Below are 49,889 nucleotides of genomic sequence, written 5' to 3' on the forward strand. Positions count from 1 at the left end.
GCGGCGCCGGCCTCCGTCATGACCGCGCTGCTGTTCGCGGCCTGGAACAGGGCGTAGCCAGCGGTGATCACCACCAACGGCGCCACGTAACCCACCGCGCCGAACGCCACCGGTGCCAGCGACAGACCGATTGCCCCCACGGCCATGGCAATCAACGCCGCCCCCATCACGCGCTGGGCGCCGTAGCGGTCGACAGCCCGGCCCGCCGGCACGCCCGCCAGCGCGGCCACGATCGGGCCGCAAGACATCGCAAGCCCCACCTGCGCCGCGTTCAACCCCAAGCCGCCTGCAAGGTAGAACGGCCCGACGACCAGCGTCGTCATCATGACCGTGGAAACCAGCCCGTTCGCCGTCACGCCCGCGCTCAGCACGGGGCGGCGAAACAGCGCCAGCCCGATCAGCGGCGATGCCGAGCGGGCCTGCGACTGCACGAAGGCCGCGGCCGCCACCACGGCAACCGCCAATAGCGCCCCGCTTATCCAGTCAAAACCGCTTCCGGCCCGGGTCATCGCCAGCGCATACGCGGCGATGCTTGCGGCCAGCAGCAACGACCCCAGTGAATCGAAGCGCGCGCGGGGCGTTGCCGTCGCCCGCTGATCCGGCGGAAGGTGAAACCACGCCAGCCCGAACGCCAGCGCGCCCAACGGCAGATTGATGAGAAAGATCGACGGCCAGCCCACCCCGGCCACCAGCATGCCGCCCAGCGCGGGCCCCAGCGCCGTGCCAATGGCCGACATCGTTCCCAGCAGCCCCATCACGCTGCCCGTCTTTTCTTTGGGCGCGGCCTCGCTGGCGAACGCCAGCGTCAACGCCATCATGATTGCCGCGCCCAGCCCTTGCACGGCACGCGCGGCAACCAATGCTCCCAGCCACGGCGCGGCGCCGCACAGCGCCGACCCCGCCGTGAACAAACCGATTCCGGCCAGCATCAACCGACGACGGCCGACCAGATCCCCCAGGCGGCCCACGCTGACAATCAGCGTGGTGATGGCCAGCAGATACGCCAGCACGATCCATTGCACCGCCTGGAACGGCGCATCGAAGGCCTGGGCCAACGCCGGAAGCGCAACGTTGGCGATGCTGGTGCCCAGGGCGGGCAGCAGCATCGACACCGACAAGCAGGCCAACAGCGGCACAGAGGGGCGGACGGGGGAATTCGGCGGAACGGCGGTACGCATGGGCTGGCCTGCAAGAATTTCGGACGCCGACGCGACGCCCTGCACACATGCTAGGCGTTGCCCGGACCTGGCGGAAGACGCAGCATTTGCACTAAATACCTGCACCAGACGCGCTATCAAAACCTGCCACGGCACGCCAACCGTGCTACGTTTGCAGGATGGCCACCCCCGACCTCAATCTCTTGATCACCCTGGACGTTCTGCTGGCCGAAGGCAGCGTCGCGCGCGCCGCCCGACGCCTGCAATTAAGCCCGTCCGCCATGAGCCGGGCGCTGGCGCGGCTGCGCGAAACCACCGGCGACCCGCTGCTGGTGCGCGCCGGCCGCGGCCTGGTGCCCACGCCCCGGGCGCTGGAATTGCGTGACCGTGTCCGCGTGCTGGTGCAAGACGTGGAATCCGTACTGCGCCCGGCCACGCAGCTTGATCTGATGCAATTGGCGCGCACTTTCACGCTGCGCACCAGCGACGGCTTCGCCGAGAATTTCGGGCCGGCCCTGCTGGCCCGCGCCCGCGCCGAGGCGCCCGGCGTGCGGCTGCGTTTCGTGCAGAAGACCGACAAGGACAGCGCGCCGCTGCGCGAAGGCGCCGTGGACCTGGAAACAGGCATCGTCAGCGACAACGCCAGCCCCGAACTGCGCACGCGCGCGCTGTTCCAGGACCGCTTCGTGGGTGTCATGCGTGCCGGGCATCCGCTCAGCCAGGGCAAGGTCACGCTTGCCCGTTATGCGTCCGCGCAACACGTCCTCGTCTCCCGCCGAAACCTGCAAAAAGGGCCGGTGGACGACGCGCTGGCCTCGCACGGGCGCGAACGCGCAATCGCCACCATCGCCGGCGGATTCTCGACGGCGCTCGCGCTGGCGCGCGGGTCCGACCTGATCGCCACCGTGCCCGAACGGCACACCGGCAGCCTGCGGGCAGGGATGCACACCTTCGCCCTGCCCTTCGCGATGCCGGCGTTCACGGTGTCAATGCTGTGGCATCCGCGCATGGACGGCGACGCCGCCCATCGGTGGCTGCGCGGATGCGTGCTGGACGCCGTCGGCTGACAGCGTCGCCCCGCGCTTACTTCCCTTTCGGCGCGCTGGCCGCCAGCGTGTCGAACTGCTTGTCCAGGTCCGCCAGCGACTTGTCGATGTGATCGCGGCGTTCCTTGATCCACTTGCCCTGCGACGCCAATTGCTCGCGCGCGGCCTTCAGCATGCGATCCATTTCGGCGGGCTGGGGACCGCCGCTGGTGGCCCGGTTCTTCACGATGGCCACCGGGTCCAGCGTCGAGCGGAATTCGGCTTCGCTCATCGGCAACTCGTTGCCGTACTTCGAGTCCTTCATGGAATCGGCATAGATGCGGCGAGCCTGCTCATACGGAAAGTCCAGCGGCTTGATATTGTTGGCCTTCGCGTAGGTCACCACCTCTGAGGCAAAGTGGTGCCCGTCGCGGAACGGCAGCTTGTACTTGCGCATCAGCACGTCGGCCAATTCCTGCGATGCGGTCCAGTCGCTGTTCAGCTCTTCAAGCGCGCGCTCCGGGCTGATGACCATGGCCTTGAGCACACGGTCCCAACGCTTCAGCGCCGAGATGCCGCTGTCCACCATCGCCGAGTTCTGCTTCACGTCCTTGGGGTCGCTCATGCCCGGCGTGATGTTGTGCGTCTGGATCACCGGCCCCATCGCCAGCGTCACGGCGGTCGACGCGTCGCTGCGCGTGTCGTTCAACAGGCCGGGGTTGCGCTTTTGCGGCATGGCGCTGGACACGTAGGTATTGCCGCCCCCCTCTTCCAGCAGGATCCAGGGGCGCGACTGCGCGTACTGCGTCATGACGTCTTCGACGAAGTTGCCGGTGCGCAGCGCAATGCTGGTGACGATAGACGCCACTTCCACCGGCTGATCCATCGACGAGATCTGCGAGGCGTCGTAGGCGTTGTCGACCAGCGCCTCGAAGCCCAGGTATTGCGCCATGCGCTTGCGGTCCAGCGGCCAGCTGGTGCCGTTCAGCACCGTCGTGCCCATGGGCGAGCGGTCGATGCGGGCGTAGGCTTCGCGAATGCGCTGGGCGTCGCGCGCCAGGCCCGCGGCCTGGCCCAGCAGATAGTGCCCATAGCTGTTGGGCTGCGCGGCCACGCCATTGGTGTAGTTCGGCACGATCGTGCCGGCGTGCTTGGCGGCCAGTTCGACCAGCGTGGTGGACGTCTTGTTCAACTGGTCGGCCAGCTCCAGCAGCTTGTCGCGCAGGATGGCGCTGCGGTAGGTCGCGTGCATGTCCTGGCTGGAGCGGCCCGCGTGCAGCAACGTCACGTCTTCGCCCGCCGCCTTGATCAGCAACGGTTCGAAGGTGATGACGCTGGCGGGACGCTTGGCGCCCGGCTGGTTGCCGTCGCTGATCACCTTGGCGACCCCGGCCGCCAGGCGCGGCGCGATGGACTTGTCCAGCAGGCCTTCATCGGTGTTGATGACGGCGGTGGCTTTGTTGATTTCCCCCAACCAGAAGAAAGGGTCCCGGGGAACGGCAGTGGCGGTGGCAGCCGCAGCCGGCGCGGCAGCGGGCGCTTGCTGGGCGAACGCGGCGTGCGTGCCCAGCGACATGACCAGGGCGGTGCCCAGGGTGGGAAGGAACTGTCTCATGGCGTTCTCGTTATGTAGGGGCGGTGCGGTAGTTTATGGAAAAGCCCCCGGCCCGAAAACCCGGTTTTTCACGAGTAGCCGGCGAAGACGTAACGATGGGCGCTGACTCAGCAGCGCCCAACGGGAAGCCCGATACTCGCGTAGCCCGCCAAAGCGGTCTGCTGACACGTGCCAAAGTGGCATGAATTAGCAGTCCACATCACTCCTACACTTCATGCCTTGTGCTGGCCGCCCCCTGCGGCCCCGTACGCAATGTGGAGTGCTTCATGACGACACCGCCGGTTCGCCTTCGACCCGCCGACTTCTTTTCGCCGACTATCGCCGCCCTGATTTCGGTGCTGGTGAACTACGGCGGAACCTTCGTGCTCGTGTTCCAGGCCGCCGAGCTGGCCCGGTTGACGCCCGCCCAGACGGCATCATGGGTCTGGGCCGTTTCGATCGGGGTTGGCGTCACTGGCGCCCTGCTCAGCTTCCGGTACAAGGCGCCGATCATCACGGCGTGGTCCACGCCCGGCGTGGCCTTCCTGGCCACGGTGATGCCGTTCACGCCTTATGGCGAAGTCATTGGCGCCTACGTGGTGTCCGCCTTGGGCTTTATCGTGCTGGGCCTGTCCGGCGCGTTTGAAAAGCTGGTGCGCAGGATTCCCGGCGGCATCGCAGCCGGGCTGCTGGCCGGCATCCTGCTGCAATTCGGCGTCAATGCCTTCGGCGGCGCCAGCGTCGATCCGGCGCTGGTGATCGTGCTGATGATCTCGTATGCACTGCTCAAGCGCTATACGTCGCGTTTCGCCGTCGTCGGCATTTTGCTCATCGGCGTCGCCATGTTGATCGCGCAGGACCGCATCGACTTCGCGGCCGTCCATCTGAGCCTTGCCGCGCCCGTTTTTGAAATGCCCCGGTTTTCGCTGCAGGCCCTGCTGGGCGTGGCGCTGCCGTTGTTCGTCATCACGCTGACGGGCCAATACATGCCGGGCATGCTGGTGCTGCGCAACGACGGTTACCGAACCAGCGCCAACCCGATCCTGACCATTACCGGCCTGGGTTCCCTGATCATGGCCCCGTTCGGCGCGCACGCCTTCAACGTGGCGGCCATCACCGCCGCGATCTGCACCGGCCCTGATGCGCACGAAGACCCGCGCAAGCGCTACCTGGCGGGGCTGGCCTGCGGCGTGTTCTACATCCTGGTGGGTACCTTCGGCGTCACCCTGGCGACCTTGTTCATGGTGTTGCCCAAGGCCTTCATCACGACGTTGGCGGGGCTGGCGCTGCTAGGCGCCATCGGCGGCAGCCTGGCCAACGCCATGGCCGACGCCCGCACCCGCGAGACCGCATTGATCACCTTCCTGGCCACGGCCGCCAACGTCACGCTGCTGGGGGTGGGCGGTGCGTTCTGGGGGCTGGTCGCCGGGCTGACCGCCCATCTGCTGATCCACGGCGGCAGCCGCGCGCTGATCGGCAGCCCCGCCAAACCCTAGCGCATGGCCCGCTACCGCTTTCTTAGCGCGACCGACAGCCGCCGCATGGCGGTGTCGATCTCGTGCTCGGTCAGCGAGGAATACCCCAGTATCCAGCCCTGCCGCTTGTCGGCGCCGGCATATAGCCGGCTCAGCCCCGGCAGCAGCAGGCCGGCGCCCGCCGCCTGCCTGATCGTCTTTTCCTCGGACCAGCCGCGCAGCAGCATGCAGGGAATCTGAAGCCCGCCCTGTGGCCGCGCTGCGGTGGCAATGCCGGCCATGTGCGTGTCCAAGGCTTGCAGCATGGCGTCGCGGCGCGCGGCGTACAGTTTGCGCATGGCGCGGATATGGGTGTTGTAGTGCCCGTCTTCCATGAAACGCGCCAGCGTCAGTTGCAGGATCTGCGGCGTATGTCCGTCCAGGATGCTGCGCGCATAGGCGAAGGCGCTGACCAGTTCACGGGGTAGCGCCATGTATCCCATGCGCAAGCCGGGATAGAGCGTCTTGCTGAAGGTGCCGATGTAAAGCGTGCGCTGGTACTTGTCCAGGCCCTGCACGCAGGCGGTCGGCAAACCGTCGTAATGGAATTCGCTGTCGTAATCGTCTTCGATGATCCACTTGCCGTTCTCGGCCGCCCAGCGGGTCAATTCCAGCCGCCGCGCCAGCGACAGGGTCGCCCCCGTGGGGTATTGATGCGAGGGCGTCACGTACACACAGTTGGCGCCGCTGCGGTCCGCGCGCAACAGGTCGGTGCGCACGCCCTGGGCGTCGACATCAATGGGCACGATCCTGGCCTCGGCGGATTCGAACGCCTTCTTGGCGCCAAAGTAACCGGGGTTCTCCAGCAAGATCGGCTTGCCAGCGTCCACCAGCAACTGCGCGCACAGGAACAGGGCCTGCCGCGTGCTGCTCAACACCAGGATCTGATCGGGCGACACCTTGGCGCCCCGCTCCAGGTTCAGATACGACGCAATCGCCTTGCGCAATGGCGCGGCGCCTTGGGGATCGCCATGCAGCAACACCTGGTCGCGATGGTCCTTCAGCGCCTGCCGCTGCAAGCGCTCCCAGACGTCCGTCGGAAACGTGCGGGTCTCGGGCAGCCCCGTGGCAAAAGCCTGGACCGCACGCTGGTCGCTAACGCCGCCGCTGTCCAGAATCATCTTGCCCCGGCGGCTCAGGCCCGCCCCCGGCTCGGCCAGGCCGCGCCTGTCGTCGGCAAGCCGGATGCGCCGCGCCGCGGCCCCGCGCAATTCCGCGCCCACCGTGTCGGAGACGTAGCTGCCTGACCCTTCGCGCCGGACGATGTAGCCGTCGCGATGCAGCTGCACGTAGGCGTTCTCGACCGTGTCGCGCGCCACGCCCAGCGATGCCGCCAATGCGCGCGTTGCCGGCAATTTCACGCCCGGGTCCAGCGCGCCGTCCAGAATCAAGGCGCGTAGCGCCCGCTGGATGCGTTGGTGCAGGTCCAAACGTTGAAGATCCGCATCGTTCATGCGGATCTTCAACGTTTCAAGTTCGAATGCGCGGGCCATGCGGTCTGGTCGCCAGAAGAATCGTTGCCATGAAAGCAGACCATTCTATCCGGCGGCCGGACGCCCGGACGCGCCTCTTACCCCAGGTGCTCCACATTGCCGCACACCGAAATGCTCTGGCCGCTGACCATCGCGCCGTCGTCCGAACACAGGAACGCCACCTGGTTCGCCACGTCCTCGGGCTGAGTCATGCGGCGCAGCGAGACTTTCTCCACCAGCTGCATGCGCATCTCGTCATTGCTGACGCCGCCGGCCGCCGCGCGCGCGGCGATCACGCGTTCCACGCGGTCGCCCGCCACCACGCCCGGCAAGACGGAATTCACCCGGATGCCGTCGGGCCCCAGTTCCATTGCCCAAGTCTGCGTCAGGCCGGCCAGGCCGAATTTGCTGGCGCTGTAGGGCGTGCGCAATGAAAAGCCCAGGCGCCCCGCCACCGACGAGATATTGACGATGGATCCACCGCCCGCCGCCCGCAACAGCGGCACGGCGCTGCGGGCGCAGAGAAACGTGCCGGTCAGGTTCACGTCCAGCGTGGTCCGCCAGGCGTCCAGCCCGGTGTCTTCCAGCCGGCTCGTGGGGCCGGATACGCCCGCATTGTTGATCAGCGCATCCAGCTTTCCCCAACGCCCGGCCACGTCTTCAAACATGGCCAGCACCTGGGCCTCGTCGGAGACGTCGGTCACGCTGGCGCTCAAGCCCGGATGCGCCGCGCGGGCGGCCTGGCAGGCCTCGGCGTCCACATCGCAGATATGCACGCCGGCGCCGGCCTGCAGGAATTTGCGGGCAATGGCCAGCCCGATGCCATGGGCCCCGGCGGTAATCAGGACGCGCTTGCCGTTCAAGGATTCAATCATGTCGCTTTGTCGATAAAAGGTCGGAAGCCGGATCAGAGCGCGAACGCCGGCCGGACGCCGCTTTGCAGCGGCAGGCCAAGCATCTGGCGCGCTTCGGCGGGGGTCGCGGGTTCCATGTCCATTTCGCGGATCACCCGAACAATGCGTTCGGTAAGCTGGACGTTGGTGGCCAATTCGCCATGGCGGTAATACAGGTTGTCTTCCAGCCCCACCCGCGCGTGCCCGCCCAGCAGCAGCGCGCTGATGTTGGCTTCAAGTTGCGCCGGTCCGATGCCGCTGACGCAGAAGATGCTGTGCTTTGGCAGCAGGTCGACCATCATCTGCAGATGCCTGGGCGAAAACGGCATGGCGTTCTGGAAGTTCCGGTGCACGTTCATCACCAGGTTGATGAAATGCGGCGCCTCGTCCAGGCCCTCGTTGATGAGGGTCGTCGCGTCCTGCAGAATATGCGTCGGGCTGAACACCTCCCACTCGGGCTTGATGCCGCGGGCCTGCATGGCGGCCGCCATCTCGCGCGCACGGGTCAGCGGCGTGTTCATCAGGTATTCACGGTCGCCGAACGCCAGATTCAGCGTGGTCGCGTCAAGCGTGCACATCTCGGCGCCGGCGTCCATGCCCTTCAGGCGCTCTTCCCACAGGATTTCCCAGGTGCCCGGCGACGTTTCCTTGACCATGTCGCCATGCACGCCCCCGCCCGTGGAGTTGTTCAGGACAATGTCGCAGCGGTCGCGGATGCGCTGGTTCATGTCGCGGTAGATGTCGGCGTTGCAGGTGGCCAGATCGTCGGGTCGGCGGGCATGCAAGGCCACCACGCTGGCCCCGGCGTTGTAGCAGCGATAGACGTCTTCGGCGATTTCCGCGGGCTGCGTCGGCAGATGCGGGTTCTGGCTTTTCAGCGCCATGCCCCCGGTTGGGGCGATGGTCACGATCACTTTGCGTTTGGACATGCGGTTCTCCTTACTTCCACAGCGCGCAGCGGCTTTCCGCTTTGGTCGTGAAGGCCTCGTTGCCGTCGATGGTCTGCACCACGTTGAAGTAATCCCAAGGCGCTTTCGATTGCGCGGGGGTCTTGACCTGCAGCAGGTACATGTCATGCACCACCCGGCCGTCGGGACGGACGACGCCGTTCTTGATGTACAGGTCGTTCAGCTTGTTTTCGCGCATATGCGCCAGCACGCGATCGGCGTCGTCGGTGCCGGTTGCCTTGACGGCACGCAGATACTGCAACGCAGCAGAATAGTCCGCCGCCTGCAGCGACGATGGCATGGCCTTGCGCCGCTCGAAGAACTTCTGGCCCCAGGCGCGCGTCTCGTCCGACGTGTTCCAGTACCAGCTGTCGGTCAGGTACAGCCCCTGTGCCGCGTCCAGCCCCATGGCATGGATGTCATTGATGAACATGATCAGGCCGGCCAACCGCATCGTCTTCGTGATGCCGAATTCGTTGGCGGCCTTGATTGCGTTGGTCGCGTCGGCGCCGGCATTCGCCAAGGCCAGGATTTCCGCCTTGCTGCTTTGCGCCTGCAGCAGGAAGGACGAAAAGTCGCTGGAGGCCAGCGGATGCTTGACCGACCCCACCACCTTGCCACCGCCCGCCTCCACCACCTTCGTGGTATCGGCCTGCAGCGCATTGCCGAAAGCGTAGTCGGCCGTCAGGAAGTACCAGGTCTTGCCGCCCGCCTTGACCACCGCGGCGCCCGTGCCGCGCGCCTGCGCAACCGTGTCATAGGCATAGTTCAGGGTATAGGGCGTGCACTGCTCGTTGGTCAGCGCCGGTGCGCCCGCGCCCACCACGATGATCGGCTTCTTTTTGTCGGCCGCCACCTTCGACATGGCAAGCGCCGTGCTGGAATTGGTGCCACCGATCAGCATGTCCAGGCCCTTCTGGTCGAACCACTCGCGCGCCTTGGCCGATGCGATGTCCGCCTTGTTCTGGTGGTCGGCCGTCAGCAGTTCGATCTTCTTGCCGTTGATCTCGCCGCCCATTTCCTCGATGGCCATCTTGATGGCTTCGGCGCCGCCAGGACCATCGGGGCCGGAATAGACGCCCGACATATCGGTGATGAATCCGATTCGAATAACGTCGTCGGACATCTGCGCATGCGCAACGCCCGCGCCAAACGTAATGGCCGCGCCGCAAGCGATCGCGGCGCAGGACAACCTGCGTGGCATTGACAACATACCTGTCTCCTCTTATGGTTTTCGGCTCTTAGGGCCTCGACTATTCTGGGACTGGACCCTGCGGGCGGACAGTCATCAAGTTGACAAAGCGCCCTAGGGTTTACCTGTGCGGGGTCACCACTGCTGATTAGGGAGCACTATGCGCGGACCGCCCACCGGTACCGGCAACGACTCGACCGGCGCCAAACGCCGGCCAGCGCCATGCCCTGTCGACAAAATGCTGGACGTCGTCCCTTGGTACAACGGCTTGCCGGAGCTTGAACGTGGCCTCGTCCGCGCAGAGCTGCGCATCGTGTCGCTGCGCACGGGCGAATATCTGTTTCGCGAAGGCGCGAAATCGCCCGGCTGGTATGGCGTGGTGGAAGGGCTGGTGAAATGGTCGTCGCGGGGATCGGACGGCCGGTCCCTGTCGCTGGCCGGCTTCAGCACCGGAAGCTGGTTCGGCGAAGCCACCATGATCCGCCGCGAGCGGTTCGAGTACGAAGTGGTGGCGCTACGGCCAAGCCGGGTGGTCATCTTGCCGCGCGACACCTGCGAGCGCCTGTGGAACAACAATATCGAGTTCACCAAGGCGCTGATGACGCACCTGGCCCAGCGGGTCAACTGGCTAATGGCGTCCTATACCGGCAATGTGCTGCTGGACGTCGACACCACGGTGGCGCGCGCCGTCGCGGCGCAGCTGGACGCCGAAGCGCATTCCGGCACCAACGGCCGCTTGAAGATATCGCAAGAAGAGATCGCAAGCCTGTGCGGCGTGTCGCGGCAACGCTGCAATACGGCATTGGTGACACTGGCCCGGGCCGGGGTCCTCCAGACGCACTACGGCGGATTGACGGTCCTGGATCGGGACGCGCTGTACCGCCATGCCAAACTCAATCGCGAGCCATCATGATAAAGCGGGGAACCCTCACCACGCGTGCTTGGCGTCGTCCGGGAACGACCCGTCCTTCACCGCGCGCACATAGCGTTCCATCGCGCCTTTGACGCCGTCGCTTCCGTCCATGAAGTTGCGGACGAATTTCGCCATCCGGCCAAGGTTGACGCCCAGCATGTCGTGCATGACCAGCACTTGCCCTGCCGTGCCCCGGCCTGCGCCGATACCGATGGTGGCGCAGGCAAGCAGGTCGGCGGTGATCGCCGTCGCAAGCGCGGCCGGCACCATTTCCAGCACCAGCATCGTGGCCCCGGCGGCCTCCAGCGCCGCGCTGTCCTCGCGCAAGCAGGCCGCGGCCTCGTCCGTGCGGCCTTGCACGCGAAATCCGCCCAGCGACGAAACCGTCTGAGGCGTCAGCCCCAGATGGCCGCACACCGGCACGCCGCGTTCCACCAGGAAGCGCGCCGTCTCCGCCACCCATCCTCCGCCCTCAAGCTTGACCATCTGCGCGCCGGCGCTCATCAGCGCCACGGCCGAAGCGATCGCCTGCTCTTTCGAGACCTGATAGCTGCCAAAGGGAAGATCCGCCACGATCAGCGTGCGTCCGCCGGTGCGCCGAACGCCCTCCGCCACGCATCGGGTGTGATAGACCATGTCGTCAAGCGACACCCCGACCGTGCCGTTGCCTCCCTGGCATACCATGCCCAGCGAATCGCCCACCAGCAGCGTGTCGACACCGGCCGCGTCCGCCACCGCCGCGAACGTGGCGTCGTAGGCGGTCAGCATGGCGATTTTCTCGCCGCGGGCGCGCATGTCCGCGAAGGTCTGGACGCTTACCCTCTTCGGCGCATCAGCCGCCCTCAATCCGTAGGGCGCTGCGGCGGGCGGGGAGTTCTGGGGCGTATTCATGGTTATCTATGCCGCTATCGGTTTTGGTGTGCGTTGGCGGCGCAGCGTGACGACCTGTTCGGCGCCAACGGCGCGGGCGCGCAACTGGCCGCAGCCGCCGTCTACATCCTGCCCGGCGCTGTTTCTTACCTTGGTCAATAAACCGCGCTGGTGGAGGTAGTGGACGATCTCGCGGATGCGTTCGGGATCGGGGCGTTGATAGTCGTCCCCTTCAAGACTATTGAAAGGGATGACGTTCAGCACGCAGTACTTGCCCTTGAGCAAGTGCAGGACGGCGTCGAGTTCGTCGTTGCCGTCGTTGACGCCCTTTAGCAACGTCCACTGGTATTGGATGGGGTACCCGGTGTCGCGGGCGTACTGTTCGCCCAGTTCAACAAGCTCCGCCGGCGTAATTTTCGCCGCGCGCGGCAGCAGGTGCTCACGCAGTTCGTTCTTGGTGGTGTGCAGCGACAGCGCCAGCGCGGGTTTGACGCGTTGCCGCGGCAGGGCTTCGAACACACGCAGATCGCCGACAGTCGATAGCACCAGGTTCTTATGGCCAATATTGCCTTCGGTGCCAAGCAGGTCGATGGCTTCAAGCACATTTTCCAGGTTGTGCGCCGGTTCTCCCATGCCCATGAAGACGACTTTCTTCACGGTGCTCTGGCGCCGTGCCAGCACGACCTGGGCAAGGATCTCCATGCTGGTGACCTGACGGATCAGCCCGCTCTTGCCCGTCATGCAGAAACGACAGCCCACCGCGCAGCCGACTTGCGTGGAAACGCAAAGGCCGTCACGCGGCAGCAGCACGCTTTCCACCATCTGCCCGTCCCCCAGTTCAACAAGCAAGCGGGAGCCATCATTGCCGGCGTGTTCCGAGCGGACACGGGCAAGGCCGTCCAGCTCAGCCGTCAGCTCGGGCAGCGCATTGCGCAGCGTTAACGGCAGAAAGTCCTCTGAACGCCGCCGCCGCGTGCCGCTGTCGAGCGCTTGCCCGTTCAGCCAGACGCGCACGACCCGGCCGCGATGAACGGGCCGGGCGCCAAGTGCGGCAAGGCGATGATCGAAGTCGGAATAGCGCATAGGGAACGGATTGTAAGCATCCAACCCATCTTCAGTGCCGGAACTATTCAAATGCTGGCTCAAAATCCACTAAATCCGTTCCCCGCATGCCCAACCCCTTGGCCACCAGGCGCATCTTTGGGCGAGTGGCCGAACTACGTCAGCCGTCTTCCCACATCAGAAGGGAAGAAACCATGGTTTCAGGACCGACGGATTTCGAGACCTTGGGTTGCTTTCCAAAGTCACCGGGCGAGTGAGAGTCTTGATTGGAGCGGGTGAAGGGAATCGAACCCTCGTATGAAGCTTGGGAAGCTGCCGTTCTACCATTGAACTACACCCGCTCGGGTGTCGTGCCGCGGCGCAGGGGCCGGAGCAGAGCCGATGATTATAGCGCGCCTTTTTTTGGATTCCAGAGGGATTTTCGGCCCCGTCGCGGATCGTTCCGTTGGCTGCGGGATAAATACGTCCCTAATTTAGTCCTTCAGGCCGACTCCGCCCCGCCGCACCTACCACTACAATTCGAGGCTATGAATACGAACAACCCCGCGGACAAGCCCGCGACGCCCCCCGTGAATACGCCCGACACGACCGCCGACTCCGCTGCGCAAGCCTCCGTTTCCCCGGAAACGCAGGCCGCGCTGGCCAGTACCGCCCACGCCCCGAACAGCCCGGGCGCCACGCACATCCGCAGCTTCGTGCATCGCCGCGGCCACATCACGCAGGGCCAGCTGGCCGCGCTGGAGCGCCTGATGGGCCAATGGTCCATCCCGTACGCCGCCCGCCGCCTGGACCCCGCCGCCGCATTCGGCCGGCAGGCGCCGACCGTGCTTGAGATTGGCTTCGGCATGGGCGAAACCACGGAAAAGATCGCGCTGGCCCGCCCGGACGACAACTTCCTGGGCGTTGAGGTGTTCAACGCCGGCGTCGGCTCGCTGCTGCGCCGCATTGAAGATTCCAACATCCCGAACCTGCGCATCATCCAGCACGACGCCGTTGAAGTCGTTCGCGACATGATCGCGCCGGATTCGCTGGCCGGCGTGCATGTGTACTTCCCCGACCCGTGGCCCAAGAAGCGCCATCACAAGCGCCGCCTGCTGCAGCCCGCGTTCGTGTCGCTGCTGGCCAGTCGCATCGCGCCGGGAGGCTACATCCATTGCGCCACCGACTGGGAAGACTACGCGGTGCAGATGCTGGAAGTGCTTAGCGGCGAACCGCTGCTGGCCAATACGGCGGACGGCTACGCGCCCCGCCCCGATTACCGCCCCTTGACCAAATTCGAGACACGCGGCCTGCGTTTGGGCCACGGCGTCTGGGACCTGATATTCAAGCGAGTCGCCTAATGCTCTATCCGCCGATCGAACCGTACCGCCACGGCATTCTGGACACCGGGGACGGCCACCAGATCTATTGGGAAATGTCGGGCAATCCGAACGGCAAGCCCGCCGTCTTCCTGCATGGCGGCCCGGGCAGTGGTTGCTCGCCCGTGCATCGCCAGTTGTTCGACCCGCAGCGCTACAACGTGCTGCTGTTCGATCAGCGCGGTTGCGGCCGGTCCAAGCCGCACGCCAGCCTGGACAACAACACGACCTGGCATCTGGTGTCCGACATCGAGCGCCTGCGCACCGAGATCATGGGCGCGGAGAAGTGGCTGGTGTTCGGCGGATCCTGGGGCTCGACCCTGGCGCTGGCTTATGCGGAAACGCATCCGTCGCACGTCAGCGAAATGGTGCTGCGCGGCATCTTCGGCCTGCGCCGCGCGGAAATCCAATGGTTCTACCAGGAAGGCGCGTCGTGGCTGTTCCCGGACCGCTGGGAAGAGTATCTGGCACCCATCCCTGAAGCCGAGCGCGGCGATCTGGTGGCGGCGTACCACAAGCGCCTGACGGGCAATGACCCCGCCGAGCAACTGCGCGCGGCCAAGGCGTGGAGCAAGTGGGAAGACAGCACCATTACGCTGCTGCCCAGCCCGCGCCACCAGCAAAGCCATGCCGCCGACCGCGCGGCGCTGGCCTTTGCCCGCATCGAAAACCACTACTTCGTGAACGCCGGCTTCATGGAAGAAGGCCAGCTGATCCGCGACGCGCACAAATTGCGCGGCATTCCCGGCACCATCGTCCAGGGCCGCTACGACGTCTGCACGCCCGCGCGCACCGCGTGGGACTTGCACCGCGCCTGGCCGGAAGCCGATTTTCATCTGGTGCCCGACGCAGGGCACGCATTCGATGAGCCCGGCACGCTGGCGCGCCTGATCGGCGCCACCGACGCCTATGCGAAACAGTGAGGAGACCTGATATGCACATCACCCTGAACGGCGACGCGCGGGAGTTCCCGCTGGACACGACCGTCATCGAACTGCTTCAAACGCTGGGCTATGCCGGCAAGCGCGTGGCCGTGGAGCGCAATGGCGAGATCGTGCCCAAGAGCCAGCACGAGCAAACCACGTTGACCGACGGCGACCAGATCGAAATCGTGGTGGCGGTGGGCGGGGGCTGATTCCGCACCGCCTTGCCCGGGCGGCTGCCAAGCACCGGACGCAAACAATACGACGCAACGCGAAGGGCCGCTGATTCAGCGGCCTTTTGCTTATGCGTTTTCGATCACGTTCGAATGCATGGCGCCTTGCGCCCGAGGGAGTTTGCGCCTGTCGCCCGGTGCTGCCTGCAAACTGACGAGCATTCTTGCGTAGTCTGCCAGTGGGCTAGCAACCTGTTACACGTTAACCCCTCGTCTGCGGGCAAGTCCGCGAGTAATAATCGTTGCTGCTGGCGTTGTTACGTTGTCGTGTTGTTGTTCTAGCGTTGCACATCGCCCCATGGGGCAAGGAGGCATCATGAACACCGCGGTCATCATCAATCTTCTCATCCAGCTTGTGGCTGGCGCAGCCGGTGGCAATGGACTGGGGAAAATGCTCCAGCAGTTCAACCTGGGCCCGCTTGGAAACACCATCGCAGGAGCCATCGGCGGTCTGGCAGGCGGGTCGTGGTTGGCGCCCATGATCACGGCCGGCGCGGGAGCGGCAGCAACGGCAGGCAGTACCGGACTGGATCTTTCAACGATCGCCGGCGATGTAGTAGGCGGCGGTGTCGGTGGCGCCGTGCTGACCTTGATCGTCGGAGTCGTGCGCAAGATGCTGGTGGGCCGCGCGCCCTGAAGGCACTTCTGGTTTTCTCACCGCAACATAGATAAAGGAAACACTATGGGTCTGCTCAATTTCATCAAGGACGTTGGGGAAAAGCTCTTCGGCGCCAGCGAGGCCAAGGCCGCGACGGCAGACGAGTTGAAGAAAGAGCTGGATAAACACGGCCTGAACGCAGACGGCCTGCAAATCACGGTGGATGGCGACAAGGTCACGGTGGCAGGCGAAGCCCTCAGCACCGAAGACGCCGAGAAAATCTCCCTGGCGCTGGGCAATACCGTCGGCGTCGCAGCGGTCGACAACCAGCTGAAAGTGAAGCAGGCCACGCCGGAAGCCAAGATGTACACGGTGCAAAAGGGCGACAACCTGTGGAAGATCGCCGAAGCGCAATACGGCAAGGGCCAAGGCGCCAAGAATTCGCTGATCTTCGAGGCCAACAAGCCGATGCTGACCAGCCCCGACAAGATCTACCCGGGCCAGGTGCTGCGCATCCCGCCCTTGGCGTAAGCCGAAACGCAATCCAACAACCCGGGAAACACCCATGCGTTTTCCGGATTGTGTCGCGGCAAGGCGCCCCCTGCCTGCCGCGATTGCTTGGCCAGACGCAACGTCTGGCCATTTTTTTGGCCGGCAGCGCACGCAGTGCGCGCGCCGTGGGGCATCTTTTCCCGCCGGGCCGCCCCAAGGGAAAAGCGCCCCCTTGGGGGGCAGGAAGCGCACGCAGTGCGCGCGCCGTGGGGGCCTTACTTCATGCCGAAGCGGCCCAATCCCTTCATGCCGCCCATGGCGCGCATCATCTTTGCCATGCCGCCCTTCTTCATCTGCTTCATCATCCCCTGCATCTGCTCGAACTGAGCCAGCAAGCGGTTGACTTCCTGAACCGGCACGCCGGAACCGGTGGCGATGCGGCGCTTGCGGGACGCCTTGATCAGTTCGGGTTTGGCGCGTTCGGCTGCCGTCATGGAATTCAGGATGCCTTCGGTGCGGCGCAACTGCTTTTCCGCCTGCCCGCCCTGCAACTGACCGGCTGCCTGCTGGAACTGGGCCGGCAGCTTTTCAAGCAACGAACCCATGTCGCCCAGCTTCTTCACCTGGCCAAGCTGATCGCGGAAATCGTTCAGATCGAACTTGTTGCCCGATTTGATCTTCGCCGCCAGCTTCTGGGCTTCGGCGATATCGATGTTCTTCTGCGCTTGTTCGACCAGGGAAACGATGTCGCCCATGCCCAGCACGCGTTGCGCCATGCGGTCGGGGTAGAACGGCTCCAGGCCGTCCAGCTTTTCCGAGACGCCGACGAACTTCAGCGGCTTGCCGGTCACGTGGCGCACCGACAGGGCCGCGCCGCCGCGGGCATCGCCATCCAGCTTGGTCAGCACCACGCCGGTCAGCGGCAACGCATCGCCAAAGGCGCGCGCGGTGTTGACCGCGTCCTGGCCCTGCATGGCGTCCACGACGAACAGCGTTTCAACGGGCTTGACCAGGTCATGCAAGGCGCGAATTTCGCGCATCATGGCCTCGTCGATGCCCAAGCGGCCGGCCGTGTCGAGAATCAGCACGTCGTAGTGGTGACGCTTGGCATGGTCCACCGCGCCGCGCGCGATGTCTTCGGGCTTCTGGCTGGGGTCGGACGGCAGGAAGTCCACGCCGACCTGCGCCGCGACGCTCTTCAGCTGGTCGATAGCGGCCGGACGGTAGACGTCGGCGGACACCACCAGCACTTTCTTCTTGCCCGTCTTGCGGCCGTGCTGCGTGTGCTGACCTTCGGACAGCCAGCGGGCCAGCTTGCCGGTGGTGGTGGTTTTACCGGCGCCCTGCAGGCCGGCCATCAGGATGACGGCGGGCGGCTGCACGGCCAGCGACAATTCGTTGGAATCGGCGCCCAGGTCACCGCCCATCAAGGCGGTCAGTTCCTTGTGGACGACGCCCACCAGGGCCTGACCCGGGCTGAGGCTGCCGGCGACTTCTTCGCCCAGCGCCTTGTCCTTCACGCGGGCGACGAATTCGCGGACGACGGGCAACGCCACGTCGGCCTCCAGCAACGCCATGCGCACTTCGCGCAGCATCTCCTGGGTGTTGGCCTCGGTCAGGCGGGCTTCACCGCGCAGCGTCTTGACGACGCGCGATAGGCGTGTAGTTAGGTTATCGAGCATGAGAGGCGTTTCCGCTTAAACTAGTTGATTGAACGGTGGCCGCAGGCGCGGATTCTGCGCTTTCGGGTGACATGCACCCCAAGGCCCCATCCAGACAACGGTTTCTATGTCACTAGGCATTGTATTTCACACAGCGGCTGCCTTGGCGTACGCAGTGCTAGGGGGGTCGCTTTGGATCCGCCTGGCCGGCGCCGGGGAAGTCGAAAAGACGGGCAAAATCGCCCGTCTGTGCCTGTTGGGGGCCCTGGTTCTCCATGGAATCGGCCTGCAACAGGCCATGCTGGGCGCCCAGCACCTGTTCATTGGGTGGGCACTTGCCCTGTCGGCGGCCATCTGGCTGGGCATGGTGGTGTTCTGGCTGGAAAGCCTGCTGGTGCGCATCGACGGCCTGCAATTGCTGCTTTTGCCCGCCGCGGCCATCGCCAGCGCCCTGGCGGCGGTGTTCCCGCAAGGGCAATTCGTGCCCCACGCCGACGACGCCTGGCTACGCGTCCACCTGCTGATCGCGTTGGCCGCCTACGGCCTGATCACCATCGCCGCCCTGCACGCCATGATGATGGCCCTGCTGGACCGCCACCTGCACCGCCCGCTGGACGCGCCCACCGAACGCAGCATCATCGGCCGCGTGCTGGACTCTCAGCCGCCGCTGCTGGTGCAAGAGCAACTGCTGTTCCGTATCATCTGGATCGGTTTCGTGGTGCTGACCCTGGCCGTGGGCTCCGGGTCGGTCGCATCCATGAAGCTGACCGGCAAGATCCTGCCGTTCGACCACAAGACCGTCTTCACCCTGCTGTCCTGGCTGACGTTCGGCGTGCTGCTGGCCGGCCGCCACGTCTGGGGCTGGCGCGGGCGCGTGGCGCTGCGCTGGACGCTGACGGGCTTTGGTTTCCTGATCCTGGCGTATACCGGCAGCCGTTTCGTGCTGGAAATGATTTTGCATCGAGGCTGACGTGGGCAAGTTGCTGTTTTGGGTGGTTCTGATCATCGCGGTGCTGTTCGTCGCCCGTATCGCCGCGCGCATGGCCGCGGCAAAGCAGGCGGGCGCACAGCCCCAAGCCCGCCGCGGGCGGCCGGGGCCGGCCGCACCCAACCCGGCCACGCCGGAGTCCATGGTGCGTTGCGCGCACTGCGGCATCCACCTGCCGCGCTCCGAAGCCATGCTGCAGAACGGCCTGACGTGGTGCAGCGCCGAACATGCTGCCCTAGGCAAAAAGTAAGCCCCCACTCCCGATTTGGGAGGCAGCGGCAGCCACGGCATAATGCCTGTTGGATTCACCACGCATGTTCTCTCCCATGGCTCTGCTTCTGAATCGACATGGCTGGCTGGCGCCGGCCCCGGGTGTCACCTTGCTGCCTTCGCCCAACCGCGACGCGCGCCCCGCTGGCGCCCAGGTCTCGCTCTTGGTGCTGCACAACATCAGCCTGCCGCCCGGCCAGTTCGGCGGCCCCGAAGTTGCCGGACTATTCCTGAATACGCTGGACCATGCTTCGCACCCCTGGCTGGAACGCCTGCGCGGCTTGCGTGTGTCGGCCCACTTTTTCATCCGCCGCGACGGGCGCATCATCCAGTTCGTATCCACCGAGCAGCGCGCCTGGCACGCCGGCGTGTCGCGCTTTGGCGGGCGCGAACGCTGCAACGACTTCTCCATCGGCATCGAACTGGAAGGCACCGACACCCTGCCCTACGCCGATGAACAGTATCTGGCGCTGCGCAGGCTGACGCCGGTATTGCGGGCGCGCTACCCCCTGGCCGCGGCCTGGGGCCACGAACACATCGCCCCGGGGCGCAAGACCGACCCCGGACCTGCTTTCAACTGGACGCGCTTTTCGCGCGACAGCGGCTTTGCGCGGCGGCAGTTGCCGCCCGTCTGACACAACTCAAGGACTGGATATGTTGAAGATCTGGGGACGCCTGACTTCCGTCAACGTGCAGAAAGTGATGCTCGCCGTGCGCGAGCTGGCGCTTCCGCACACCTTTATCCAGGCCGGCGGGCCGTTCGGCGTGGTGGACACGCCGGAGTTCGCCAAGCTGAATCCCAACCGCACCGTGCCGGTCATCGATGACGGTGGCTTCGTGCTGTGGGAGTCCAACGCCATCGTCCGCTACCTGGCCGCGCGCTATGGCGTGGGCACGCTCTGGCCCGAAGACGCGTGCATGCGCGCGGATGCCGACCGCTGGATGGATTGGCAGACGACGGAATGGCAAGGCGCGATGGTCCCGGCATTCCTGGGGCTGATCCGCACGCCGGAAGACAAGCGCGACGCCGCCGCGATCGAACAGTCGGTCAAGCGGTCGAACGCCCGCGCATTGATCCTGGACCAGGCATTGCAGGGCCGCGAGTTCATCGCGGGCCGCCATCTGACCATCGGCGACATCGCGCTGGTCAGTTCCGCGCACCGCTGGCTGGCGCTGCCAATCCAGCGCCCCGACACGCCGGCGCTTTCCGCCTGGTACCGTCGCGTCATGATGCGCCCCGCCCCGCAAGGCGTGCTGACGCTGCCGCTGGAATAACCGGTCTTATTCGACCCAAGGCGTTTTCGCCCAGATCTGCCGCAAGCGCGCGTCGTCGCCCTTCAGCCGCTCTTGCCACTGCGGCCCGTCCACGTAGTCCATTTCGGTGAATTGCTGCTTCATCTGGGCCTGGAAATCCGGGTTGGCGGCAACCTTGCCCAACGCGCGGCGCAGCTTGTCGGAGACTTCGGGCGGCAAGTCCTTCGGCGCGACGATGCCGCGCTCCGACGCGAACACCAGGTCCACGCCCAGCTCCTTGAACGTCGGCACATCGGGACCCAAAGGCGACCGCTTGTCGCTGGCCTGCGCCAGGACGCGCATGTTCTTGCCGTGATACGGCATGACCTCGCCCAGGTTCAACCCGCCAATGACGGTGTGCCCGCCCAGCACGGAACTGCGCAGCGGCCCGGCGCCGTTGTAAGGCACGTGGTTCAAGCGCGTGCCGGTCAGCGACTGAAACAGCACCAGCGCCAAGTGGTCGTCGGTGCCGACTCCGGTGGACCCGTAACTGATCGAACCGGGCTTCTCGCGGGCGGCGGCGATCAAGGCGTCCAAGGTTTGATAAGGGCTATTGCTGGCGACGCTGAACGCGCTGGGATCGCGCACCAGATTCGCCAGATACGTGAAATCAGTGGTGGCGAAGCCCGCCTTGCGCTCGATCGGCAGGGATACCAGCCCCGGCATGTTGGTCATGGCCAGCGTGTAGCCGTCGGGCTTGGCGCGCGCCACATAGGACAAGGCAATGGCGCTGGACGCGCCCGGCTTGTTCTGCACCACCACCGTGGTGCCCAGCTCCTTCTCCAGGAATACCGCCAGCGAACGGGCCGTAAGATCCGTGCCGCCGCCGGGCGCGAACCCAACGATCAGTTCAATCGGATGATCGGGCCAGGCCCACGCTGGCATTGCCGCGCACAAGCCGGTCATGGTCAGCGCGGCGCAAGCCGCCGCCTTGCGTATCAAGAACATGGTTGTCTCCTCGTTATTTATTTTTTACGTGCCGCGGCGGCTCAAGCGGACGCTTGCGCCTCGCGCCAGGCCAGCAGGCGGGCCACGCCTTCCGCCATGCCCACCTTGGGTTCCCAGCCGATGTGTTGTCCGGCCAGGTCATGCGGAATGTGGAACGCGCCGCCGGAGGTCAGCCGCACCGTACCCGGCGGGTCCGGCTTGATTTCGGGTTGCAGGTCGCTCTTGCAATAGTCCAGCACCAGGCGCACCAGCTCGCCGGTGGTGATGGGCGCGGGGCCTGACACATTCACCGCCACGTCCGTGGCCGCGCTTTGAAACGCGGCGACATTGGCGCGCGCCACGTCCGACACGTGCACGAAATGCTTGGTATCCGTGCCGTCGCCAGGCAGCACCGGCCGCTCTCCCTTGCGCACGCGATCATAGGTTTCCATGATGTATAGCGAGTTGGCCGCGCGGTAGTGCTGGCGTTCGCCGTAGACGGTGGAATACCGCAGCACCACGTAGTCCAGCCCGGCCTGCTGGTAATACTGCCGGCACAACTGTTCGCCCATGATCTTGGACGCGCCGTACAAGATGGCGGCCGGCGGCGCGCCCACGGAATGGAAGGGACCGTTTTCGACCAGTGCGCCCGCGATACCGCTACCGTAGCCGTAAACCGCATTGGAAGACGCGAAGACAATCTTCTTCACCTTGTTCACGCGGCAGGCTTCCAGCATGTTCTGCGCGCCGCGGATGTTCACGTCGACGGCCTGCCACGGGGTTTGGGCAAAGCCCAGCGTCATGTAGGCGGCCAGGTGCAGCACGCCGTCCACGCCTTCGGTCGCCGCCAGCAGATCCGGCAGACGCATCAGGTCCCCGCGCACGACTTTCACACGCGGATTGCCTTGCAGGTGGGCGATGGCCTCGGGCGTGCCGAAGGCAAAGTTGTCCAGCAGAATCACTTCACGCACACCGGCGGCGAGCAGCGCATCGGCGGTGTGCGAGCCCACCAGGCTGGCCGCGCCGGCAATCAGGATGCGGGATTCGTTCAGCGGCAGCGCCGCGCTTGTCTTGTTGGTCTTCATGTGTTCACAGTCCCATGGGTTTGTCGTGCAGGCCCCAGTACAGGCTCTTGACCTGGCTGTAGAGGCGCAGGCCATGCAGGCCTTTTTCGCGTCCGATGCCGCTGGCCTTGAAGCCGCCGAACGGTGTTGCGATATGCGATTGCTTGTAGGTATTGATCCAGATGGAGCCGGCTTCGATCTCGCGCGCCACGCGCCAGGCGCGGGCGTAGTCGCCCGTCCACATGCCGGCCGCCAGGCCGAAGGCCGTGTCGTTGGCCTGGCCGATGACGTCGTCTTCATCCTCGAAAGGCAATGCCACCAGCACGGGCCCGAAGATCTCTTCCTGGCAGACGCGCGCCTGGTTGCCCAGGCCATCGATCACCGTGGGCAGGTAGAACCAGCCATTGGCCAATTCCGCCTGCGCCGGCGCCGCGCCGCCCACCAGCACGCGGCCGCCTTCGGCGCGGCCGATGCCCACATAGCCCGCGACCTTGTCGCGATGCGCCCGGGACACCAGCGGCCCCATCTGCGTGGCCGGGTCATCGGGCAAGCCGACGCGCACTTGCGCCGTGCGCGCCACCAACGTTTCCATGAAGCGCTTGTAAATGGACTTCTGCACGAACAGGCGGGACCCCGCGACGCAGCTCTGCCCGGCCGACCCGAATATGCCGGAGATCACGCCGGCCACGGCGCGGTCCAGGTCGGCGTCGTCGAAGACAATGTGCGGTGATTTGCCGCCCAGTTCCAATCCCACCGGGATCAGGCGCTGACCGGCGATGCCGCCGATGGCGCGTCCAGTTTCCGTTCCGCCGGTGAAGGACACCATGCGCACGCCGGGGTGCTTGACCAGCGCCGCGCCCACGTCTTCCCCGTGGCCCGGCAACACGGTCAACAGGCCATCGGGCAGGCCGGCCTCGGTGCAGATGCGCGCCAGTTCCAGCGCCAGTTGGGGCGTCTCTTCAGACGGCTTGATCAACACGGCATTGCCGGCGGCCAAGGCCGGCGCGGCCTTCTGGGCCTCGTTCATGATGGGCGAGTTCCACGGCGTGATCGCCGCGACCACGCCGAACGGCTCCGCCAGCGCCATCGAAAAGTACTCGCCGCGCGGCGAGGTCATTTCGTTCTGCCAGGTCTCGCACACGGCGGCGTAATAGCGGAAATGCCCCGCCGCGCTATCCACCATGTTCAGGCATTCTTTCCAGGGCTTGCCGCTGTCTTGCATCTGCAGACGGGCCAGCGGCTCGCGCTCGGCCGACAGGCGTCGCCCGATCTCGTACAAGGTCGCCGCGCGCTGGTCCGGACGCAGTTTGCGCCAGGGCTGGCGCAAGAAGGCATCCTGCGCGATGGCAACGGCCGTGTCCACGTCTTGCGGCAACGCGCGCGTGACGATGCCGGCAATGCTGCCGTCGGCGGGATTGATGGAAGTGATGACGGCGTCGCCGTCTTGGCTGCGGCGCCAATTGGCGCCCAGTCGGAATGGCTTATGGCTAGATGCGTCCATGGCGTCTTTCGAATCCGGAAGGTTCTTCGGTAGACGCCATCATGGTCGGGACCATTCTTAGACACAAATCGATATTTCTGCCCTATTCTTAGCCCATGGCTATGAATATCAAATACCGGCCGCTCAAGGCTTTCTTGCTGGCGGTGGACAGCGGTTCCTTCACGCATGCCGCCAATCAGCTGGGCGTGACCCAACCGTCGTTCACCGCGTTGATCCAGGATTTGGAAGACGTGCTGGGGTTGCGCCTGTTCGAACGCACCACGCGCAGCATCAGCCTGACCTCCGCCGGGCAGGATTTCCATTCCCGGGTACAGCGCCCCATCGCCGACCTGGAAGAGGCGTACCGCGGCCTGGCCGACCTGGCCGCCATGCGACGCGGCAACGTCGCGCTGGGCGCCCTGCCGTCGACGGCGCTGACGCTGCTGCCCGCCACCGTGGGCGCGCTGCGCAAGGCCCATCCGGCCTTGAAAGTGCGCGTCGTGGAAGCGCACAACGACGAGCTGGTGGCCCTGCTGCGCACCAATCAGATCGAGTTCGCGGTGGGCGCCCTGGCCGAGCCGGCCCCCGATCTTGCGTTCACGCCATTGACGGAAGATTGCTTCTGCGCGATCTACCCCGCGGGCCATCCGCTGGGCAAGCACAAGCGCACGCTGCATTGGCGCGACGTGCTTCGCTATGACTTGATTCTGCTGTCGCAAGGGTCTAATGCGCGCCAGCAATTCGACCGCGCAGTGCGGGACGAGGTCGGCGCGCCGGCCACGGCGCTGCGTTACGACGTCACGAACATGGGCACGGCGGCCGGCATGGTGCGCCAGGGGCTGGGGGTCAGCGTGCTGCCTCGCCTGGCGTTACCCGAACTGAACCTGACCGGCCTGCGTTGCACCCCGTTGGGCGATGCCTCGGCACGCCGGTACATCGGGCTGCTGCATCGGCGCGACCGCTCGCTGTCGCCCGCCGCGCAGGCGCTGGTTGCGCAGCTTGAGACCGTCATTGCCGGCATCGCGCCGCAACTGCTGCCGTTGCCGCCGCTGGCCCCGGCCCGCTAGATCGCGTCAGCCGCGGTCTACCTTCCAGCCCATCTCTGCGGAAATACCCGCGGCTGCGCCCTGCACCACCGCGACCATTTCGCGCATGCGTTCCAGCGACATATACGGCACGGTGCTGGACACGCTGATGGCCGCCACGATGCCGCTGGAGGCGTCGCGCACAGGCGCGGCCACGCAGCGGATCGAGGGTTCGTTGTCTTCGAGGTCGAACGCATAGCCCTGCGCGGCGTATTCGCGCATGCGGTCGCGGAATGTCTCCCACGTCTGCGGTCCGCCAGGCGTGCGCGACGACACGGGCGCGCCGATACGGTGCAACGCCTTCCATTGCGGCTCTTCGGTGTCCAGCAGCAGCGCCTTGCCCACTCCGGTGGCGGCCAACGGCATGCGATGGCCCACGCGCGAGCGCATTTCCAGCCCCTTTTTGCCGGGGATCTTTTCCAGGTAAAGCACTTCGTCGTTGTCGCGCACAGCCAAGTGAATGGTGTCGCCCGTCAGTTCGGCCAAGCTGTCCAGGTACGGCCGCGCCAGCGTCGCCATGGGAAACGCTTCGCGCGCCTGGAAGCCCAGTTCAATCAGCTTGGGTCCCAGCACGTAGCCCACGCCGGGCAAGGCGCGCAGATAGCGCTCTTGGACCAGGCAACTGGCCAGCCGGTGCGTGGTGCTGCGCGCCACGCCGATACGGGCGCAGATCTCTTTCAGGTCGCGTGCGCCATCGGCCACGGCCTGCACCACGGCCAGGCCGCGCATCAGGGTTTGCGTGCCGGCGGGCGCGGCGGCGTCGGGGTCCAGCGAGGGGGAACGAACGGAAGACAGGGCAGCAGAGGTCATGAACGTGGGCAAAGACAGCAAAGGCGGCGGAATTCGATCGCACATCATAGTCCGTGCCGGCTCAAATTCCCTGTATGTGGGATTTAATTCTATATTTTGAGATTTTTCAAGCACTGATCTAGAATTTTTCGCAACGCGCGCCCCTCGCCTCATGGCAGCCGGCGCGTTCGACAACAAGGTCCGCAACGTCCCGCTGCTCCGCGCGCCACGCGCTGTCCGCAGCCGGCATTGCGGCCGGAGACGAGACAGACCAGATGACTACCGGATCGCCCGCCCGCGCGGCGCTTATCGCGCTGGATTGGGGCACCTCATCGTTGCGCGCCTACCGCCTGGATGCCAAGGGCCGCACACAGGACACCCGCCACCTGCCCTGGGGCATCATGCGCTTGCCGCAACCCTTGCAGGACGGCGCCGCCAGCACCGCCCTGTCCGGCTTTGACCTGGCGTTCGAACAAGCCTGCGGCGACTGGTTGCGCGCCGAACCCGCGTTGCCGGTGATCGCCTGCGGCATGGTCGGCAGCGCCCAAGGGTGGAAAGAAGCCGCCTACCTGGATGTGCCCGTCGATCTGGAACGCATCGGCACGCTGCTGACCAGGGTCGAGCGCGGCGACGCGACGCCCGTGCACATCGTGCCCGGCCTGATCCAACGCCACGGCTTGCCCAACGTGATGCGCGGGGAAGAAACGCAGGTCTTCGGCGTGATGTTCGACCAGGTCGGCGCGTCCGACCCGCACGCGACGGAAAGCGTGCTGATCGGCTTGCCCGGCACGCACTCAAAATGGGTCAACGCCCGCCGCGGCCGCGTCACGCATTTCGACACCTTCATGACCGGCGAGGTCTACGCCGCGCTGCGCGGCCACACCATCCTGGGCCGTACGATGAGCGAAGCGCCCGCCGCCGACATGGCCGCGTTCAAGCGCGGCGTGAAAGTGGCGGGCGCCCCCGCCGGACGCGCGGGCGTGCTGTCCACCATCTTCAGCACGCGCGCGCTGGGCCTGACCGGCGAACTGCCGTCCGCCTCGCAAGCCGACTATCTGTCAGGCCTCTTGATCGGCCACGAAGTCGCCGCGCTTGCCGAAATGCTGCGCCAGCAAGGCGAACCGCTTCGCATCGTGCTGTGCGGCGACCCGGCGCTGTGCCAGCGCTACATCGTGGCCATGCGCCACTACGGCCTGGGCACGCCCGAACAGGCCCAGAACGCGACCGAACGCGGCTTATGGCATCTGGCGGTCTGTGCCGGACTGGTCGCCTCGGAAACCCCTTCTTCGGCATCCGTCTAGGAGCTCAACATGAACCATCCCGGTCTGCAAACCGCCATGGCCGACTGCGGCCTGATCGCCATCCTGCGCGGCATCAAACCTGCCGAAGCGGAGCCCATCGGCCTTGAACTCTATCGCGCAGGCTTCCGCCTGATCGAAGTGCCGCTGAATTCGCCCGACCCGTTGGACAGCATCCGCGCGATGCGCGCGGCGCTGCCTACCGATTGCCTGATCGGTGCGGGCACCGTGCTGAACCCCGACGACTGCGCCCGCATCCAGGACGCAGGCGGCGAGTTGATCGTCATGCCGCACAGCGATGCCGCGGTGATCCGCGCCGCCAAGGCGCTGGGCATGGCGTCCTGCCCCGGGGTCGCCACGCCCACTGAAGCCTTCGCCGCGCTGGCCGCCGGCGCCGACGTGCTGAAGATGTTCCCCGCCGAACAGCTGGGCCCCGCCGTACTGAAGGCCTGGCGCGCGGTGATGCGCCCGCCTATTGCGCTGGTGCCCGTCGGCGGCATCACGCCCGACAACCTTTCCATTTACGCCCAGGCGGGCGCCAGTGGCTTCGGCCTGGGCTCCGCCTTGTACAAACCCGGCCTGTCGGCCACCGAAGTCGGCCAGAACGCGCGCGCATTCATTGCGGCCTGGCAACGCGCCTATCCCGTCCAGGAGACCCAAGCATGAAGATCACCAAGCTCACCACCTACATCGTGCCGCCCCGGTGGTGCTTCCTGAAAATCGAAACGGACGAGGGCATCGTCGGCTGGGGCGAACCCGTCGTCGAAGGCCGCGCCCATTCGGTGGCCGCCGCCGTTGAAGAACTGTCCGACTACCTGATCGGCAAAGACCCGCGCAACATCGAAGACCACTGGACGGTGCTGTACCGCGGCGGCTTCTACCGCGGCGGCGCCATCCACATGAGCGCGCTGGCCGGCATCGACCAGGCGCTGTGGGACATCAAGGGCAAGCACCTGGGCGTGCCGGTGTCGCAATTGCTGGGCGGCAACGTCCGCGACCGCATCCGGGTGTACTCGTGGATCGGTGGCGACCGGCCGGCCGACACCGCGGCCGCCGCCAAGAGCGCCGTGGACCGCGGGTTCACCGCCGTGAAGATGAACGGCACCGAAGAACTGCAATACATCGACTCGTTCGACAAGGTCGAGAAGTGCCTGGAGAACGTCGCCGCCGTGCGCGATGCCGTCGGCCCCAACGTGGGCATCGGCGTGGACTTCCACGGCCGCGTGCACAAGCCCATGGCCAAGGTCCTGATGAAAGAGCTGGACCCGTTCAAGCTGATGTTCATCGAAGAGCCTGTGCTTAGCGAACACTACGAAGCGCTGAAGGAACTGGCGCCGCTGACGTCGACGCCGATCGCGCTGGGCGAACGCCTGTTTTCCCGCTGGGACTTCAAGCGCGTGCTGTCCGAAGGCTACGTGGACATCATCCAGCCCGATCCCTCGCACGCCGGCGGCATCACCGAAACCCGCAAGATCGCCGCGATGGCCGAGGCCTATGACGTGGCGCTGGCGCTGCACTGCCCGCTGGGCCCGATCGCGCTGGCCACGTGCCTGCAGATCGATGCCGGTTGCTACAACGCCTTCATCCAGGAACAGAGCCTGGGCATCCACTACAACGCCGCCAACGACCTGCTGGACTACGTCAGCAACCGCGAAGTCTTCGCCTACGAAGACGGCATGGTCGCGATTCCGCAGGGCCCGGGCCTGGGCATCGAGGTCAACGAGGAATACGTGAAGGAACGCGCCGCCGTGGGCCACCGCTGGCGCAACCCGATCTGGCGCCATGCCGACGGCAGCTTCGCCGAGTGGTAACCGGATAAAAAGAGAGGAGACACCCTTGTCCACCGCCACCCACGCGGGCCTGCAAAGCGCCCAGCGGCCCACCCGCAGCCGCTACCTCATCATGGTGATGCTGTTCATCACCGTCGTCATCAACTATCTGGACCGCAGCAACCTGTCCATCGCCGCGCCCGCCCTCAAGGACGAGTTCGGCCTGGACACGGTGCATGAAGGCCTGATCCTGTCCGCCTTCGGCTGGACCTACGCCGCCATGCAGATCCCCGGCGGCTGGCTGGTCGACCGCGTGTCGCCCCGCGTGCTGTATGCCGCCGCGCTGATCCTGTGGTCGGCGGCCACGTTCTTCATGGGATTCGCCGGCAGCTTCGTCATCCTGTTCGTGCTGCGCCTGGCCGTCGGCGCGCTGGAAGCCCCGGCCTACCCCATCAACAACCGCGTGGTCACGACCTGGTTCCCCGAAAAGGAACGCGCCACCGCCATTGGCTTCTACACGTCCGGCCAGTTCGTCGGCCTGGCGTTCCTGACGCCCGTGCTGGCCTGGCTGCAGCACCACTACGGCTGGCACATGGTGTTTGTCAGCACCGGGTTGCTGGGCATTGTCTGGGGCGTGCTGTGGTACCTGATCTACCGCGAACCGCGCCAGTTCAAGGGCACGAACGCCGCCGAGATCGAACTGATCCAGCAAGGCGGCGGCGTGGTCGACCTGGACCGCAACGCCCGCGCCAAGAAGGCCCCCTTCGACTGGAACGACCTGGCGCTGGTCATGACCAAGCGCAAGCTGTGGGGCGTGTACCTGGGCCAGTTCTGCCTGACCTCCACGCTGTGGTTTTTCCTGACGTGGTTCCCGACGTACCTGGTGAAGTACCGAGGCATGGATTTCATCAAGTCCGGCTTCCTGGCATCGGTGCCGTTCCTGGCGGCGTTCGTCGGCGTGCTGTGCTCGGGCGTGCTGTCCGACTTCCTGATCCGGCGCGGCGCCACCGTGGGCTTGGCGCGCAAGTTGCCGATCATCCTGGGCCTGTTGATCTCGACGTCGATGATCGGCGCCAACTTCACTGACTCCACGCCGTGGGTCATCTTCTTCCTGGCCGTGGCCTTCTTCGGCAACGGACTGGCGTCGATCACGTGGTCGCTGGTGTCGACGCTGGCGCCCGTGCGGCTGTTGGGCCTGACGGGCGGCGTCTTCAACTTTGTCGGCAACCTGTCGTCGATCTGCACCCCCATCGTCATCGGCTTCCTGGTGTCGAAAGACAGCTTCGCGCCGGCGATCGTGTATGTATCGTCGCTGGCCTTGCTGGGCGCGCTGTCGTACATCCTGCTGGTCGGGAAAGTGGAGCGGATCGAGGCCTGACCCCGCCCTGCCGCCGTTTCCCTCTGAAGTGGGCGCCCGCAAGGGTGCCCATTTTTTTTGCGTTTTGGCCGGTGACATGCGTTGCGATTCGGCATGGCATTGTCGGGCCCTTCTGTTTTATTGTTATGATATAACGTATCAATAACGACACTTGAACCCAGGAAGGACCCGCCGTGCTCGAAGCCATCGGCCTGACCAAACGCTACGGCGACCAGATCGCGCTGCATCCGCTGGATCTGCGCATCGAGCCGGGCGAGATCTATTGCCTGCTCGGCGCCAACGGCGCGGGCAAGACCACCACGATCAACCTGTTCCTGAACTTCATCCAGCCCGACGGCGGGCAGGCGCTGATCCATGGCCTGGACGTGGTGCGCGAGCCCCTGGCCACCAAACAGCACGTGGCGTATATCCCGGAACAGGTGAACCTCTACGGCACGCTGACGGGGTTGGAGAACCTGCGCTACTTCGCCGCGTTGGCCTTGGGGCACGCCCCGCCGCGCGACCGCCTGATGGCGCTGCTGGACGAAGTGGGGCTGGACGCCGCCGCGGCGGACAAGCGCGTCGCGGCGTATTCCAAAGGCATGCGCCAGAAGGTCTGGATCGCGGTGGCGCTGGCCAAGAACGCCCGCGCCCTGCTGCTGGATGAGCCGACGTCCGGCCTGGACCCGTCGGCAGCCGCCGAGTTCACCCGGCTGCTGCAGCGAGCCAGCGAATCCGGCGTGGCGATCCTGGCCACTACCCACGATCTGTTCCACGCCCGGCAAACCGCGACTCGCGTCGGCATCATGAAGCGCGGCCGCCTGGTCGACAGCCTGGACAGCCGGCAGATCGGCGCCACGGACCTGCAGGCCCTGTACCTGGACCACATGAGGGTCGACGCATGATCCTGCTGATCGCGATCAAGGATCTGCGCGAACGCCTGCGCGACGGCAGGCTGTACTGGGCGGGCGGCATCGTTGCCTTGCTGCTGCTGACGGCGCTGGCCGTGGGCTATTCGCACCAGCAGGAGGCGCGCGCCGAGCAGGCCGCCGCGCAAAATGCCGACTACCGCGACTGGCTGCGTCAGGGCGCACGCCACCCGCACGACGCGGCGCACCAGGGCATGCACGTTTTCAAGCCCGAAGCCGTACTGTCATTGCTGGACCCCGGCATCAATCCGTACATCGGCAGCACCGTGTGGCTCCAGGCCCATCGCCAAAGCGAAGTGAAGTTCCGGCCCGCACAGGACGCCACGGGGCTGCAGCGCTTTGGCGACCTGTCGGCCGCCTGGATCCTGCAGGCGCTGGGACCGCTGCTGGTCATCGTATTGGGATTCAACGCCTTTTCGGGTGAGCGCGAACAGGGCATCCTGCGCCAGACGCTTAGCCTGGGCGTTGCCCCGTGGCGCCTGTTATGGGGCAAGGCGGCGGCGCTGGGCATGAGTCTGGGGCTGTTGCTGGCGCCCGCGGCGCTGATCGCGGCAGGCGCCGTCTGGATCGCCGGCGGCCGTGCCGACGCGCTGTTCCGGTTCGCCGCGCTGGCATCCGGTTATGCACTGTATCTGGCGGCCTTCGTCTTCATCACCCTGGGCGTGTCGGCGGCCGCGCGTTCGTCCCGCATCGCCATCACCCTTTTGCTGGCCATCTGGATCGCCAATACCGTCGTGGCGCCCCGCGTGATGGCCGAGCTATCGCGCGCGCTGTACCCCAGCCCGACACGGCTGGAATTCAACCAGGCGTTGAACGCCGACCTGAAGGCCACGTCCGACCGCGTGTGGATGCAGGCGTTCGGCACCACCGAACGCTGGAGCCGCGACGTGCCGCTGAACCAATGGGGCCTGGCCCTGAAGCTGGACGACCAGTCCAGCTACGCCGTCTACGACCGCCATTTCGGCGGCTTGTGGGATACGTGGGAACGGCAACAGACAGTGCAGGAAGGGGCGGGATGGCTGATGCCCATGCTGGCCATTCGCGCCTTCTCGGCCGCCATGGCGGGGACGGATTTCGCGCATCACCGGAACTTCACCGTGGCGGCCGAACAGCAGCGGCGCGTCATCCAGGACATCGTCAGCGAAGACCTGGTGCAGCACGCCGACACGCAAGACCACGCGCACTTTTCGTATCAGGCCGACCCCGAACTCTGGGCGCGCGTGCCTGAATTCCAGTACCAGACGCCGACCGCCGGCTGGGCGCTGCGGCGCGGCGCCATGGGCCTGCTGATGCTCTGCGCCGGCCTGCTGCTGAGCATCGCCTTCGCGTGGCGCGCCGTGGCCCGGCAGCAACCCCTGTAGGAGCTTTTCCCGGTGCACGCTTTCCAGTTTCCCCGCTTCAGGCTGATCGTCCGGCACGAGCTGCGCCTGATGGCCAAAGAACGTCTGCTATGGATCGCCGGCGGCCTGTTCCTGCTGCTGGTCGGCTATGCCGTCTTCAACGGTTTGCTGCAGACGTCCCTGCGCGACAACGCGCAGGCGGCGCTGGCAAACGCCGATGCCCAGACGCGTAGCGCACAGCTTGCGCAACTGCAACGCATCATGGCGGGCGAAGAAACGCCGACGCCGTTCGGCAACCCCGCCAGCCCCGCCAACATGGGCGGCGGCCTGGGCGCGCACTACGCCATCATGCCCAGCGTGGCCATGGCGCCCGTGGCGCTGGGGCAGACCGATCTGTTCCCGTCCCAGTTTCGGGTGACCTATCAAAGCAAGGTCAACTTCATCCACAACAACGACATCGAAAACCCCTGGCACCTGCTCAGCGGCCACTTCGACCTGGCGTTCGTGGTGGTCTATCTGCTGCCGCTGCTGATTTTCGCGTTGGGCTACAACCTGCTGTCCGGCGAAAAGGAAGACGGCACGCTGCGGCTACTGCTGTCGCAACCGCTTGCCTTGGCCACGCTGATCGCAGGCAAGATCGCGGTGCGCGCGGGCGTGCTGCTGGGCGCGGCGGTGCTGACGCCCCTTGCCGTGCTGCTGCTTGCGCGTCCCCAGGTATTGCAGGCGTCGGACGCCACGCTCTGGTGGGTGCTGCTGGTCGGCGCGTATGCGCTGTTCTGGTTCGCCGTGGTGGTGGCGGTCAACGCCTTCGGGAAATCGTCGGCGGCCAACGCCATGATGCTGATGGTGGCGTGGGTTGCCCTGGTGCTGGTGACGCCCGTGCTGCTGAACATCGCCGCCGCATTCGTCAGCCCCGCGCCGTCGCGCGCCGAATTGGCCACGCGCACGCGGCTGGCTACCGCCCAGGCCATGCATGACAACGCGGCGTTGCTGTCATCAGACTATGAACACATGGACCAGCCCGATGCGCTGATGCCCCGAGACGGCAGCATCCATATCAGCGGCCGTCCGCTGGGACAGGCCCGGGTCGAACGACAGGTGGACGACATCATGGCGACGGAACTGTCGCGCTTCGAGGCGCAGCTCAAGCGCCAGCAAGCGCTGGTGGCGCGCTACAGCGTGTTATCCCCCGCAGCGGTGGCCTATGAAGGCATCACCGCGCTGGCGGGCACCGGGCAGCGCCGGCACGCGCATTTCATGGCGCAGATCGACACCTATCACCAAGCCTGGAAGGCGTTCTTCCTGCCGCGCATCGAACAGGGTCGCGCCATCACCGCAGCGGACTTCTCGGCCATGCCGGCATTTCATTGGCAAGAGGAAGACCGCGCCGCCGTCCGCACGCAAGCACTGCGCGCGCTTTTGCAACTGCTGGCGCCCGCCCTGCTTTTGCTGAGCCTAGCGGCGTGGCGGCTGCGCCGTTACCGCATCGTTTGACGCCCTGCGTTACGCATTACTTATCAAGTCCATCGGGAAAGATCATGAGGAAAGTCGTATCCGCCGCCGCGATTGCGGCCTGCGCGGCCGTGCCTGCCGTTCAAGCGCAAGAGGACGAAAAGGAGCTGCCGGCCATCCGCGTCGAAGCCGCCAGCGAAACAGAAGGGCTGGCGCTGAACGCCAAAAGTGGTACGGCGTCGCGCCTGGGCCTGACGCTGCGGGAAACGCCGGCTTCGGTGGAAATCGTCTCGCAGGACGCGATGCGCCAGCGCGGGGCCAGCACGCTCAGCGAAGCGTTGCGCGGGGTCACCGGCATGGCAGGCGGCGGCCCGCCTTCGTCGCCCACCACGCTGTCTTCGCGCGGTTTCACCGACATCCTCTACCTTTACGACGGCCTGCGCATGTCTGGCGCGGGTTCGACCAATCGCGTCCAGGACACCTGGAACTACGACCGCATCGAAGTGCTAAAGGGCCCGGCGTCCGTGCTTCAAGGCGACAGCGCCATCGGCGGCATCGTCAATTTCCAGACCAAGCGCCCCGACCGCGACAACCCCGGCCGCGAAGCGATGGTGTCTTACGGCAGTTATGGCACCACGCGCACCGGCATCGGCCTGGGCGACAATTTCGGCCAGACCGGCGCCTATCGCATCGACTACAGCCATAACGAGACCCAGGTTGGCACCATCGAGCGCAACACCAACAAGCTGGACCACCTGACCACGGGAGTCGCCTTCGACGTGGCGCCCGCCACCCGCCTGGACCTGTCGTTCGACTATTCCCGCGACACGGGCCATGCCTACTGGGGCACGCCGCTGGTTCCGCGCAGCGTCGCCACGTCGCCCTCCGGCGCGGTCAGCACGCCCGACGGCCGCGTGCTTGACCGCGACCTGGTGCGCAACAACTACAACGTGCTGGACGACAGAAACGAAGCAGAGGCGTACTGGCTGCGAGCCCGCGTCACCCACGACCTGACCTCCGCCTGGAGCCTGCGCAACGAATTCGCGGTGAACAAGGTCGACCGCCTGTGGAAGAACTCGGAATCCGCCGTGTTCCGCGCGCCGTCGTGGGTGGACCGCGACCAGACGACGATCACCCACAATCAGCGCTACCTGATCGACCGCTTCGACGCCACGCACACCGGCCAGGTGGCCGGTTTGCAAAACAAATTCGTGATTGGCGGGGAACTCAGCAAGACCCGGCTGGACAGCGAGCGGCGCTTCTCGAACCGGACCGCGGCCACGGGTGACGCGCTGCGCGTCTCGCTGCGCCAACCGGACGTGGGCTACTACAACGACGATCCCGCGTTGATGAGCGGCCCCGGCAACCGCACCGATTTCTCGACCGACGTGCGCGGCGCGGCGCTGTTCGTCGAAGATTCGCTCAAGCTTGCCGACCCGTGGACCGTCGTGGCCGGCTACCGGTACGACCGCATCCGCGTGGACCGCAGCGTGACCGACTTGAACGCCGGCACGCGCAGCGAATTCGGCACGCGGTATTCCGCCAACTCCGCGCGCCTGGGGACGGTCGTGGACCTGACGCCCTCGTCGTCCGTCTATGCGCAATACACCAATGCCACCCTACCCGTGGGTTCGCTGTTCCTGCTGTCGCAGTCCGATTCGGACTTCCCGCTATCCAAGGGCGAGCAATGGGAATTGGGCTTCAAGCAGAGCCTGGACACGGTGGAATGGACGGCGGCCGTCTATCACATCAAACTGGACAACGTGCTGTCGCGGGATCCCGCCAACGCCGCCCTGACGGTGAACAACGGCAGGCAATCGTCGCGCGGCGTGGAGCTCTCGGCCGACTGGCGCGTGACGCCCCAGCTCACGCTGTCGGGCAATGTCGCCATGTTGAACGCCCGTTACGACTCCCTGATTGAAGGCGATGGCACCTCGCGCATCGGCAACACCCCGCCGAACGTACCCGAACGCATCGTCAACGTGTACGCCAATTACCGCTTCAAGGACGTGCCGATGAACCTCTTCGTTGGCTTGAACCATACTGGCAAAATCTACACCGACCGCGCCAACCAGGTCCGCATTAACGGCTACACCACCGTGGACGCGGCCATCAGCTACCGGATCCGTCCCGCGCTGCTGACCTTCCGCGTGCGCAACCTGACCGACAAGCTGTATGCCTACTACGGCGGACGTGACACCAGCCAGGTCCTGGTGGCGCCCGGACGTACCTACGAGCTTGCCGCATCGTTCGACTTCTAGACAACAAAAAGCCGGCCCCGTCTACATCGGGGCCGGCTGTTGCCATGCAGGAAATCAGCAGCCCTGCATCGCCAGCCTGCGGCGCTGGTTGGCGGCGCGTTGCACCAGCACCAGGGCCAGGCCGGCCGTGGCGATGACCGCGCCGGCGATCGGCACGGCGGCGTAGCCCATGCCCGCGGAGATCACCGCGCCGCCCGCCGCGGCGCCCACCGCGTTGCCCAGGTTGAAGGCGCCCACGTTCACCGACGACGCCAGGCCCGGCGCTTCCGTCGCGGCGCGCATCACGCCCATCTGCAACGGCGGCACCACCGCGAACGTCGCCACGCCGAAGATCAGCAGCGAAACGGCCGCGCCGACCGGCGTGGAGCCGATCCACGGGAACGCCAGCAGGTCGACGATGACAATCACCAGGAACGTGATCAACGTGCCGTCCAGCGAACGATCGGCCATGCGGCCGCCCAGGCCATTGCCCAACGTGAAGCCCAGTCCGATCAGCACCAGCATGCCGGTAATGAAGCCGGGCGACGCGCCGGTGATGTCCGCCAGGGTCGGCGCGATATAGGTGTAGAGCGTGAACATGGCGCCCGCGCCCAACACGGTGGTCAGCAGCGCCAGCAGCACGACGGGGCTCTTCAGCACGGCCAGTTCATGGCGCACGTTGGGACGGCGGCCGGCTTCTCCGGCAGGCAGCGCAAACCACAGAGACAACATGGCGACCAGGCCCAGCACGGCCGTCGCGGCAAACGACATGCGCCAGCCGATCACCTGGCCCAGCCATGTAGCGGCCGGCACCCCGCCCACGTTGGCGATCGTCAGCCCCATGAACATGGTTGCCACCGCGCTCGCCTGCTTGTGGCGCGGCACCACGCTGGCCGCCACCAACGAGCCCAAGCCGAAGAACGCACCGTGGTTCAGGCTGGTGACCAGACGCGCCAGCAGCAGCGTCGTGTAATTCGGGGATAGCGCAGACAGGATGTTGCCGATGGTGAAGATGGCCATCAGCAGGATCAGCGCCTTGCGCCGCGACCAGCGCGAAAACGCCAGCGTCATGAGCGGCGCGCCGACCATGACGCCGATCGCGTAAGCGCTGATCAGCATGCCGGCGCTGGGGATGGACACGTTCACGCCCTCGGCGATGACGGGCAGCAGCCCCATGGGAGAGAACTCGGTCACGCCGATGCCGAACGCACCGACGGCGAGCGCCAACAATGGCAGGCCGGCTTTCACCGGCTGGGTTTCTTGCGGGTTCATGCGGATTCCTCGAGTTCGATCGCGCCGGCAGGGTGTTCCTGGGGCGTGGCCGGCCAGAATTGGCGGGCATATCGGCTAGACAGGCGTGCAGTATGACGGCGAGACCCTTGCGGAAAAAGCCGTCTGACGGGCAAACACTTTTGACTTGGGGTCACGAATCCGGCTAAGTCAGCCCCAGCAACCGTTCCGTCTCGCGCGCCAGGGCCACCAGGCGGGGGCCGATGTCCGCGGCGCGCTCCCGGTAGGGGCCATCGCCGGAAGGCACGCCACAATTGAACACATACAGCAGCGACTGATAGGGACGGCAGAGCGGCGCCGCAAAGCCGAAGGCGTCCGGGCGCCACTGCATGTTGTTGCCGCAATAGCCTTTGCGCTCCAGATCGCGGCCGGCGGTCTCCAGGGTGGGGAAATGTTCCGCGTAGTAGCGCGCGTCGGCCACGCGCAACTGGTTAAGCACGGCGGCCCGCTCGCTGTCCGGCGCCCGGCACAGCCAGGCCTTGCCGGCCGCGCTGGCCAGCAGCGGCAACGACCCGCCGATGTCCGGGCGGGTTTGCAAGGCGTCGTTGGACCTGGCGGTTTCCACGAACACCATTTGCAGCCGGTCGCGCACCACCAGCGACACCGCGCCCCGGGCGTGGTCGGCCAACTGTTTCATCAGCGGCCGTGCCAGTTGGCGGATCTGCATGCTGGCCAGCAACGGGTAGCTCAGCGCCAGCACGGACGCGCCAAGCCGATACCGGGCCGGCGGCCCCGAACGCTGCAAAAAGCCCAGTTCCACCAGCGTGTGCGTCAATCGCGCCACCGCGCTCTTGGACAGGCCGGTCTGTTGCGCGAAATCCCTGTTGGCCAGCTCGGGCCGATCCGCCCGGAAACACGCCAGGATGTCGATGCCATGCGCCAGGGTGGTGGCGAAATCGCGGTCGCGGTCAGGCGCCATCCTGACGCTCCAGCATTTTTTCAACCCGCGCCACCAGGCTCAGCAAACGCGGCGCGATGCGTTGGCGCAAGTCGCGGCCGCGCAGCCGCCGTAGCGGCACGCCGCAATTGAACACAAAGACCTGCCCGTCCACGCGCCGCCGCATCGGCACCGCCACGGCGTGCACATCGGTGTGCCAATCGCCTTCGGCCAGACAGTAACCATGCTGCGCATAATCCCGGCGCGCCAGCTCCCATCCCGCCTCATTGCGTTGCCACGCCGCGGGATCCTGGGCGCGCAACGCATCCAGCAGCGCATCGGCTTCGGCGGCATCGGCCTGCGCCAGCCACGCACGCCCCATGGCGGACTGCAACATGGGCAGCATCGCCCCGATATCCGGCCGGAACGCCACGGCGTCATGGCCGCGGCAGGTCTCCAGGTACACCATGTGCATGCCGTGGTGCATGCCCAGCGACGCCGACCCGCCGGCCGCATTCGCCAGGCGCGTCATCAGCGGGCGCGCCAGCTGCCGCAGCTTGATACTGGCCAGTAGCGGATAGCTGAGCGACAGCAGGGCCGTGCCCAGCCGGTAGCGGCGCAGGCTGCTGTCGTAGCGCAGCAGGCCTCGCTGCACCAGCGTATAGGTCAGCCGTGAAATCGTCGCTTTGGACAGCCCGGTGCGATCCGCCAGTTCGCGGTTGCTTAGCGCCGGTTCGCCATGCCGAAACGTCTGTAGCAAAGACAGGCCGTGCGCCAACGTGGTGGCGAAAGCAGGATCGGGGTGGCGGCCGCCCAAGGGCGTGGTCATGGTCGCTATCCGGTAGTCGGCGCCGCGGCGAATGCGCGGGCCCTTGCCGTCGATGATAGAGCAACACCGCACGCTCCTGCTTGCCGCGCGTTCAAGATAGCAAAACACTTGTCTCGCATTTGGCGGCGCTTTGCTAGCCTGGGTTCCCAGTCGCCCCGGGCCGGTACACCCCGCTCGGCAGGCATGGCACCTAGAAAAACGGAGACACTTCATGATCAGGGACCCCGACGGCTTTCCCGCCTTTCTCGATTCGCTGCGCCGCTTTGTCCGCGAACAGCTGACGCCGCGCGAGGCCGAAGTGGCGCGGTTGGACGAGGTGCCGGACGATCTGGTGCGCGCCATGGCCGCCCAGGGCATGTTCGGCTACTCGATTCCCGAAGCCTACGGCGGCGCAGGCATGAGCACCGAAGAGCTGATCCGCGCCGCGATTGAACTGTCCCAATGCTCCGTGGCGTTCCGCGCCCGGGTCGGCACCAACACCGGCATCGGTTCCGAAGCCCTGGTGGCCGACGGCACCGAACAACAGAAGGCGCACTACCTGCCCCGCATGGCGTCTGGCGAACTCACGGGCTGCTTCGCCCTGACCGAACCGCAGGCCGGGTCGGACGCCACCGCGCTGCGCACGACCGCCGTGCGCGACGGCGACAGCTATGTGCTGAACGGCGAAAAGTGCTTCATCACCAATGCGCCGCTGGCGGGCCTGTTCACCGTCATGGCGCGCACCGACCCGGATGCGCCTGGCGCCCGCGGCATCTCGGCTTTCATCGTGGAACGCGGCACGCCCGGACTGTCCACCGGCCAGCCCTACGACAAGATGGGGCAGGCGGGCTCACCCGTCTCGTCCGTGCATTTCGACGACTGCCGCGTGCCCGCCGCCAATATCATCGGCGGTCAGGAAGGCATGGGCTTCAAGACGGCCATGAAAGTCCTGAACAAGCAACGCATCCATCTGGCCGCGTTGTGCATCGGGCCGGCCATCCGCATGCTGGACGACACCATGCGGTTCGTAGCCCAGCGCCAGCAGTTCGGCAAGCCGCTGATGGACTTTCAATTGATCCAGGCGATGCTGGCCGACTGCCAGACGGAAATCCAGGCCGCGCTGGCGCTGGTGCTGCAAACGGCGCGCGAACGCGACGCCGGCCAGGACGTGACGCTGAACGCCTCGATCTGCAAGTACTTCGCGTCGGAAATGTGCGGCCGCGTGGCGGACCGTTGCGTGCAGATGCATGGCGGCTACGGCTACATCGCCGACCAGGGCATTGAACGCTTCTATCGCGACGTGCGCCTGTTCCGCCTGTACGAAGGCACCAGCCAGATCCATCAACTGACCATCGCCCGCCACACGCTGACCCAGGCGGGCTACGCGCCCGGCCGCTAGGCCCGGGCAAATCCGGGACCGCAGCCAATAGAAGCCGGCGGCCCATCCGGCCCGTTCAACAAAACGGGTCTTGAACCAAAGGAGAGACTGACATGCTGCATAAGCACTTGCCCAAATGGATCGCCGCCACGGCGGCCGCATTGGCATTCGCCGTCGTGGCGCCACAGGCCGCGGCCGCCTACCCCGACAAGCCCGTCCGGCTGATCATCCCGTTTGCCCCGGGCGGTTCCACCGACATCCTTGGGCGTCTGCTGGCCGAAGCGCTGCACCCGATCCTGGGCCAGCCCGTCATCGTCGAAAACAAGCCCGGCGCTGGCGGCAACATCGGCGGCGACTACGTCGCCCGGTCCGCCCCCGACGGCTACACGCTGCTGCTGGCCGCCGCCGGCCCCACGGTCATCAACCCCAGCCTGTACGCCAACATGCCGTTCAACCCGGCCAAGGACCTCACCGCCATCACGTGCATCGAAAAAGAGCACAACCTGATGGTGGTCACGAAGTCCCTGCCCGCCAAGACCCTGCAGGAATTCCTGCAATACGTCCGCGCCAATCCCGGCAAGCTCTCTTTCGGCTCACCGGGCAACGGATCGCCCGCGCAACTGGCCGGCGAACTGCTCAAGCAGAAGGCCGGTTTGCAAGCCGTGCATGTGCCCTACAAAGGCACCGGCCCCGCCATTACGGACCTGGTGGCAGGCCACATCGATTTCATGATCGACAACATGCCCGCGCTGTTGCCGCAGGTGAAGGCGGGCACCATCCGCGCCTTGGCCGTGCCCAGCGACCAGCGCGCCTCCGCGGCGCCCGACGTCCCGACCTTCGACGAAGCCGGCCAACCCGGGTTCGTGGTGATGGCGTGGAAAGGCCTGATGGCGCCGGCCGGCACCCCGCCCGCCGTCGTCGACCGCCTGCACGCCGCCGTCGTCAAAGCCTTGCAGGACCCGCAACTGCGGAAGCGATTCCAGGAATTGGGCGCCGAGCCATTGGGCAGTTCGCCAGCAGAATTCGCCAAGCAGATCGCCGACGAAACCGTGTGGTGGGGCAAGCTGGTGCAGTCCACCGGGACCAAGATCCAATAGCGCTGGACGGAGAACACCATGCAACCCAACCCGCACCCCAGCGGCCACGCCGCGCTGCAAGACCTGTGCGCTCGCGTGCGCCAGTTCGTGGACGACATCGCCATCCCTGCGGAGTCCCCCGCCATTGCCCGCGATGTGGCGGCCTTGGACCGCTGCGTGGCCAGCCTGCGCGACCAAGCCCGCCAGGCCGGCCTGTATGCCCCGCAGTTGCCCGTGGAATGGGGCGGGCTGGGCCTGGGCTGGCACGCCCTGGCCCACGTGCTTGAAGAGGCGGGGCGTGGGTTCCTGGGCCCCGCCGCCCTGAACTGCGCGGCCCCCGACCAGCCCAACATGCTGACCTTGCTGCGCCTGGGCACGCCCGCCCAACAGGAGCGTTATCTGCGGCCCCTGGTCCGCGCGCAACAGCGCGCCTGCTTCGCCATGACCGAACCGGCACCAGGCGCCGGCTCCGACCCGTCCATGCTGCGCACCCGCGCCGAACGGCGCGGCCAGCGATGGGTGCTGAACGGCCACAAGCAGTTCATCAGCGGCGGCGTGGGCGCGGATTTCGCGTTGGTGCTGGCGCAGACGGACGTGGGCGTCACGCTATTCGTCGTTCCCGCCGACACACCGGGCTATCGGGTCGTGCGCGATATCGGCATGGTCACGGGCTATCAGATCGGCGGCCACGCCGAGATCGAACTGGATGGCTGCGACGTGGGCGACGACGCCGTGCTGGGCGAACCCGGCCGGGGCTTGGAATATGCCCAGTTGCGGCTGGAGCCCGCACGCCTGTCGCACTGCATGCGCTACATCGGCCGCAGCCGCCGCGCGCTGGAGACCGCGCAGGCCTATGTCACACAGCGCGAGTCCTTCGGCGCGCGGCTGGCCGATCTGCAGCAGATCCAGGCCATGGTTGCCGACTCGCACATCGACCTGCACGCCAGCCGGCTGATGACGCTGGACTGCGCGCAGCGCATGGATCAAGGGCTGTCCGTGAAACAGCACAGCGCCATGACCAAGGTGTTCGTGTCCGAAGCGGTGAACCGCGTGGCCGACCGCGCCGTGCAAATGATGGGCGCCACGGGACTGTCGGACGACACCCCCGTCGCCATGGTCTGGCAGGAAATGCGCCCTTTCCGCATCTACGACGGCGCCAACGAGCTGCACCGCGCCACGCTGGCGCGCCGCCTGCTGGCGCGCGCCTGACCGCTTTTTGGAGACCCTTATGGCTTCCCTCGAATTCCAGGCATACCGCCTGCATGCCGGCCAGGACGGCGCCGCCCCGCAAGGCCGTTTCGACACGCTGACGGCCGATGCGCTGTCCGCTGGCGACACGTTGATCAAGGTCGCCTACGCCGGCTTGAACTACAAGGACGCGTTGGCCCAGGCCGGACGCGGCAACGTCATCCGCGACTATCCGCGTATCGGCGGCATCGACCTCTCCGGCACCGTGGTCCATTCCGCCGACCCGGCGCTTGCGCCCGGCCAGGAGGTGGTGGTGCACGGCTTCGGCATCGGCGTGGATTGCGACGGCGGCTACGCGGAATATGCGCGCGTGCCGCATGAATGGGTGTTGCCCTTGCCGAACGGCATCAGCTTGCGCGACGCCGCCGTGCTGGGCGCGGCCGGCTACACCGCCGCCTTGTCGCTGCACTGGATGGAACACTGCGGCCTGACGCCCGAACAAGGCGAAGTGCTGGTCACCGGCGCCACCGGCGGCGTGGCGGGCATTGCCATCGACATCCTCAGCCAGCGCGGCTACACGGTCTGCGCCATGTCCGGCAAGCCGGAAGCCGCCGATTACTTGCGGTCGCTGGGCGCCGCGAACGTCGTCGCGCCCCCCGACCTGTCCGGCGCGTTCAAACCGCTGATGAGCGCGCGCTGGGCCGGCGTCATCGATTCCGTCGGCGGCAAGCTGCTGGCCCACGCCCTGGCCTGCGTGCGGCCCGACGGCGTCGTCGCCGCCTTCGGCAACGCGGGCGGCGCGGAACTGCCCGCCTCGGTCATCCCGTTCATCCTGCGCGGCGTCAAGCTGCTGGGCATCAACGCGAACAGTCCGATGCCGCTGCGCCGCGCTCTATGGCAAAAGCTGGCCACCGACTACCGTCCGACGCGCCTTGCGCTGGCCTCGCGCGTAATCGAACCCCGCGACCTGCCGCAGGCCTTGGCCGCCATGCTTGAACGCGGCAGCACCGGCCGCAGCGTCGTGCGCTTTTCCTAAGCGCTTTTCTTAAGCGTCTTTCGTAAGCGCCCTTCTGATCGCGTTTCCTGAATCTTCTTCGCACAGACCATGACCCAGCATTCCGATTCCTCGTTGACCCGCCTGTTCAACCCCGGCAGCATCGCCATCGTGGGCGCATCCGCCACGCCCGGCAAGATCGGCGCCATGCCGGTCACCCTGCTGCGCCAGCATGGCTACGACGGCCGCATCCTGCCCATCAACCCCCGCGCGGAATCCATCCAGGGCCTGGCCGCCGCGCCTGACCTGGCCGCCCTGGACACCGAGGCCGATCTGGTCATCCTGGCCGTGCCGGCGGTGCACGCCGCGCAGGCGCTGGAACGGGCTCGTCCGGGCCAGGTTGGCGGCGCGGTGGTGTTCACGTCGGGCTTCTCGGAAATCGGCGCATCCGGCGCCGCCATGCAAGAGCAGCTATGCGCCATCGCCCGCGAACGCGGCATCCGGTTGCTGGGGCCCAACTGCCTGGGCTTCATGAACATCCGGCGCAACATCTACGCCACGTTCTCGCCCGCCCCCGCCAACGGCACCGTGGCCGCGGGCGGCATCGGCATGGTGTCGCAAAGCGGCGCGTTCGGCGCCTATGCCTATTGCATGGCACGCGACCGCGGCTTAGGGCTGTCGCACTGGATCAGCACCGGCAACGAGGCCGATATCGACGTGGCGGACTGCATCGAATGGCTGGCCCGCGATGACGACACGCGAGTCATCATGACGTACATGGAAGGTTGCCGCGACGGCGACAAGCTGCGCCGCGCCCTATCCGCCGCGCGCGACGCCGGCAAGCCCGTCGTCGTCACCAAGATCGGCCGCACCCAGGCCGGCGCGCAGGCCGCCGCCTCGCACACCGCCGCCCTGGCGGGCGACGACGCCGTCTATGACGCCCTGTTCCGCCAATACGGCGCGGTACGCGCCCGCACCATCGAAGAATTCTTCAACCTGGGCTACGCGCTGGACACCTGGAAGCAACGGCCCCAAGGCAAGCGCCTGGGCATCTTCACGATCTCGGGCGGGGTCGGGGCGCTGATGGCAGACGACGCCGAAGACGCCGGCCTGTCGCTGCCCGAGCCCGCCGCGGATGCCCAAGCCCGACTGCTGGAAAAGGTGCCCTTCGCCAGCGGCCGCAACCCTGTCGATGTCACGGGCCAGGTCGTCTCCGAACCGGGGCTGCTGTTGGCCACCGCCGAAGACATGCTGGCCGACGGCCGCTACGACGCCCTGGCGGTGTTCCTGGCCGCGGCGGGCTCGTCCAACACGCTTTGGCCTACCTTCGAAACCTTCGCCCGGGAAATGCGCGCCCGCCGGCCAGACGTGCCGCTGGCCATCTGCGCGCTGTTCCCACCCGACCGCCGCCGCGAACTCGAACACCTGGGCACGCTGGTTTTCACCGACCCCAGCGCCGCGATCCGGACGATCGGCGCGGTAGCGAGCCTGGCGGATCAGGCAGACGCCGAACGGGATCAAGCCATCCCGGCTGCGGACGCCTCCGCGCCGCGACTGGCGTCCTACAACGAAGTGCAGGCAATGGACGTGCTGCGCCAGGCCGGCCTGCCCGTGCCCGACTGCACGCTGGCCAATGACGCCGACGCCGCCGTGCGCGCCGCCGTCCGGCTTGGCGTCCCGGTCGTGATGAAAGTCGTGTCGCCCGACATCCTGCACAAGAGTGATGTCGGCGGCGTGAAGCTGGCTCTGTCCGGCGACGAAGCCGTGCGCGGCGCTTACACCGCCATCCTGGACAGCGTTCGCATGCATCGCCCCGACGCACGCATCGACGGCGTGCTGGTCGCGCCGATGGCGCAACAAGGCGTGGAGTGCATCGCGGGCGTGCATTGCGACCCCGTGTTCGGACCGGTCGTCATGTTCGGATTGGGCGGTGTCTTCGTGGAAGTACTGAAAGACGTCAGCTTCCGCCTGGCGCCCTTCGGCCGCCAGCAGGCGCTATCGATGATCCGCGAAATCAAGGGCTATGCGCTGCTGCAAGGCGCGCGCGGCACGCCACCCTGCGATATCGATGCGCTGGCCGACGCGCTGGTCGCGCTGTCCCGCTTCGCCTATTCGCGACGCCACGACTTCAGCTCGGCCGAGATCAACCCGTTGCTGGCCTTGCCCGCGGGCCAAGGCGCGCTGGCCCTGGACGCGGTGCTTATTCCCACCGTTTAGCGTGTTTGCGGGTGTTCGATGTGCGCCACCGGCCCAGGCGTTCGATCAGCGTGCGTTCTGTGCCGGCGGCGACTTGTTCCAGCAGCGATGATTGCACCTGAGCCAATGCTTCAAGTTTATGTCCCCTTCGAGGACAAAGGCCGCTATTTATTACCGATCGGGATTTTTTGGCAGTCTGACGATCAGTTTTAGGAAAAAAGTACCGAGCGGTAATGTTGGCATCGCGGCAACAAAAAAGGGCACCTCCCAGGTGCCCTTTTCTTCACCACGCGTACCGTTTACTTCAGCAGCAGCGCGTTCAACCGTTTCACGAAAGCCGCCGGATCCGCGATCTGCGCGCCTTCGGCCAGCAGGGCCTGGTCCAGCAGCAGACGTGCCCATTGGTCGAACTCGCCGTCTTCCGCCGCGCGAATGCGCGCCAGCAGCGGGTGTTCCGGGTTGATTTCAAGCACCGGCTTCACGTTCGGCGCTTCCTGGCCGGCGGCCTTCAGCATACGCAGCAGGTGCGGGCTGAGTTCATTCTGGCCCACCACCACGCACGCCGGCGAATCCACCAGACGCAAGGTCACGCGCACTTCCTTGACCTGGTCTTCCAGCGTCTTCTGCAGACGCTCGACCAAGGGCTTGAAGTCCTCGGCCACTTCGGCCTGGTGCTTCTTTTCTTCTTCGTCGGCCAGCTCGGCCAGGTCCAGGCCGCCCTTAGCGACCGACACCAGCGACTTGCCATCGAATTCGCGCAGGTAGGACAGCATCCATTCGTCCACGCGGTCCGACAGCAGCAGCACTTCGATGCCCTTCTTGCGGAAGATCTCCAGATGCGGACTGTTGCTGGCCGCGGCGAACGTATCCGCCGTCACGTAGTAGATCTTGTCCTGGCCTTCCTTCATGCGCGACACGTAGTCGGCGAACGACACCGTCTGCGCCTGATCGCCCGAATGCGTGGACGCAAAACGCATCAGCTTGGCGATACGTTCCAGGTTGGCCGAGTCTTCGCCCGCGCCTTCCTTCAGGACCTGGCCGAATTCCGACCAGAACGTGGCGTAGTCTTCCTCCTTGTTCTCGGCCAGGTCTTCCAGCAACGACAGGATGCGCTTGGCCGACCCTTCGCGGATCGCGCGCACATCACGGCTTTCCTGCAGGATTTCACGCGACACGTTCAGCGGCAGGTCGGCGGAATCGATCACGCCGCGCACAAAGCGCAAGTACGACGGCAACAGCTGGTCGGCGTCGTCCATGATGAAAACACGCTTCACGTACAGCTTCACGCCATGGCGGCCGTCGCGGTCCCACATGTCCATCGGGGCATGCTTCGGCACATACAGCAGCTGCGTATATTCGCTACGGCCTTCCACACGGTTGTGCGTCCAGGCCAACGGATCGTCGTAGTCGTGCGACACCGTCTTGTAGAACTCGCGGTACTGCTCTTCCGTCACGTCCGACTTGCTGCGGGCCCACAGCGCGTTCGCCTGGTTCACCGTTTCCAGTTCGTCGGTCTTGACCTGTTCGCCCTTCTCTTGATCCCACTCTTCCTTGGCCATGCGGATCGGCAAGGAGATGTGGTCGGAATAGCGGCGAAGAATCTCGCGCAGCTTCCAGCCGTTCAGCAATTCGTCTTCATCGGCGCGCAGGTGCAGCGTCACGTCGGTGCCGCGCGTGGACTTCTCGGCGGCGGCAATCGTGAATTCGCCCTGGCCGTCCGATTCCCACTGGATTGCGTCCGTGGCGCCAGCGCGGCGGCTGACCACCGTGACCTTGTCGGCCACGATGAACGACGAATAGAAGCCGACGCCAAACTGGCCGATCAGCTGCGCGTCCTTCTGCTTGTCGCCCGTCAGCTGGGAAAAGAACTCCCGCGTGCCGGAACGCGCGATCGTGCCCAGGTTGGCCACGGCCTCGTCACGCGACAGGCCGATGCCGTTGTCCGAAATCGTGATCGTGCGAGCGGCCTTGTCGTAGCTGACCGTGATAGCCAGTTCGCCATTGCCTTCCAGCAGCTCGGGCTGGTCGATGGCTTCAAAGCGCAGCTTGTCGCAAGCGTCCGATGCGTTCGACACCAGCTCGCGCAGGAAAATTTCCTTGTTGCTGTACAGCGAATGGATCATCAGGTGCAGCAGCTGCTTCACCTCGGCCTGGAACCCCAGGGTTTCGGACGTGGAAGACGTGGCGGTTTGGCTCATAGTTTTACGTGAAGGTCGAAAAAATTAGGGACAAATTACGGGAACATCCCGGGGCGGCAATCGCGCCTGGCATCCCGGAGACCCTACTGATGTGGGGGCTATCAGGCACTTTTCAAGACGGGTCAAAACCAGGACAGGAACCCCCGATACCGGACCGTCGCTTCAAGCACCTTGTCGCTGGCCGGCACCACCAGCTTTCCCCCCCGGATCAGCTTGCGGATATCGTCCATCCGGATATCCAGGGTCTGCTGCGACCGCAGCAGGAAATCCGCCGTTTCGCGGTCCATGATCTGGTAAATGGGGCTGAAGACCAGTTGGCTGCTGCCCGTCTGATCCAGGTAGTACCGCTGGTCGCCGTTTTGCCAGACCGAACCGAACTGGTGATACACATCGCCCAGTTTTTTCCATTCGCCGGTCGGTGCGTCCTTCATGCGCTTGATCAGCGTCGAGCGGGAAACCAGCCCACCGCCGCCGCGGGACGAGCCCCAAGATTCCGCCCCCTTCAAAAACAGCACCTGCTTGCCGTCCCAGAACACGAAAGGCGACAGCGCGGTAAAGCCGCCGGAGGCGAACGGGTCGTCGCCGGCCCGCTCCATCCGCCGTTTTTCGTTGTTATAGAAGTAGATACCGTCCCGGCCGGTGAACAGCGCCTGCTTCAGATGCTGGCCGTGCTCGCTAAGCAGCCGATACGGCGCATGCGCCGTATCAAAGCTCTGCGTGCCCACGTACACCATGCCGTCGCGCGGATCATAGAGATAGGGCTGGCGATCCAGGTCCCCCACCCCGAACGCGCGAAGCCCCGGATCGTCCGACACAGGCAGCAACGCCTCGTGGAAATAGACATGGCGCCCATCGGCGAAGAAATCATCGCTTAGCCGTTCCCCACCGTCACGGGACTGGGGCAACCGCCGTATGGTGCCCGCGTTCGCCTGCGGCAATTCGTTGCCACGGTAGAACACCTTGGTGCCGTCAGTGGCCAGATCGCGGTCCAACACGGGCCGGTACGGCTGCGTGCTGGCCGGCAACGCGGTAAAGGGATACACGTAGTTCTGCGGCTTGGCGCCGCGCCCCATCCCGAAAAGAACCGTCTGCCAGACCTCTTTCACGGCGCCCAGCTCGTCGTTCACCACCGAGAACAGCGAGCAGTAATAGGTGGTTGACCCATCGCTGAAATAGCTGTTGCCCAGGTACTGCGTGGACGCCGGCTTCATGCCGGGCAATATCCGGTTGCCGCAATACACATTGCGGGTGTCTTTCCCCGCCTGGCGTCCATCAAAGACCGGCGTATCGAACTGCTGAAAACTTGCCGGGTCCGCCTCGTCCACCGGGTAATAGCCGTTGCTGGGCACGGCGGCGTAAATAACGCCCTGGTAGCGCTTATAGATACTGGACCGATAGGACTCGCCCTTATCGGCGGCCGCGTAGGGATCGCCGTCCAGCACGAATAGCAGCAGGGACATCGGTAAACCCGCGATGACCAAGGCCAAGACAATCCCGATCCATCTAGTGCGTTTCTGCATCACGGCTTCTGCATCGCAATTCGGCACGGCGGGCGCCCGGCGGCATGAGGTTGGCGGCAAAGGTTGTGGCGGCACAGATTCTATCAAGCAGGCCTGCCCCGGGGCTCCCGCGCGAGCTTTACCCGGGCGGACCCGGGGCTTCCCCGCTAAAATCCCGCACTTTCCCTCCTACCCCCACC

The 49,889-nt window shown here is 65.9% G+C and carries 44 protein-coding genes and 1 tRNA gene (1 of these 45 cut by a window edge); 26 read left to right on the forward strand and 19 right to left on the reverse strand.

Going from position 1 to position 49,889, the window contains the following annotated elements; genetic code table 11:
* On the reverse strand, positions 1–1,178 hold the 5' portion of the coding sequence (locus tag CQ050_RS12140) for an MFS transporter (protein WP_233213986.1). The gene continues 241 nt to the left of window position 1, outside the view; 1,178 of the gene's 1,419 nt are visible here — the first part of the coding sequence; the start codon lies at positions 1,176–1,178; its stop codon lies beyond the left edge, outside the window.
* A 158-nt stretch (positions 1,179–1,336) separates the two neighbouring features.
* Here CQ050_RS12140 and CQ050_RS12145 point away from each other — a divergent pair, with 158 nt between their 5' ends.
* Positions 1,337–2,224, forward strand: coding sequence for a LysR family transcriptional regulator (locus CQ050_RS12145; RefSeq protein ID WP_105557072.1), 888 nt, complete (start codon positions 1,337–1,339; stop codon positions 2,222–2,224).
* Positions 2,225–2,240: 16 nt separating this feature from the next.
* Here CQ050_RS12145 and CQ050_RS12150 read toward each other — a convergent pair whose 3' ends face one another.
* On the reverse strand, positions 2,241–3,797 hold the full coding sequence (locus CQ050_RS12150; protein WP_105557073.1) for an argininosuccinate lyase: 1,557 nt from the start codon (positions 3,795–3,797) through the stop codon (positions 2,241–2,243).
* Positions 3,798–4,063: 266 nt separating this feature from the next.
* On the opposite strand from CQ050_RS12150, the gene CQ050_RS12155 reads away from it, so the two are divergent.
* Positions 4,064–5,272, forward strand: a complete 1,209-nt coding sequence (locus CQ050_RS12155) for a benzoate/H(+) symporter BenE family transporter (protein ID WP_105557074.1) — start codon at positions 4,064–4,066, stop codon at positions 5,270–5,272.
* 11 nt (positions 5,273–5,283) lie between these two features.
* Here the strand turns inward: CQ050_RS12155 and CQ050_RS12160 are convergent, their stop codons facing one another.
* From CQ050_RS12160 to CQ050_RS12175, 4 genes are all read right to left on the reverse strand, one after another.
* The gene (locus CQ050_RS12160) at positions 5,284–6,783 is read right to left on the reverse strand and encodes a PLP-dependent aminotransferase family protein (RefSeq protein WP_105557075.1); all 1,500 of its coding nucleotides are present in this window, start codon (positions 6,781–6,783) and stop codon (positions 5,284–5,286) included.
* A 77-nt stretch (positions 6,784–6,860) separates the two neighbouring features.
* Positions 6,861–7,637, reverse strand: a complete 777-nt coding sequence (locus CQ050_RS12165) for an SDR family oxidoreductase (protein WP_105557076.1) — start codon at positions 7,635–7,637, stop codon at positions 6,861–6,863.
* Between the two features lie 32 nt (positions 7,638–7,669).
* Positions 7,670–8,584 (reverse strand): 3-keto-5-aminohexanoate cleavage protein, encoded by a 915-nt coding sequence (locus CQ050_RS12170; RefSeq protein ID WP_105557077.1) that lies wholly within the window; start codon positions 8,582–8,584, stop codon positions 7,670–7,672.
* A 10-nt stretch (positions 8,585–8,594) separates the two neighbouring features.
* A complete protein-coding gene (locus CQ050_RS12175; protein WP_105557129.1) occupies positions 8,595–9,806 on the reverse strand; it encodes an ABC transporter substrate-binding protein in 1,212 nt (403 codons plus the stop codon).
* Positions 9,807–9,954: 148 nt separating this feature from the next.
* On the opposite strand from CQ050_RS12175, the gene CQ050_RS12180 reads away from it, so the two are divergent.
* Positions 9,955–10,707: a Crp/Fnr family transcriptional regulator gene (locus CQ050_RS12180; RefSeq protein WP_233213988.1), complete on the forward strand. Its 753-nt coding sequence runs from the start codon at positions 9,955–9,957 to the stop codon at positions 10,705–10,707.
* A 15-nt stretch (positions 10,708–10,722) separates the two neighbouring features.
* On the opposite strand, the gene panB is transcribed toward CQ050_RS12180, so the two are convergent.
* The 3 genes from panB to CQ050_RS12195 all read right to left on the reverse strand — a co-directional run bounded on the left by panB (position 10,723) and on the right by CQ050_RS12195 (position 12,980).
* Positions 10,723–11,598 carry a 3-methyl-2-oxobutanoate hydroxymethyltransferase gene (gene panB, locus CQ050_RS12185; RefSeq protein WP_105557079.1) on the reverse strand — a complete coding sequence of 292 codons (876 nt, stop codon included), beginning with the start codon at positions 11,596–11,598 and terminating at the stop codon, positions 10,723–10,725.
* A gap of 6 nt (positions 11,599–11,604) precedes the next feature.
* Entirely contained in the window at positions 11,605–12,660 is a 1,056-nt protein-coding gene (locus CQ050_RS12190; RefSeq protein ID WP_105557080.1) for an RNA methyltransferase, read from the reverse strand.
* Between the two features lie 246 nt (positions 12,661–12,906).
* Positions 12,907–12,980, reverse strand: a tRNA-Gly gene (locus CQ050_RS12195).
* A gap of 186 nt (positions 12,981–13,166) precedes the next feature.
* Between CQ050_RS12195 and trmB the strand changes: the two genes are divergently transcribed.
* The 5 genes from trmB (at position 13,167) to lysM (ending at position 16,282) form a co-directional block, all read left to right on the forward strand.
* Positions 13,167–13,979, forward strand: a complete 813-nt coding sequence (gene trmB, locus CQ050_RS12200; protein WP_233213989.1) for a tRNA (guanosine(46)-N7)-methyltransferase TrmB — start codon at positions 13,167–13,169, stop codon at positions 13,977–13,979.
* Complete coding sequence (pip, locus tag CQ050_RS12205) at positions 13,979–14,920, forward strand: prolyl aminopeptidase (protein ID WP_105557081.1); 942 nt, start codon at positions 13,979–13,981, stop codon at positions 14,918–14,920. Before trmB ends, pip begins: the two co-directional genes overlap by 1 nt.
* Before the next feature lie 11 nt (positions 14,921–14,931).
* Positions 14,932–15,132, forward strand: a complete 201-nt coding sequence (gene thiS / locus CQ050_RS12210; RefSeq protein ID WP_006222389.1) for a sulfur carrier protein ThiS — start codon at positions 14,932–14,934, stop codon at positions 15,130–15,132.
* 337 nt (positions 15,133–15,469) lie between these two features.
* Positions 15,470–15,790 (forward strand): hypothetical protein, encoded by a 321-nt coding sequence (locus CQ050_RS12215; RefSeq protein ID WP_105557082.1) that lies wholly within the window; start codon positions 15,470–15,472, stop codon positions 15,788–15,790.
* A 45-nt stretch (positions 15,791–15,835) separates the two neighbouring features.
* Positions 15,836–16,282 (forward strand): peptidoglycan-binding protein LysM, encoded by a 447-nt coding sequence (lysM, locus tag CQ050_RS12220; RefSeq protein WP_105557083.1) that lies wholly within the window; start codon positions 15,836–15,838, stop codon positions 16,280–16,282.
* Between the two features lie 236 nt (positions 16,283–16,518).
* Here the strand turns inward: lysM and ffh are convergent, their stop codons facing one another.
* Complete coding sequence (ffh, locus tag CQ050_RS12225) at positions 16,519–17,925, reverse strand: signal recognition particle protein (protein WP_105557084.1); 1,407 nt, start codon at positions 17,923–17,925, stop codon at positions 16,519–16,521.
* Between the two features lie 106 nt (positions 17,926–18,031).
* Between ffh and CQ050_RS12230 the strand changes: the two genes are divergently transcribed.
* From CQ050_RS12230 to CQ050_RS12245, 4 genes are all read left to right on the forward strand, one after another.
* Positions 18,032–18,874, forward strand: a complete 843-nt coding sequence (locus tag CQ050_RS12230; RefSeq protein ID WP_105557085.1) for an inner membrane protein YpjD — start codon at positions 18,032–18,034, stop codon at positions 18,872–18,874.
* Position 18,875: 1 nt separating this feature from the next.
* Positions 18,876–19,142, forward strand: a complete 267-nt coding sequence (locus tag CQ050_RS12235; protein WP_105557086.1) for a PP0621 family protein — start codon at positions 18,876–18,878, stop codon at positions 19,140–19,142.
* 76 nt (positions 19,143–19,218) lie between these two features.
* Positions 19,219–19,797, forward strand: a complete 579-nt coding sequence (ampD, locus tag CQ050_RS12240; protein WP_105557087.1) for a 1,6-anhydro-N-acetylmuramyl-L-alanine amidase AmpD — start codon at positions 19,219–19,221, stop codon at positions 19,795–19,797.
* 19 nt (positions 19,798–19,816) lie between these two features.
* Positions 19,817–20,437 carry a glutathione S-transferase family protein gene (locus CQ050_RS12245; RefSeq protein ID WP_105557088.1) on the forward strand — a complete coding sequence of 207 codons (621 nt, stop codon included), beginning with the start codon at positions 19,817–19,819 and terminating at the stop codon, positions 20,435–20,437.
* Positions 20,438–20,443: 6 nt separating this feature from the next.
* Here the strand turns inward: CQ050_RS12245 and CQ050_RS12250 are convergent, their stop codons facing one another.
* The 3 genes from CQ050_RS12250 to CQ050_RS12260 are packed head-to-tail and all read right to left on the reverse strand — an operon-like array spanning position 20,444 to position 23,947.
* Positions 20,444–21,403: a tripartite tricarboxylate transporter substrate binding protein gene (locus CQ050_RS12250; RefSeq protein WP_105557089.1), complete on the reverse strand. Its 960-nt coding sequence runs from the start codon at positions 21,401–21,403 to the stop codon at positions 20,444–20,446.
* A 41-nt stretch (positions 21,404–21,444) separates the two neighbouring features.
* Positions 21,445–22,467, reverse strand: coding sequence for an NAD(P)-dependent oxidoreductase (locus CQ050_RS12255; RefSeq protein WP_105557090.1), 1,023 nt, complete (start codon positions 22,465–22,467; stop codon positions 21,445–21,447).
* Between the two features lie 4 nt (positions 22,468–22,471).
* Positions 22,472–23,947 (reverse strand): aldehyde dehydrogenase, encoded by a 1,476-nt coding sequence (locus CQ050_RS12260; RefSeq protein ID WP_105557091.1) that lies wholly within the window; start codon positions 23,945–23,947, stop codon positions 22,472–22,474.
* Positions 23,948–24,048: 101 nt separating this feature from the next.
* Between CQ050_RS12260 and CQ050_RS12265 the strand changes: the two genes are divergently transcribed.
* The gene (locus CQ050_RS12265) at positions 24,049–24,993 is read left to right on the forward strand and encodes a LysR family transcriptional regulator (RefSeq protein WP_105557092.1); all 945 of its coding nucleotides are present in this window, start codon (positions 24,049–24,051) and stop codon (positions 24,991–24,993) included.
* A gap of 6 nt (positions 24,994–24,999) precedes the next feature.
* On the opposite strand, the gene CQ050_RS12270 is transcribed toward CQ050_RS12265, so the two are convergent.
* The gene (locus CQ050_RS12270; RefSeq protein ID WP_105557131.1) at positions 25,000–25,821 is read right to left on the reverse strand and encodes an IclR family transcriptional regulator; all 822 of its coding nucleotides are present in this window, start codon (positions 25,819–25,821) and stop codon (positions 25,000–25,002) included.
* A gap of 254 nt (positions 25,822–26,075) precedes the next feature.
* On the opposite strand from CQ050_RS12270, the gene CQ050_RS12275 reads away from it, so the two are divergent.
* The 8 genes from CQ050_RS12275 (at position 26,076) to CQ050_RS12310 (ending at position 36,206) form a co-directional block, all read left to right on the forward strand.
* Positions 26,076–27,101, forward strand: a complete 1,026-nt coding sequence (locus CQ050_RS12275) for a 2-dehydro-3-deoxygalactonokinase (protein ID WP_105557093.1) — start codon at positions 26,076–26,078, stop codon at positions 27,099–27,101.
* A gap of 9 nt (positions 27,102–27,110) precedes the next feature.
* Positions 27,111–27,764: a 2-dehydro-3-deoxy-6-phosphogalactonate aldolase gene (locus CQ050_RS12280; RefSeq protein ID WP_105557094.1), complete on the forward strand. Its 654-nt coding sequence runs from the start codon at positions 27,111–27,113 to the stop codon at positions 27,762–27,764.
* Positions 27,761–28,909, forward strand: a complete 1,149-nt coding sequence (gene dgoD / locus CQ050_RS12285) for a galactonate dehydratase (RefSeq protein ID WP_105557095.1) — start codon at positions 27,761–27,763, stop codon at positions 28,907–28,909. The genes CQ050_RS12280 and dgoD overlap by 4 nt, the downstream gene beginning before the upstream one ends.
* Before the next feature lie 25 nt (positions 28,910–28,934).
* Positions 28,935–30,245 (forward strand): MFS transporter, encoded by a 1,311-nt coding sequence (locus CQ050_RS12290; RefSeq protein WP_088590806.1) that lies wholly within the window; start codon positions 28,935–28,937, stop codon positions 30,243–30,245.
* A gap of 173 nt (positions 30,246–30,418) precedes the next feature.
* A complete protein-coding gene (locus CQ050_RS12295; protein ID WP_105557096.1) occupies positions 30,419–31,129 on the forward strand; it encodes an ABC transporter ATP-binding protein in 711 nt (236 codons plus the stop codon).
* Positions 31,126–32,514 carry an ABC transporter permease subunit gene (locus CQ050_RS12300; protein ID WP_105557097.1) on the forward strand — a complete coding sequence of 463 codons (1,389 nt, stop codon included), beginning with the start codon at positions 31,126–31,128 and terminating at the stop codon, positions 32,512–32,514. Before CQ050_RS12295 ends, CQ050_RS12300 begins: the two co-directional genes overlap by 4 nt.
* Positions 32,515–32,526: 12 nt before the next feature.
* Entirely contained in the window at positions 32,527–33,987 is a 1,461-nt protein-coding gene (locus CQ050_RS12305) for a DUF3526 domain-containing protein (RefSeq protein WP_105557098.1), read from the forward strand.
* A 44-nt stretch (positions 33,988–34,031) separates the two neighbouring features.
* Positions 34,032–36,206, forward strand: a complete 2,175-nt coding sequence (locus CQ050_RS12310; protein ID WP_105557099.1) for a TonB-dependent siderophore receptor — start codon at positions 34,032–34,034, stop codon at positions 36,204–36,206.
* Positions 36,207–36,260: 54 nt separating this feature from the next.
* On the opposite strand, the gene CQ050_RS12315 is transcribed toward CQ050_RS12310, so the two are convergent.
* From CQ050_RS12315 to CQ050_RS12325, 3 genes are all read right to left on the reverse strand, one after another.
* Complete coding sequence (locus CQ050_RS12315) at positions 36,261–37,457, reverse strand: MFS transporter (protein ID WP_105557100.1); 1,197 nt, start codon at positions 37,455–37,457, stop codon at positions 36,261–36,263.
* Positions 37,458–37,620: 163 nt separating this feature from the next.
* Positions 37,621–38,394, reverse strand: coding sequence for an IclR family transcriptional regulator (locus CQ050_RS12320; protein WP_105557101.1), 774 nt, complete (start codon positions 38,392–38,394; stop codon positions 37,621–37,623).
* The gene (locus CQ050_RS12325) at positions 38,384–39,181 is read right to left on the reverse strand and encodes an IclR family transcriptional regulator (RefSeq protein ID WP_105557102.1); all 798 of its coding nucleotides are present in this window, start codon (positions 39,179–39,181) and stop codon (positions 38,384–38,386) included. Before CQ050_RS12325 ends, CQ050_RS12320 begins: the two co-directional genes overlap by 11 nt.
* A gap of 211 nt (positions 39,182–39,392) precedes the next feature.
* Between CQ050_RS12325 and CQ050_RS12330 the strand changes: the two genes are divergently transcribed.
* From CQ050_RS12330 to CQ050_RS12350, 5 genes are all read left to right on the forward strand, one after another.
* Positions 39,393–40,559: an acyl-CoA dehydrogenase family protein gene (locus tag CQ050_RS12330; protein WP_105557103.1), complete on the forward strand. Its 1,167-nt coding sequence runs from the start codon at positions 39,393–39,395 to the stop codon at positions 40,557–40,559.
* Positions 40,560–40,651: 92 nt separating this feature from the next.
* A complete protein-coding gene (locus CQ050_RS12335) occupies positions 40,652–41,635 on the forward strand; it encodes a tripartite tricarboxylate transporter substrate binding protein (RefSeq protein WP_105557104.1) in 984 nt (327 codons plus the stop codon).
* A gap of 18 nt (positions 41,636–41,653) precedes the next feature.
* Positions 41,654–42,823, forward strand: a complete 1,170-nt coding sequence (locus CQ050_RS12340; protein WP_105557105.1) for an acyl-CoA dehydrogenase family protein — start codon at positions 41,654–41,656, stop codon at positions 42,821–42,823.
* Between the two features lie 19 nt (positions 42,824–42,842).
* Positions 42,843–43,838 carry an acryloyl-CoA reductase gene (locus tag CQ050_RS12345; RefSeq protein ID WP_105557106.1) on the forward strand — a complete coding sequence of 332 codons (996 nt, stop codon included), beginning with the start codon at positions 42,843–42,845 and terminating at the stop codon, positions 43,836–43,838.
* A 69-nt stretch (positions 43,839–43,907) separates the two neighbouring features.
* On the forward strand, positions 43,908–46,013 hold the full coding sequence (locus CQ050_RS12350) for an acetate--CoA ligase family protein (RefSeq protein ID WP_105557107.1): 2,106 nt from the start codon (positions 43,908–43,910) through the stop codon (positions 46,011–46,013).
* A gap of 278 nt (positions 46,014–46,291) precedes the next feature.
* Here CQ050_RS12350 and htpG read toward each other — a convergent pair whose 3' ends face one another.
* Both htpG and CQ050_RS12360 read right to left on the reverse strand, forming a co-directional pair.
* A complete protein-coding gene (gene htpG, locus CQ050_RS12355) occupies positions 46,292–48,190 on the reverse strand; it encodes a molecular chaperone HtpG (protein WP_105557108.1) in 1,899 nt (632 codons plus the stop codon).
* Positions 48,191–48,312: 122 nt separating this feature from the next.
* Positions 48,313–49,650, reverse strand: a complete 1,338-nt coding sequence (locus CQ050_RS12360; protein WP_233213991.1) for a DKNYY domain-containing protein — start codon at positions 49,648–49,650, stop codon at positions 48,313–48,315.
* Positions 49,651–49,889: the final 239 nt, after the last annotated feature.

Source organism: Achromobacter sp. MYb9 (genome assembly GCF_002975275.1).
Lineage (GTDB): Bacteria > Pseudomonadota > Gammaproteobacteria > Burkholderiales > Burkholderiaceae_B > Achromobacter.

Excerpts from the sequence above, each read along its gene's own strand:
- CQ050_RS12280 (WP_105557094.1), top strand. The coding sequence starts at position 27,111 with ATGAACCATCCCGGTCTGCAAACCGCCATGGCCGACTGCGGCCTGATC.
- CQ050_RS12350 (WP_105557107.1), top strand. The coding sequence starts at position 43,908 with ATGACCCAGCATTCCGATTCCTCGTTGACCCGCCTGTTCAACCCCGGC.
- dgoD (WP_105557095.1), top strand. The coding sequence starts at position 27,761 with ATGAAGATCACCAAGCTCACCACCTACATCGTGCCGCCCCGGTGGTGC.
- CQ050_RS12335 (WP_105557104.1), top strand. The coding sequence starts at position 40,652 with ATGCTGCATAAGCACTTGCCCAAATGGATCGCCGCCACGGCGGCCGCA.
- CQ050_RS12310 (WP_105557099.1), top strand. The coding sequence starts at position 34,032 with ATGAGGAAAGTCGTATCCGCCGCCGCGATTGCGGCCTGCGCGGCCGTG.
- lysM (WP_105557083.1), top strand. The coding sequence starts at position 15,836 with ATGGGTCTGCTCAATTTCATCAAGGACGTTGGGGAAAAGCTCTTCGGC.
- CQ050_RS12300 (WP_105557097.1), top strand. The coding sequence starts at position 31,126 with ATGATCCTGCTGATCGCGATCAAGGATCTGCGCGAACGCCTGCGCGAC.
- CQ050_RS12145 (WP_105557072.1), top strand. The coding sequence starts at position 1,337 with ATGGCCACCCCCGACCTCAATCTCTTGATCACCCTGGACGTTCTGCTG.
- ffh (WP_105557084.1), bottom strand. The coding sequence starts at position 17,925 with ATGCTCGATAACCTAACTACACGCCTATCGCGCGTCGTCAAGACGCTG.
- CQ050_RS12165 (WP_105557076.1), bottom strand. The coding sequence starts at position 7,637 with ATGATTGAATCCTTGAACGGCAAGCGCGTCCTGATTACCGCCGGGGCC.
- CQ050_RS12260 (WP_105557091.1), bottom strand. The coding sequence starts at position 23,947 with ATGGACGCATCTAGCCATAAGCCATTCCGACTGGGCGCCAATTGGCGC.
- CQ050_RS12275 (WP_105557093.1), top strand. The coding sequence starts at position 26,076 with ATGACTACCGGATCGCCCGCCCGCGCGGCGCTTATCGCGCTGGATTGG.
- trmB (WP_233213989.1), top strand. The coding sequence starts at position 13,167 with ATGAATACGAACAACCCCGCGGACAAGCCCGCGACGCCCCCCGTGAAT.
- CQ050_RS12245 (WP_105557088.1), top strand. The coding sequence starts at position 19,817 with ATGTTGAAGATCTGGGGACGCCTGACTTCCGTCAACGTGCAGAAAGTG.
- pip (WP_105557081.1), top strand. The coding sequence starts at position 13,979 with ATGCTCTATCCGCCGATCGAACCGTACCGCCACGGCATTCTGGACACC.
- CQ050_RS12190 (WP_105557080.1), bottom strand. The coding sequence starts at position 12,660 with ATGCGCTATTCCGACTTCGATCATCGCCTTGCCGCACTTGGCGCCCGG.
- CQ050_RS12340 (WP_105557105.1), top strand. The coding sequence starts at position 41,654 with ATGCAACCCAACCCGCACCCCAGCGGCCACGCCGCGCTGCAAGACCTG.
- ampD (WP_105557087.1), top strand. The coding sequence starts at position 19,219 with ATGGCTCTGCTTCTGAATCGACATGGCTGGCTGGCGCCGGCCCCGGGT.
- CQ050_RS12360 (WP_233213991.1), bottom strand. The coding sequence starts at position 49,650 with ATGTCCCTGCTGCTATTCGTGCTGGACGGCGATCCCTACGCGGCCGCC.
- CQ050_RS12150 (WP_105557073.1), bottom strand. The coding sequence starts at position 3,797 with ATGAGACAGTTCCTTCCCACCCTGGGCACCGCCCTGGTCATGTCGCTG.
- CQ050_RS12250 (WP_105557089.1), bottom strand. The coding sequence starts at position 21,403 with ATGTTCTTGATACGCAAGGCGGCGGCTTGCGCCGCGCTGACCATGACC.
- CQ050_RS12270 (WP_105557131.1), bottom strand. The coding sequence starts at position 25,821 with ATGACCTCTGCTGCCCTGTCTTCCGTTCGTTCCCCCTCGCTGGACCCC.
- CQ050_RS12345 (WP_105557106.1), top strand. The coding sequence starts at position 42,843 with ATGGCTTCCCTCGAATTCCAGGCATACCGCCTGCATGCCGGCCAGGAC.
- panB (WP_105557079.1), bottom strand. The coding sequence starts at position 11,598 with ATGAATACGCCCCAGAACTCCCCGCCCGCCGCAGCGCCCTACGGATTG.
- CQ050_RS12170 (WP_105557077.1), bottom strand. The coding sequence starts at position 8,584 with ATGTCCAAACGCAAAGTGATCGTGACCATCGCCCCAACCGGGGGCATG.
- CQ050_RS12320 (WP_105557101.1), bottom strand. The coding sequence starts at position 38,394 with ATGGCGCCTGACCGCGACCGCGATTTCGCCACCACCCTGGCGCATGGC.
- CQ050_RS12215 (WP_105557082.1), top strand. The coding sequence starts at position 15,470 with ATGAACACCGCGGTCATCATCAATCTTCTCATCCAGCTTGTGGCTGGC.
- CQ050_RS12180 (WP_233213988.1), top strand. The coding sequence starts at position 9,955 with ATGCGCGGACCGCCCACCGGTACCGGCAACGACTCGACCGGCGCCAAA.
- CQ050_RS12175 (WP_105557129.1), bottom strand. The coding sequence starts at position 9,806 with ATGCCACGCAGGTTGTCCTGCGCCGCGATCGCTTGCGGCGCGGCCATT.
- CQ050_RS12255 (WP_105557090.1), bottom strand. The coding sequence starts at position 22,467 with ATGAAGACCAACAAGACAAGCGCGGCGCTGCCGCTGAACGAATCCCGC.
- CQ050_RS12325 (WP_105557102.1), bottom strand. The coding sequence starts at position 39,181 with ATGACCACGCCCTTGGGCGGCCGCCACCCCGATCCTGCTTTCGCCACC.
- htpG (WP_105557108.1), bottom strand. The coding sequence starts at position 48,190 with ATGAGCCAAACCGCCACGTCTTCCACGTCCGAAACCCTGGGGTTCCAG.
- CQ050_RS12160 (WP_105557075.1), bottom strand. The coding sequence starts at position 6,783 with ATGGCCCGCGCATTCGAACTTGAAACGTTGAAGATCCGCATGAACGAT.
- CQ050_RS12330 (WP_105557103.1), top strand. The coding sequence starts at position 39,393 with ATGATCAGGGACCCCGACGGCTTTCCCGCCTTTCTCGATTCGCTGCGC.
- thiS (WP_006222389.1), top strand. The coding sequence starts at position 14,932 with ATGCACATCACCCTGAACGGCGACGCGCGGGAGTTCCCGCTGGACACG.
- CQ050_RS12230 (WP_105557085.1), top strand. The coding sequence starts at position 18,032 with ATGTCACTAGGCATTGTATTTCACACAGCGGCTGCCTTGGCGTACGCA.
- CQ050_RS12265 (WP_105557092.1), top strand. The coding sequence starts at position 24,049 with ATGAATATCAAATACCGGCCGCTCAAGGCTTTCTTGCTGGCGGTGGAC.
- CQ050_RS12155 (WP_105557074.1), top strand. The coding sequence starts at position 4,064 with ATGACGACACCGCCGGTTCGCCTTCGACCCGCCGACTTCTTTTCGCCG.
- CQ050_RS12315 (WP_105557100.1), bottom strand. The coding sequence starts at position 37,457 with ATGAACCCGCAAGAAACCCAGCCGGTGAAAGCCGGCCTGCCATTGTTG.